This window comes from Scandinavium sp., from assembly GCF_051650185.1.
Classification (GTDB): domain Bacteria; phylum Pseudomonadota; class Gammaproteobacteria; order Enterobacterales; family Enterobacteriaceae; genus Scandinavium.
The window spans coordinates 1-43,352 of sequence record NZ_JBOFIN010000035.1 but is presented as its reverse complement, the minus strand read 5'-3'; the positions used below and the strand labels follow the sequence as shown (position 1 = coordinate 43,352).

Here is a 43,352-nt window from a genome sequence, read left to right as displayed (position 1 = left end):
GAGAAACGTTGATGTCGAATTCTTATGACTCCTCCAGTATCAAAGTCCTGAAAGGGCTGGATGCGGTGCGTAAGCGCCCGGGTATGTATATCGGCGACACGGATGACGGCACCGGTCTGCACCACATGGTATTCGAGGTTGTGGATAACGCTATCGACGAAGCGCTCGCGGGTCACTGTAAAGACATCGTGGTGACGATCCACTCCGATAACTCTGTCTCCGTAACGGATGATGGCCGTGGCATTCCAACCGGCATTCACCCGGAAGAAGGCGTCTCTGCTGCGGAAGTAATCATGACCGTTCTGCACGCAGGCGGTAAATTCGATGATAACTCCTATAAAGTGTCCGGTGGTTTGCACGGTGTAGGTGTTTCTGTGGTAAACGCCCTGTCGCAGAAGCTGGAACTGGTGATTCGCCGCGAAGGTAAAGTTCACCAGCAGATTTACGTGCACGGCGTGCCGCAGGCTCCGCTGGCCGTGACCGGTGAAACCGAAGCGACCGGGACTCAGGTCCGTTTCTGGCCAAGCTATGAAACCTTCACCAACGTGATTGAGTTCGAATACGACATTCTGGCAAAGCGTCTGCGCGAGCTGTCGTTCCTGAACTCCGGCGTGTCTATCCGTCTTCGCGATAAACGCGACAACAAAGAAGACCATTTCCACTACGAAGGCGGCATCAAAGCGTTCGTGGAATACCTGAATAAAAACAAAACCCCGATTCACCCGAACATCTTCTATTTCTCTACAGAGAAAGACGGTATCGGCGTGGAAGTGGCGCTGCAGTGGAACGACGGTTTCCAGGAAAACATCTACTGCTTCACCAACAACATTCCACAGCGTGACGGTGGTACGCACCTGGCAGGCTTCCGTGCGGCGATGACCCGTACCCTGAACGCCTACATGGACAAAGAAGGCTACAGCAAAAAAGCCAAAGTCAGCGCCACCGGTGACGATGCCCGTGAAGGCCTGATTGCCGTGGTTTCCGTGAAGGTGCCAGATCCGAAATTCTCCTCACAGACCAAAGACAAACTGGTGTCCTCTGAGGTGAAATCCGCGGTTGAGCAGCAGATGAACGAACTGCTGGCCGAATACCTGCTGGAAAACCCGTCTGATGCGAAAATCGTAGTCGGCAAAATTATCGATGCGGCGCGTGCTCGCGAAGCGGCGCGTAAAGCCCGTGAAATGACTCGTCGTAAAGGCGCACTGGATTTGGCTGGCCTGCCAGGCAAACTGGCGGACTGTCAGGAACGTGACCCGGCGCTGTCCGAACTGTACCTCGTGGAAGGCGACTCAGCGGGCGGTTCTGCGAAGCAGGGCCGTAACCGTAAGAACCAGGCGATCCTTCCGCTGAAGGGTAAAATCCTCAACGTTGAGAAAGCGCGCTTCGACAAGATGCTCTCTTCTCAGGAAGTGGCGATGCTGATTACCGCCCTCGGCTGCGGCATCGGTCGCGACGAGTACAACCCGGATAAACTGCGTTATCACAGCATCATCATCATGACCGATGCGGACGTCGACGGCTCACACATTCGTACCCTGCTGTTGACCTTCTTCTACCGTCAGATGCCGGAAATCGTGGAACGTGGTCACGTCTACATTGCTCAGCCGCCGCTGTACAAAGTGAAGAAGGGCAAGCAGGAACAGTACATCAAAGACGACGAAGCGATGGATCAGTATCAAATCGCTATCGCCCTTGATGGCGCGACCTTGCACACCAACAGCAACGCTCCGGCACTGGCAGGTGAAGCGCTGGAAAAACTGGTGGCTGAATTCAACGCGACTCAGAAGATGATTGGCCGTATGGAGCGTCGCTTCCCGCGCACGCTGCTCAAAGAGCTGGTTTATCAGCCGACGCTGGCTGAAACAGACCTCAGCAACGAACAGACCGTCACTCGCTGGGTAAACCAGCTGGTGACCGAGCTCAACGAAAACGAACAGCATGGCAGCATGTGGAAATTCGATATTCGTGAGAACAAAGAACTGGGCCTGTTCGAGCCGATCATTCGCGTGCGTACCCACGGAGTGGATACCGACTATCCGCTGGATCAGGAGTTCATTACCGGTGGCGAATATCGTCGCATCTGCACGCTCGGCGAGAAGCTGCGCGGTCTGATTGAAGACGATGCCTTCATCGAACGTGGCGAACGCCGTCAGCCAGTGGCCAGCTTCGAGCAGGCGCTGGAGTGGCTGGTGAAAGAGTCGCGTCGTGGCCTGTCCATCCAGCGTTATAAAGGTCTGGGCGAAATGAACCCGGATCAGCTGTGGGAAACCACTATGGATCCAGAAAGCCGCCGTATGCTGCGCGTCACGGTGAAAGATGCTATCGCCGCCGATCAGCTGTTCACCACCCTGATGGGGGACGCGGTTGAACCGCGTCGTGCGTTTATCGAAGAGAACGCCCTGAAAGCGGCGAACATCGATATCTGACGGTCGTTTACGGTGCCGTATTAAAAAGCCGCGCTTCTGCGCGGCTTTTTTGATCTACACGTCTACCGACATAACAGAGGGCAAGTGGCTCACTAACCTGTCGACGACAACTCTTACCTTCAGCGGCAAGTGCGGCGTCTGCTGCCACACAGCCTGAACGTCGAACCGTACATCCGGTGCCTGCTTGAGGAGTGGCGTAAGCTTTCCTTCCTGAATCTCTTTTCTCACCATCCAGCAGGGCAGCCATGCCAGCCCGAATCCGGCTAAGGACGTATCTGCGATGACCTGTAAATCATCCATATTGAGAGAGGAAGCCGGAATAAAGGTGTGCGGACGGCCTTCGTTATCGGCGAGCTGCCAGGGCAACACTTTACCCGCTCGCTGATAGTTGATAGCGGTATGCTGGCGTAATTCAGCGACCGTTTCGGGAGTGCCTTTTCTGCGTAAATAGTCGGGTGAAGCGCACAGCACCATGCGGTGTTCACCCAGCCGTCTGGCAACCAGCAATGAATTGTCCGGCAGTGCACCATTGCGCACGGCCATATCAAACCCTTCCTCCACGATGTCCACCACGCGGTCGCTGAAGGACATTTCAAGCTCAAGGCCGGGATGCTCCTGCGCAAGCTCAACCAATAAAGGCGCGACGCACTGGCGACCAAATAACACCGGCAAAGAGATGCGCAGGCGGCCTCTCACCTGATGTTTACCCGTTTCCAGCAGCGATTCTGCGCTGCGGATCTCCTCCAGCGCACGCTGGCAGCGCTCATAAAAAAGTGCGCCATTATCGGTCAGGCTCTGACAGCGGGTTGTTCGCTGAAAAAGACGAACGCCCAGCCGCGCTTCCAGGCGGGCAATACTTTTCCCCACAGCTGAACGTGATAAATGCAGCCGGGTTGCTGCCTGAGCAAAGCTTCCTGCCTCAACGGCTGCGACGAAAACGGGAATATCCTTCAGGTTATCGGTCATGGATTGTATCCATTCAGGCTTCAATTAAGGGACAACTTATCGCCACCGGGGATGAATCGTCAACGCTAGACTCTGTGTACTGCAAAGACACTTGATGAACCGGAGAAAGATGATGACCGATTTGATGCAACGCTGGACCATGAGTGCCCTCGGGCGTGAAAACCTCACTCTGATTAAAGAGCCGATACCCCAGCCCGGCCCTGGGGAAGTGCGCGTTCGGGTGAACGCAGTCTCGCTGAACTATCGCGACAAAATGGTGATTGAAGGCAGCATGCCGATTGGGCTCGCCTTCCCGTTTACGCCAGCTTCTGACATGGCTGGCGTAGTAGAAAGCATTGGCGAAGGCGTCACACGGTTTGCTCCTGGTGCGCGCGTGATCTCTACTTTTTCGCCGGAGTGGGTGGATGGCAAGCCGAAAGGCGATGCGCGGAACCTGCCATACCGCACGCACGGCGGCTACTTCCAGGGCATGTTGGCGGAATATGTGGTGGTGAAGGAGGATTGGCTGGTGTCCTCACCGGACTCGCTGGATGACAGTCAGGCCAGCACATTGCCTTGTGCAGGGCTTACCGCATGGTTTGCCTTAGTCGAACGCGGCGGTGTCAAAGCAGGCCAGTCGGTACTGGTTCAGGGCACCGGTGGCGTAGCCATGTTTGCCTTGCAGATTGCAAAAGCACACGGGGCGGAAGTCTTTGTGACGTCGGGCAGCGACGAAAAACTGGCGCGTGCTAAAGCGTTTGGCGCCGATCACGGTATCAATCGCCTGCAAGGTGACTGGGTTGAAACACTCTACGACCTGACTCACGACCGGGGCATCGATCATATTATTGAAACGGCAGGCGGTGAAAATCTCCGACGTTCACTGCGCGCCGTCGCCGTTCACGGACGCATCTCCGTCATTGGCGTGCTGGAAGGGAGCGAAATATCACTGCCAGCAGGCGAGCTGTTGCTGAAATCACCCGTGATTCAGGGGATTGGCGTTGGCCATCGTCGCGCGCTGGAAGACTTTGTTCGCGCTGTCGATGCGACCGGGCTGAAACCCGTGATTGAGCATCGTTACCGTTTTGACCAACTTCCGCAGGCGCTTGAGCATCTTGATCGCGGAGCATTCGGCAAAATCGTCCTCACCCGCGAGTGAGTTTCCCCCCGGGTGAGGGTAAAAGGGACGTTTTTGCCGCGAAAGGTAGCTCTATTTTTGTCGGCTAAATCGCGTTAGCATGAGTAAGAACTCATTTATCCCGGGGACCTTATGGCTATCAAACTCATTGCAATCGACATGGACGGAACATTGCTACTGCCGGACCACACCATCTCTCCTGCGGTCAAACAGGCCATTGCGGCAGCGCGTGAGCGCGGCGTCAAAGTGGTGCTTTGTACCGGTCGTCCGTATGCGGGTGTTCACAGCTACCTGAAAGAGCTGCATATGGAGCAGGAAGGTGACTACTGCATCACCTACAACGGTGCGCTGGTACAGAAGGCCAGCGATGGCAGCACGGTGGCGCAAACGGCGCTGAGTTATGATGACTATCGCTATCTGGAACAACTTTCCCGTGAAGTGGGTTCGCATTTCCACGCGCTGGATCGCAACACGCTCTACACTGCCAACCGCGATATCAGTTACTACACCGTGCATGAGTCTTTTGTTGCCACCATCCCACTGGTGTTCTGCGAAGCGGAGAACATGGCGCGTGATATCCAGTTGCTGAAAGTGATGATGATCGACGAACCGGCTATTCTGGACCAGGCGATTGCCCGCATTCCGGCAGAAGTGAAAGAGAAGTACACCGTGCTGAAAAGTGCGCCGTACTTCCTCGAAATCCTCGATAAACGCGTGAATAAAGGGACGGGTGTGAAATCTCTGGCGGACGCGCTCGGTATCCAGCCAGAAGAGATCATGACCCTTGGCGACCAGGAAAATGACATCGCGATGATCGAATTCGCGGGGATGGGCGTCGCGATGGAAAACGCGATCCCGTCGGTGAAAGAAGTCGCCAACTTCGTCACCAAATCTAACCTGGAAGACGGTGTTGCCCACGCGATCGAGAAATTTGTCCTCAATTAATCCCTTCTTCTGAAAACAAGCCCGTTGCTTTTAGCGCGGGCTTTTTTATTGCCTGTGCTCCCCGCTTCAGCAAAGTTTAATTATGTATTGTCGTTTTTGTGATCTAAATTGTAGTACAACACATGTTGTTTGTACTACGATTTGCACATTGATACGTAATGAGCACTGATGTTTGTACTGCAAAAATGAGGAAAAACCCGCCGCAGGCAGTAAAGTAATGGCAGTGAAATCGCAAAAGGACGCGTTATGACCATTACCAAAACTGACCGCATCATCATTGCCCTGGGGCAACAGATTGTGAGCGGGAAATATGTGCCGGGTGCGGCGCTGCCAGCGGAAGCCGATCTCTGCGAGGAGTTCGAAACCTCACGCAACATCATTCGCGAAGTGTTCCGCTCCCTGATGGCAAAGCGGCTCATTGAAATGAAGCGCTACCGCGGCGCGTTTGTTGCCCCGCGCAACCAGTGGAATTTCCTCGATACCGAGGTATTGCAGTGGGTGCTGGAAAACGAGTACGACCCGCAGCTGATCCTGGCGATGAGTGAAGTGCGAAATCTGGTGGAGCCCGCGATTGCTCGCTGGGCTGCGGAGCGTGCCAGCTCCAGCGATCTGGCGCAAATCGAAGCCGCGCTGAATGACATGATTGCCAACAATCAGGACAGGGATGCGTTTAACGAAGCGGATATCCGCTATCACGAAGCGGTGCTGGCATCGGTGCACAACCCGGTGCTGCAGCAACTCAGCGTGGCGATAAGCTCGCTTCAGCGAGCCGTTTTTGAACGCACCTGGATGGGCGATGAGGCCAATATGCCGAACACCCTTCAGGAGCACAAAGCGCTATTCGATGCCATCCGGCATCAGGATAGCAAAGCAGCAGAGCAGGCGGCGCTCACGATGATCGCCAGCTCGACAAGAAGGTTAAAGGAAAGCACATGACATCACGCTACATCGCAATCGACTGGGGATCGACCAACCTGCGCGCCTGGCATTACCAGGGCGACGAGTGTCTGGAAAATCGGCAATCTGAAGCCGGAGCGACCCGACTCAACGGGCGTTCCCCTGAAGCGGTGTTAGCGGAAATAACGGCAGGCTGGCGTGAAGACAATACGCCCGTAGTAATGGCGGGCATGGTCGGCAGTAATGTTGGCTGGAAAATCGCGCCTTATCTGCCTGTTCCCGTGCATTTCTCGGCAATTGGCCAGCAGTTAACGACCGTTGCCGACAAGGTGTGGATCATTCCAGGGCTTTCTGTCTCGCGGGATGATAACCATAACGTGATGCGCGGTGAGGAGACTCAGTTACTGGGTGCTCGTCATCTTGCGCCTGCGCCTTTGTATGTGATGCCGGGCACCCACTGCAAATGGGTGCTGGCAGATAACCAACAAGTCTTTGATTTCCGGACTGTGATGACGGGCGAGCTGCACCATTTGCTGCTGCGCCATTCGCTGGTGGGCGCAGGCCTGCCGGAGCAGGAAACCTCGCCTGCTGCGTTTGCTTCCGGTCTGGAAAAAGGACTCTCCGAGCCTGCTCTGTTGCCGCAATTATTCGAAATTCGCGCCTCCCACGTTCTGGGGAATTTACCGCGCGAACACGTGAGTGAGTTTTTATCCGGCCTGTTGATCGGCGCGGAAGTCGCCAATATGTGCGAGCGCTTCCCCGGTGAACAGGAGATCACTATCGTCGCAGGACATTCCCTCGCCGAACGCTATCAGCAGGCCCTGAGCGCTGTTGGCCGTCGTTCGACGATGGTTTCCGGCGACACGGCATTCCAGGCAGGTATAAGGAGCATCGCCCATGCAGTGGCAAACTAAACTTCCGCTGATCGCTATTTTACGCGGCATCAAACCCGAAGAGGCACGTGACCACGTTGCCGCCATTCTGGACGCCGGTTTCGACGCGGTCGAAATTCCACTGAATTCCCCACAGTGGGAAATCAGCATTGCGGCGATGGTCCGTGAATTTGGTGACAAAGCCCTTATCGGCGCAGGCACTGTGCTGAAAACTGAACAAGTGGATGCGCTCGCCGCGATGGGCAGCAAACTGGTGGTGACACCGAACACCAATCCGGACGTTATTCGTCGCGCGGTTTCTCACGGCATGACCGTGTGTGCTGGCTGTGCCACCGCAACAGAAGCCTTTGCGGCGCTGGAAGCTGGCGCGCAAACGCTGAAAATCTTCCCCTCTTCCGCCTTTGGCCCTGATTACATCAAAGCGCTGAAAGCTGTGCTGCCAAAAGACGTACCGGTCTTTGCGGTGGGGGGCGTCACGCCTGAAAACCTGGATGTGTGGCTGAACGCAGGCTGCTCAGGCGCGGGTCTGGGGAGCGATTTATACCGGGCAGGTCAGAGCGTTGAGCGCACGGCTGAACAGGCTGCTGCCTTTGTGAAAGCCTGGCAGGAGGCCGCACAATGAAAATTACCAACATCACAACCTACCGCCTTCCGCCGCGCTGGATGTTCCTGAAAATCGAAACCGATGAAGGCGTTGTCGGCTGGGGTGAACCTGTCATTGAAGGCAAGGCGCGCACCGTAGAAGCCGCTGTGCATGAGCTAAGTGAATACCTGATTGGTCAGGATCCGGCGCGTATCAACGACCTGTGGCAGGTGATGTATCGCGGTGGTTTCTATCGCGGTGGTCCGATCCTGATGAGCGCCATTGCCGGTATCGATCAGGCGCTGTGGGATATCAAAGGCAAAGTCCTTGGCGCGCCTGTATGGCAGCTGATGGGCGGCCTGGTTCGCGACAAAATTAAAGCCTACAGCTGGGTCGGGGGCGATCGTCCTGCGGACGTGATCAGCGGCATTAAAACGCTGCGTGGCATCGGCTTCGATACCTTCAAACTGAACGGCTGCGAAGAGATGGGCATTATTGACAGCTCGCGCAGCGTCGACGCCGCAGTCAACACCGTAGCGCAAATCCGTGAAGCCTTCGGCAACGAGATCGAATTTGGTCTCGACTTCCATGGTCGCGTCAGCGCGCCAATGGCGAAAGTGCTGATCAAAGAGCTCGAACCGTATCGTCCACTGTTTATCGAAGAACCGGTTCTGGCTGAGCAGGCGGAATACTATCCGAAGCTGGCCGAGCAGACCCATATTCCGATTGCCGCCGGTGAGCGCATGTTCTCTCGCTTTGAGTTCAAGCGTGTGCTGGAAGCGGGCGGTCTGGCCATTCTTCAGCCGGATCTCTCCCATGCGGGCGGTATCACCGAATGCTACAAAATTGCCGCAATGGCTGAAGCGTATGACGTGTCTCTGGCGCCACATTGCCCACTGGGGCCGATTGCGCTGGCGGCCTGTTTGCACCTCGACTTTGTTTCCCGTAATGCCGTTCTGCAAGAGCAGAGTATGGGCATTCACTACAACAAGGGCGCGGAACTGCTGGATTTTGTGAAGAACAAAGAAGACTTCAACATGGAAGGCGGTTACTTCAAACCGCTGATGAAGCCGGGTCTTGGCGTGGAGATTGACGAAGAGAAAGTCATCGAAATGAGCAAACAGGCCCCGGACTGGCGCAACCCGTTGTGGCGTTATGCCGATGGCAGCGTAGCCGAGTGGTAATTCCCACTTTGTAGGCCCGGCAAGCACAGCGCCGCCGGGCGTTAATTTTAACGATAAAACACACCCTCTGTATAATAACAGGGCATGGTGCCAGGCCGCGCTATGCCCAAAATCTGGAGACAGATTAATGGATATTTCTGTGACTACTGCAAAAACTGGACGTCGTCGTTACCTGACGCTGCTGATGATCTTTATTACCGTGGTTATCTGTTACGTTGACCGTGCTAACCTCGCCGTCGCTTCCGCGCATATTCAGGAAGAGTTCGGCATTTCCAAAACCGAAATGGGGTATATCTTCTCGGCGTTTGCGTGGATGTACACCATTTGCCAGATCCCGGGTGGCCGTGTTCTGGACCGTTTGGGCTCTCGCACCACTTATTTCATCGCCATTTTCGGCTGGTCTGTCGCGACCCTGTTACAGGGTTTTGCTACCGGGCTGCTGTCGCTGATTGGCCTGCGTGCCATCACCGGCGTATTTGAAGCACCGGCTTTCCCAACCAACAACCGTATGGTGACCAGCTGGTTCCCGGAGCAGGAACGTGCTTCCGCAGTGGGCTTCTACACCTCTGGTCAGTTTGTGGGCCTGGCGTTCCTGACGCCGATGCTTATCTGGATCCAGGAAGTGCTGAGCTGGCATTGGGTCTTCATCATCACCGGCGGTATCGGCATCATTTGGGCGCTGGTCTGGCACAAGGTGTATCAGTCACCGCGTAAAACCAAAGGCATCACTCAAGCTGAGCTGGACTACATCGAGCAAGGCGGCGGTCTGGTTGATGGCGACGCGCAGATTGAAAACAAAGTGCGTACGCCACTGACCAAAGCGGACTGGAAACTGGTGTTCCATCGCAAACTGATTGGTGTGTATCTCGGCCAGTTCGCGATTGCATCGACCCTGTGGTTCTTCCTGACCTGGTTCCCTAACTACCTGACTCAGGAAAAAGGCGTCACGGCACTGAAAGCGGGCTTTATGACCACGGTTCCGTTCCTGGCGGCGTTCGTTGGTGTGCTGCTTTCTGGCTGGATTGCCGATAAGCTGGTGCGTAAAGGCTACTCGATCGGCTTCTCCCGTAAGCTGCCGATTATCTGCGGTCTGCTGATCTCCACCTGCATCATGGGCGCAAACTACACCAACGACCCGGTGTGGATCACGGTGCTGATGGCGGTCGCGTTCTTTGGTAACGGTTTCGCGTCCATCACCTGGTCACTGGTGTCTTCCCTGGCGCCAATGCGTCTGATTGGCCTGACGGGCGGCGTGTTTAACTTTGCAGGCGGCCTGGGTGGCATCACGGTTCCACTGGTGATTGGTTATCTGGCGCAGGCGCACGGTTTTGCTCCGGCTCTGACGTACATCTCAGCCATCACGCTGGTTGGCGCACTCTCCTACATTCTGCTGGTCGGGGACGTTAAACGAGTAGGCTAATTTCCTGCCTTACGCTACCCTGATGCGATAACTGCGCATCAGGGTACCCCCATGAAACAAATCACTTTTGCCTCCCGCCACCATCAGCTTACCAATACCCAAACCTGGACACCAGACAGCCAATGGCTGGTGTTTGACGTTCGCCCTTCCGGCGCCTCGTTTACCGGGGAAACCATCGAACGTGTGAATGTTCAAACTGGCGAGACTGAAGTGATTTACCGGGCAACCGACGGCGCTCACGTTGGCGTTGTCACGGTGCATCCTGATGAAGAACGCTATGTATTTATTCACGGGCCGGAACATCCGGATTCAGGCTGGCAATATGACTTCCACCACCGCCGTGGTGTCGTGACCTGCGCCGGGGAAACCCGCAATCTGGATGCCATGGATATCACCCCGCCCTTCACACCAGGCGCATTGCGTGGTGGCAGCCACGTTCACGTTTATAGCCCAAATGGCGAAGCGGTCAGCTTTACCTACAACGACCACGTGTTGCATGAATACGACCCCACACTGGATTTACGCAATGTCGGCGTAGCGGTGCCGTATGGCCCGGTGACGCCTGCCGGGCAGCATCCACGTGAATATGCAGGAAGTCACTGGAGTGTGTTAGTCAGCCAGACAACCGCTTCGCCACAGCCGGGCAGTGATGAGATCTCTCGTGCCTATGAAGAAGGTTGGGTCGGCAATACCCATCTGGCTTTTATCGGCGATACCCTGTCGAAAAGCGGCGAGAAAGTCCCGGAGTTGTTTATTGTCGCCTTGCCGGAGGACGAAGCAGGCTGGAAACGGGCAGGGGAAGCGCCACTGTGTGGAACAGAAATCACCCTGCCAGCGCCGCCTGGGGGCGTGGTCCAACGTCGTCTGACATTCACTCATGAGAACACCTTTCCTGGGCTGGTGAACGTGCCGCGACATTGGGTTCGTTGCAATCCGCAGGGCGACAGCATTGCGTTTCTGATGCGGGATGAGGCAGGTGCGGTACAGCTCTGGCTTATTTCACCAGACGGAAGCGGACTACGGCAGTTAACGGCATGCAGCGGTATTCAGTCAGCGTTTAACTGGCATCCTTCCGGAAACTCGCTGGGCTTTGTGCTGGAAAATCGCATTGCAGTCTGTGATGTCCAAAGTGGGGAGTGTCGCTTTTTGACGGCCGATCATGAAAATCCGCCTTCCGGGGATGCGGTGGTGTTTTCTCCGGATGGACAATGGATTGCCTGGATGCAGGAAACCCATGGCTATCGTCAGCTATGGGTCGCAGAATTCGCCGGATAAATTAGTTCGAGGGCATGGCGGCAGGTGGGATAACGGAATTCATGGCCTGATTTTCTTTCTCACTCTTTTCAACGCGGGATCTCACCGAGTTATCTTTGCGGAATAAATCCCACGGCAGCAGTAACGTGTCCGCCACGGCGGTGAACGGCATATCCAGAGCGACCAGCGTTTTGGTGCCCCAGTTGGTGTCGTCATCGCCCATCATCTCAGCGCTGGCACGGGTGCCAGGATAAGTCCCCTCTTTGCCGCCGGTATGCGACATCACGCTGGAGCACCCCACCAGCAATATCATCCCTGAACAAAAAACAGGTATCAAAAGCGTATTTTTCATCATGCGTTATCATCATTGTCGGCACGCGAGGTGCCTCTCTTGTCGGGTTATAACGGCCCGCTGAAAAAATAAATAGTCCGGAAACAGCGCTCTGTGGCGCTTGTCGCACTTTCACATCCTGTGCCGTACTCCAGTCTATGCCCTGTGCGGAAAAGTGCAAAAAAAGTAAGACTCCTGCCCTTGATAAATGTTCCTCTGAACCCACTTAAAGAGTGTGACCCGATAACGAACACGCCTGATGGGTGTTCGGGGTGATAACGACCTGTCCATTGTGGAAGGTCAGTAAATTCTCGCTGATTTCAGGAGCTTTTAAGTATGCGTAACTTCGATCTTTCCCCGCTGTACCGTTCTGCCATTGGTTTTGATCGTCTGTTCAACCTGCTCGAAAATAACCAGAGCCAAAGCAACGGCGGCTACCCTCCGTATAACGTTGAGCTGGTGGACGAAAATAACTACCGCATTGCTATCGCTGTGGCAGGGTTTGCCGAGAGCGAGCTGGAAATCACCGCTCAGGACAATCTGCTGGTGGTGAAAGGTTCCCACCCGACCGAGCTAAAAGAGCGCACTTACCTCTATCAGGGCATCGCCGAACGTAACTTCGAGCGTAAATTCCAGTTGGCCGAAAATATTCAGATTAAAGGCGCAAACCTGGTGAACGGCTTGCTCTATATCGACCTGGAACGCTTCATTCCGGAAGCGAACAAACCGCGTCGAATCGAAATTAACTAATTCATCGCAGGTGGTTTGCGCCGCCTGAACTTAACCGCCCAGGCTTGCCGACAGGGAGCCGTTGTGAGTGAACACTCGCAGGGCCAGACTCGCTTCTCAGAAGGAGAAACACCATGCGTAATTACGATTTAACCCCGATGCTGCGTCAGTGGATTGGCTTCGACAAACTGGCCAACGCGATGCTCAATACCAGCGAAACCCAAGGGTTCCCGCCCTATAACATCGAAAAGAGCGACGATAACCACTATCGCATCACGCTGGCACTGGCTGGCTTCCGTCAGGAAGATTTGGATGTGCAGCTTGAAGGGACACGCTTAAGCGTAAAAGGCACGCCGGTGAAACCGGAAACCGAAACGAAATGGCTGCATCAGGGCCTGGTCACTCAACCGTTTACCCTGAGCTTTACCCTCGCCGAACATATGGAAGTGACGGGCGCAACCTTCACCAACGGGTTGCTGCATATCGACCTGACCCGTAACGAGCCAGAAGCCATCGCCCCGCAGCGTATCGCCATCAGCGAACGCCCGGCGTTAAATAGCTAAGTCTGACGTTATTTTTCTAAGCCTCGCTTTTGCGGGGCTTTTTTGTGCGTAATCGGCCATAAATTCGCCTTGCTGCATCATTGTTTTCAGTTTAAACCCTTTTCTTTTGGTGGTTATTTTTCACTCAAGGAAAGGGACTCATGAATCAATATCAACCGTTTGAAGCGATTAAACATACCGGCAGCGATGGAATAGAGTTTTGGTCCGCGCGGGATTTGGCCAAAATACTTGAGTACTCAGAGTATCGTCACTTTCGCCCCGTCGTTGATAAAGCCATAGAGGCATGTAGCAAAAGTGGGCAATTGCCGAAGGACCATTTCGAGGAGATCCTCGCCATGGTCAGAATAGGTTCCGGGGCTGACCGCGAACTGAAAGATCTCAAACTTTCCCGCTACGCCTGCTATCTCGTCGTCCAGAACGGAGACCCCTCTAAACCGGTGATAGCGGCCGGGCAAACGTATTTCGCCATACAGACTCGCAGGCAGGAGCTGGCGGACGATGAGCGATTTAAAAATTTGCGCGAAGATGAGAAGAGGCTGTTTCTGCGTAATGAGCTTAAAGAACACAACAAACACCTCGTCATGACGGCTCGTCAGGCTGGCGTAGAAACGACGCTCGATTTCGCCATCTTCCAGAATCATGGCTACAAAGGGCTTTACGGCGGGCTCGATCAGCGAGCGATCCATGAACGTAAGCAGCTAAAGAAAAACCAGAAAATACTCGACCATATGGGTTCGACAGAACTTGCTGCCAATCTCTTCCGGGCAACGCAAACGGAGGAGAAACTACGGCGAGATGATGTTTGTCTTAAGCAGCAGGCCAACCAAACGCATTATGAGGTCGGCAAAAAAGTCCGGCAAACGATTGTGGAGCTGGGCGGGACGATGCCGGAAAACCTGCCTTCGCCTGATAAAAGTATCAAGCAGCTGGAAGCCGAAAAGGCAAAGCTCAAAAATGAACCAGGCTAACCCGCGAGCGCGCTAACTGTGCGTGAGCACGCATACAACCAGCGCGCGCTCTGCCAGAATCCCTTTCATCAGTAATGTTATTCACAGGGAAAAAAGTATGAGTGAGATAGCATTAACCGTCAGCGTACTGGCGCTGGTGGCGGTGGTTGGGTTGTGGATCGGTAACATCAAAATCCGCGGCGTGGGGTTTGGCATCGGAGGCGTACTGTTTGGCGGCATTCTCGTGGGCCATTTTGTTGAGCAGGCAGGGATCGTGCTCAGTAGCCCGATACTGCATTTTATTCAGGAATTTGGCCTGATCCTGTTCGTTTACACCATTGGTATTCAGGTGGGGCCGGGCTTTTTTGCTTCACTTCGCGTCTCGGGTTTGCGTCTCAATCTTTTCGCCATTCTGATAGTGCTGCTTGGCGGCGTAGTGACAGCGTTGCTGCATAAGGTTTTCGCCATCCCGTTACCGGTGATGCTGGGTATTTTCTCTGGCGCGGTGACGAATACGCCAGCTCTAGGCGCCGGGCAGCAGATTTTGCGCGATCTCGGCGTGCCAATAGACATTGTTGATCAGATGGGCATGAGCTACGCCATGGCCTATCCGTTCGGGATTTGCGGCATTCTGTTGACCATGTGGCTGGTCAGGCTGTTCTTCCGCGTGCAGGTTGAAAAAGAGGCGCAGCAGTTTGATGCACAAACCGGGAGCGGACATTCTCTGCTGCGCACCATCAATATTCGTATCGAAAACCCCAATCTGCATAACCTGGCCATTCAGGATGTGCCCATCCTCAACAGCGATAAAATTATCTGCTCGCGTCTTAAGCGAGACGACATGCTGATGGTGCCCTCGCCAGGCACTCTCATCCAGGCCGGCGATTTGCTGCATCTGGTCGGGCTGCCGGAAGACTTGCACAACGCTCAACTGGTGATGGGCAAAGAGGTGGAAACTTCGCTCTCGACGCGTGGCACCGATCTGCGCGTGGAACGTGTCGTCGTCACCAACGAAAAAGTGCTCGGCAAGAAAATCCGCGATTTGCACTTCAAACAGCGTTATGACGTGGTGATCTCGCGCCTCAATCGTGCCGGGGTTGAACTGGTGGCCAGCAGCAATGCCAGCCTGCAGTTTGGCGACATCCTCAATCTGGTGGGGCGTCAGGCCTCCATTGATGCGGTGGCGGCAGAAGTCGGCAACGCGCAGCAGAAATTACAGCAGGTGCAGATGCTACCTGTGTTCATCGGCATCGGGCTTGGTGTGCTGCTGGGATCTGTGCCGCTGTTTATTCCGGGTTTTCCTGTCGCGCTCAAGCTGGGGCTGGCGGGCGGCCCGCTGATTATGGCGCTGATCCTCGGGCGAATCGGCAGCATCGGCAAGCTTTACTGGTTTATGCCACCAAGTGCGAACCTGGCACTGCGAGAACTGGGAATTGTGCTGTTTCTGGCGGTGGTTGGGCTGAAGTCCGGTGGGGATTTTGTCAGTACCCTCACTGAGGGCGACGGGCTAAGTTGGGTTGGCTACGGGATCTTTATCACAGCCGTTCCACTGCTGACGGTCGGCATCCTCGCAAGGCTGTTTGCCAAAATGAACTACCTGACGATTTGCGGCATGCTGGCCGGGTCGATGACCGATCCCCCTGCTCTGGCCTTCGCCAACAATTTACACGCCACCAGTGGCGCTGCGGCGCTCTCTTACGCCACGGTTTATCCGCTCGTGATGTTCCTGCGTATCATCACGCCACAGCTTCTTGTCGTTCTGTTTTGGGTATAAAGGCTGTTGAAAGGGGGCGATTATGCCCCCTTTTGCAGGCTTGAGGGCGGAATCCCAAACTTACGTTTAAACGCCTTGCTGAAGTGAAACGAGTCAAAAAAGTTCAGCATTTCTGCGACGTTACCGACCGTTTGCCCTTCCTGTTTTAACAGAGAGTGCGCCAGATCTAACCGGGCATCAAGGTAGTACTCTTTTGGCGTTTTCCCGGTATAGCGTAAAAAAAGGCGGCGTAAATACTGCTCACTGCACTGCATTTTCTGGGCCATGTCTTTAACGCTCCAGTTTCTCTGTAAATCGCTATGCAAAAATGACAGTAATTTCTCAATCTGAATAAGCAACGCATCTTTTTTGCCATTCTCTGAAATAAGACAAATCCACTGATAAATCATTTTTGTTAAAAACGCGACCGCCAGATTGTTTTTCAGAGGATCTCGTTCTGTTATCAAAGCAGCCACTTCGGCTAATTCCTGATTAAATATTTCGCCGTTATAAATTATACCCGTTTGTAATAGCGGAATTTCCATGATGCTGGTGGGGACAAACTCCATCCAGTATTGTTCCCACAGTAAGCCAGCACAATGGTAGGACTGAATATCCATCGGCTTGAGAAAAATGATGCTGTTACCATTGAGCGTAATAGCCCTGCCATCCCGCAGTTGCAGCTTGCCGCACCCTTGTAGCGTGTAGATTGCGACCCAGGAGTTGGGAATGAGCGGCTTTCTCTTATCGCGCGGCCAGATGACCTGATAGCTTTCATCTGCCAGCGTGTGCCACAGAGATATTAATGAAATTCCGCTGGATATCACATTTTCATCAAGAACCAGCGGAATATTGTAAGTGGTTTCGTTTTTTACATGCGAAATAAGGCTTTTTCCATTCATTTTATTCCACCGACAATCAATTATCAGCCCAATACATAATGGGATCGTAACTCTCACATAATAAATCTCTAAGGGCTGCAAGATGAACATTCAACAGATTGTGAGCTTTATAGCATTTACCTTACTGGTTGCCATGATTACCTGGTGGAAAGTGCGGAAACAGGATACGGCTTCGCAGCAGGGCTATTTTCTGGCCGGACGCTCATTAAAAGCGCCGGTGATTGCGGCGTCGCTGATGCTGACCAACCTTTCTACCGAACAGCTGGTGGGATTATCCGGCCAGGCTTACCGCAGCGGCATGTCAGTGATGGGCTGGGAAGTAACGTCGGCGGTGACGCTGATTTTTCTGGCGCTGATTTTCCTGCCCCGTTACCTGCAACGCGGCATCGCCACCATCCCGGATTTTCTTGAAGAGCGTTATGACAAGACCACGCGCATCATCATCGACTTCTGTTTCCTGATTGCGACCGGTATCTGCTTCCTGCCCATTGTCCTTTACTCTGGCGCCCTGGCGCTCAACAGCCTGTTCCACGTGGGCGACTCTCTGGGCATTTCGCAAGGGGCTGCTATCTGGCTGTTGGTTATCCTGCTGGGGTTCGCCGGGATACTCTATGCGGTAGTTGGAGGTATGCGCGCCATGGCAATAGCCGATTCGATTAACGGCATTGGGCTGGTGATTGGCGGGCTGATGGTACCTGTTTCCGGTCTGGTGGTGATGGGGAGCGGCAGCTTTCTGCAAGGGCTGGAAGTGCTCACGACGGTGCATGCGGAAAAGCTGAATTCCATTGGTGGCAGTAACGATCCTTTGCCGATTGGCGCGGCGTTTACCGGGCTGATTCTGGTGAACACTTTTTACTGGTGTACCAACCAGGGCATTGTTCAACGCACGCTGGCGTCAAAAAGCCTGGCTGAAGGGCAGAAAGGGGCATTGCTGACGGCAGTGCTGAAAATGCTCGACCCGCTGATCCTGGTGCTGCCTGGCTTGATTGCATTCCACCTGTTCCAGGATTTGCCGAGTGCGGATATGGCCTATCCGGCTCTGGTGAGCAAAGTGTTACCTTTGCCGTTGGTTGGCTTTTTTGGCGCGGTGCTGTTTGGGGCGGTGATCAGTACCTTCAACGGCTTCCTCAACAGCGCCAGTACGCTGTTCAGCATGGGAATTTATCGCCGCATTCTTAATGAGAACGCGCAGCCTGACCAGTTGGTTCGCGTGGGGCGTAAATTCGGCCTGTTCATCGCCGTTATCTCCATTTTGGTCGCTCCGTGGATAGCTAATGCCCCCCAGGGCTTGTACAGCTGGATGAAGCAGTTGAACGGCATCTACAACGTGCCGCTGGTGACCATCATCATCATGGGCTTTTTCTTCCCTCGCATTCCGGCGCTGGCGGCGAAAGTGGCGATGTTCCTCGGCATTTGCAGCTACATCACCATCAATTATCTGGTGAAATTCGATATCCATTTTCTCTACGTGCTGGCCTGCACCTTCTGCATCAACGTGGTGGTGATGCTGGTGATTGGTTTTATCAAACCGCGCGCCACGCCGTTCACATTCCACGATGCGTTTGCGGTGGATATGGCCCCCTGGAAGAACGCCAAAATCGCTTCCGTCGGCATTCTGTTTGCGATGGTTGGGGTCTACTCCGGCCTCGCCCAGTTCGGTGGCTATCAGGTGCAGTGGCTGACGATTCTGAGCTACGGCATCACCGCCGCCGTGGTGCTGTACCTTGTATATTCACGCTGGCAAGCGCGCCGCGCGGAACCTGCCGTTTTCGTTTCAGACATTAAGGAAAAGTCATGAGCCGCCCTAATTTTCTGTTCATCATGACCGACACCCAGGCCACCAACATGGTCGGGTGCTACAGCGGTCAGTCGTTAAACACCAACCACATCGACAAGCTGGCGGAGGAAGGCATTCGTTTTAACTCAGCCTACACCTGCTCGCCGGTCTGCACCCCCGCGCGCGCCGGGCTGTTTACCGGGATTTATGCCAGTCAGTCCGGGCCGTGGACCAACAACGTCGCGCCGGGGAAGAACATCTCCACCATGGGGCGCTACTTCCAGGATGCGGGCTATCACACCTGCTATATCGGCAAATGGCATCTCGACGGGCATGACTATTTCGGCACCGGGGTGTGCCCGCCGGAGTGGGATGCGGAGTACTGGTTTGACGGCGCCAACTACCTGGCGGAGCTCAGTGAAGAGCAAATCAGCCTGTGGCGCAACGGGCTGAACAGCGTGGAAGAGTTGCAGGAAAATCAGATAGACGAAACGTTTACCTGGGCACACAGGATCAGCAACCGGGCGATAGACTTTCTGGGCAAACCGGAACGTCAGGATGAGCCCTTCCTGATGGTCGTGTCCTACGATGAACCGCACCACCCGTTTACCTGCCCGGTGGAGTATGTCGAGAAGTATCAGGACTTCTACTACGAACTGGGGGAAAAGGGGCGCGATAACCTCGAAGGAAAACCCGAGCACCACCGACTGTGGGCGCAGGCGATGCCATCGCCCGTAGGCGAAGATGCCCGCTACCATCACCCGATGTATTTCGCCTGCAATGATTTTGTCGACGACCAGATTGGGCGAGTGATAAACGCGCTGACGCCCGGGCAAAAAGACAACACGTGGGTGATTTACACCTCCGATCACGGCGAGATGATGGGGGCACATCGTCTTATCAGCAAAGGCGCGGCGATGTATGACGACATCACGCGCATCCCGCTGATTATGCGCCCGCCGAAAGGGATTCCTGCACAGGTTGAAACGCCCGTCAGCCATATCGATTTGCTGCCGACAATGATGGCGCTGGCAGAAATTCATCAGCCTGACATCCTGCCCGGCGAGAATATCCTTGAGGCGAAAGCCGATCGCGGCGTGATGGTAGAATTCAACCGCTACGAGATTGAACACGACAGTTTTGGCGGCTTCATTCCAGTGCGCTGCTGGGTGGAAGCGCGCTGGAAGCTGGTGCTTAATCTGTTTACCAGCGATGAGCTCTACGATCGGCTTAACGACCCGGACGAACTGAACAACCTGATTCTGGTCGAGGAGTTCTCAGGCATTCGTAATCATCTGCACGACAACCTCCTGGATTACATGGACAAAATCCGCGATCCGTTCCGTACTTATCAATGGAGCCTGCGTCCGTGGCGTAAAAATGCCCAACCCCGCTGGATGGGAGCCTTCCGCCCACGCCCGGAAGACGGCTACTCACCGGTCGTGCGTGATTACGACACAGGCCTGCCGACGCAGGGTGTTAAGGTTGAGGAGAAGAAGCAGAAGTTTTGAGATGGCATTTCCCCTCTCCCTTTGGGAGAGGGGGAAACTGCAGCGCTGAATTCAAGGAACACCACAAGGAGCCGCAATGAAAATATCCCGCCTGGGTGAAGCGCCTGATTACCGTTTTTCACTGGCTAACGAGCGCACTTTTTTGGCCTGGATTCGTACGGCATTGGGCTTTCTGGCTGCGGGTGTCGGGCTTGATCAACTGGCTCCCGATTTCGCGACCCCGTTGATTCGCGAGTTACTGGCGCTGTTGTTGTGCCTGTTTGCCGGAGGGTTGGCCATTTACGGCTATCTGCGCTGGCTGAACAACGAAAAGGCGATGCGTCTGAAGCAGGATTTACCCTACACCCGCGGTTTACTGATTATCAGCGTGGCGCTTCTGGCGGTGGCCGCGGTGGTGGTGATGCTGGTGTTCTATGCCTGAGAATCCCCGTGCACGTCGCGAAAGCGATCCCGGGCTACAGCCCGAGCGCACTTCGCTGGCCTGGTTTCGCACCCTGCTCGGCTACGGTGCGCTGATGGCGCTGGCCCTCAAGCATAACTGGCACCGCGCAGGCACACCGTTCTGGCTGTCTGTTGCCGTGCTGATGGTGGTGGGATTTATTCTCTGGACCTACACCCGCAGGCGCAACCTGATGGATGTCGCGGTCCCGGATTTCTCTCAAAGTCAGACGGTGCGTGACAAATTTATGATCGCGCTCGCGGTGCTGGCCCTGGCTTTGCTGTTTGCTATAACCCACTTACAGCAACTCATAATGATTATCTAAGGGACTGAAATGACAGGATGTCACGTCATGGCCAAACCGGGCAGCTCACGATGTAACCTCAACTGCCGCTACTGTTTTTATCTCGATAAACCTCAACAGCCTGTGATGAGCGATGACACGCTCACTGCCTTCATTTGCCAGCACATTGAAGCCCAGCCTGGGGACGAGGTGCAGTTTGCCTGGCAGGGCGGCGAACCGACGCTTTGTGGACTGGATTTCTTCAGACGGGTAGTCGCGCTTCAACAGCAGTATGCGCAAGGGAAGCGTATCTACAACTCGTTCCAGACTAACGGGATATTAATCACCGACGAATGGTGCCGCTTTTTCAGGGAGCAGGGCTGGCTGGTGGGGATCTCCATCGACGGGCCGCCGGAGCTGCATGACGTGCACCGGGTGAGCCGCAGCGGCAATCCCACGCACCACAAGGTGCTGCGGGCAATCGACGCGCTGAAATCCCATGGCGTCGAATTTAACCTGCTGGTGGTCGTCAATCGCCACAATAGCCAGCATCCGCATGCTTTGTATCGCTATCTGCGAGGATTAGGCACCCCCTATTTGCAGTTTATTCCGCTGCTGGAGATGAACGATCATCAGCCTGATGAGTATTCTGTTCCGGCAAAAGCCTGGGGCGATTTTTTGTGTGCGGTCTTTGATATCTGGGTGCGGGAAGATGTGGGCCGAGTGTTCGTGCAGCTGTTTGACTCCACGCTGGGCGTCTGGAACGGGTTTTCCTCGCAGATGTGTTCGCTCAGTGAAACCTGCGGCCACGCGTTCGCTCTTGAAAGCAACGGCGACCTCTACCAGTGCGATCACTACGTTTACCCGTCTTTTCGCCTCGGCAACCTGCATAAGACCACGCTAAGCGAATTGAGTGATAGCGAAGAAGCTCGCTCCTTTGGGCAATTCAAAAAGTCATCGCTGGCGGAAGAGTGTCAATCGTGTTCTGTCCTGAAATTATGCAATGGCGATTGTCCAAAACATCGGGATGCCAGTGGTAAAAGCGCTTTGTGTGAAGGGTATCGTGCGTTTTTCGGGTACACCGCACCGCATATGAAAGTGATGCGAGACCTGATTCGCCAGCGCCGCTCACCGATGGAATTGATGGTGATGCTGCGCCAGCAAATGTAGGGCGGTCAGATGGGTTGCTGATGCTGATTAAAGCGTGAAGCCAGCGGCAGCCAGCACAGCAAAATCAGCAAGCCCATCAGCGTCATCAGCAGACCCAGGCTGCTTTGCCCATGTTGTGGCAGCATTGCGGAAAGCCATGCCAGCACGCCGGAACCGATGTTTTGCAGACCGCCAACCAGTGCGCCAGCCGTTCCGGCGAGGAAGGGGAACGGCTCCATCGCGCCACTGGTCGCGAGGGGGAACAGCATGCCTGCACCGAAGAAAAACAGCGCGGCAGGCACCAGTAGCGTCCAGACGTTCATCACCCCAAGCAGGCCTGGGATCCACATCATCAGCCCCGCCAGCAGGCAGCTAATCACCGACTGCCACATCAGGCTGGAAAAGCGTTTGTTCTGGCGGCCAGCAAACCACGCCCCAAAAAACGCCGCCGGAATAGGCAGAATAAACAGGACGCTAACCACCATGCTGCTCAGGCCAAGCCCTGCACCGAGCAACACGCCGGAACTGGCTTCAAACACCGCGATACCCGCCAGACCACCAATCAGCATCAGCAGATAGCAATTGAAGGCACCGTTGCCAAACAGCGTTTTGTAGCTGGTTATCAGGCGAGTCGGTGGTGCATTTTGGGGGCGAGTTTCCGGCATCCAGCGCGCCATACTGAAGGTGACAATAACGCATAAAATCAGCAGGAAACCGTAACAGGCGCGCCAGTTCCACAACGTATCAAGCATCCCGCCAATCAGCGGTGCCAGCAGCGGACTCACCAGAATACCCATGTTCAACAAGCTGTTGGCATGACGAAGCTGCGTGCCTTCATACAGGTCGCGCGGCAGCGTACGGGCCATCACGCCACCCACGCCGGTGCCCATACCCTGAAGCGCGCTGGCGAATATCAGCACTGGCAAGCTGTTGGTGGCGATCGCCAAAAGCGTTGCGACCATAAAAATGGTCATCCCGGCGAGGATGACCGGACGGCGGCCAATGCGATCAGACAGAGGGCCGTAGAACAGTTGAGACACCCCGTAGGTCAGCAGGTAAGCCGCCATCACGCTCTGAACGGCACCTTCGCGCACGTTCAATTCACGCGCCATGTTCGCAATGGCCGGAATATAAATGGTTTGTGCCATCTGCCCGACCGCGACCAGCAGGACGAGCATCAACAACAGACTGACGTTCTTATGCCTTTTCATCTCGATGAATTTGTTGTTAATGGTTTGAATTAAAGAATATGTGACTGGCTAATTCGCCAAATGCGGGAGGAATCTACCACAGTAGCGTGACAGAACAACCATAGGGGAGAGATTGAATCAGAGCATTCAGGCAGATTTCGTAAACGATTATCGGCAACTAATGTTGCCAGAGCGTGCGTATCAACATCACCTGGCACAGGTGCGCGGCAGGCCCGATAAAGCGTTGCTGCCACCGGGCGATAAAAGGGGTGAAAGAGGGGCGGTTGCCCGCCCCTCTTCGGTACGGCTTGAACCTGATTACCGGAAGGTTTTCAGGACGGCATCAAGCAGTTGCAGCAACGCAACCATGAGTTTCAGGACAAGCAAAACCAGTTCCAGTCCACCCATACGTTTCTCCTGTGGTTCAAGGAGAACTGCCGACTGACTTACCTTTCCGCTGCCTGTCATCAGCCGTGTTGTTGACGTAACACAGTGTGCTCTCCTGGGGGTTAAGGCGCTGACGGCACCACCCGTTTCAGCCAGGACTTTTGCGCGCCGGTCAAACATGCGGCCCCCTTATGGCTCACTGCGAACATCCTCAGTATAGATAAATACTGTATGTATGAGGGTCTTCCCCGATCATGGTGGGAGGCTCAGAACGTCATATCCAGCTTCCCGTAATGGAACATCACCCCCAGTTTAAATCGCTCCCGGTTTCGATAGCCTCTGGCCTTTATCCTTAGCAGCCTTATTTTGCTGTTCAGCGCTTCGGCATTTCCATTTGAGACGCTGTACCGCATTGCGTTAAGTATTCCGTATAGCCTTTTCGTTATGGTTCCTGCCATGTTCCTCATTACCGGCACATCGCAACTTCTCGCCAGCGCTATCCATTGCTGCCAGTCTGCGCGGCGTTTGTCACTCCAGGGGCGGTTCCAGATATCTTTCGCCAGTTCTTTCAGTACCCAGCACTGGCTGGTCAGCTGCATCTGCTCTCTCAGCCATGTCAGTTTTTCCTGTCGGGACTCTGTCATCCATTTTTCGCTGTATTGCCACAGGAAGCGGGTTCCTTTTGCCTGACGACGGCTGTCCACCGGAAGTTGGGGATGTTCGTTCTGCCGTGTCTTATCAACGATTTCACCCAGCTGTTTTGCCACATGGAAGCGGTCAAAGGCGATTTTCCCTACTGCTCCCGGAAGATGGATACGTGCAGCTCTGATATATCCGGCATTCATATCCATTGAGAACGTTTTGACGGCCTCCAGCTGGCTGTTGGTGAGAGTGCGAAGATAGCTGGCAAGGCTTTCTGTTCCCCGATCATCCGTTAACGCCAGCGCGCGACCCTCACGGTCGGATATCACGGTGATGTACCGGTGTCCTTTTTTGAATGCAACTTCGTCCACATTCATATGCCGGGCTGATAGCGGTCTTTTTATCCGGGCAAGACCACGTTTAACCGCCCGGGTCATAATGCCGTCAACCGCATTCCAGCTAAGTTTCAGCTGCTTTCTTACCGCATCAACCGTGCTGATTTTCAGCCAGGAAAGAACGAATGACTCGAACAGCAACGTGTACCGGCTGCCGGGTCTGGCCCACGGAACGGGTAACGTCTGACATCCATGGTCTGGGCACATGACCCGGGGAACACTCGCCTCAACAACTGTCATGAACTGGCAGGTATCAAGATGACGCCATTTACGATGACGGTGATCGTGAACAGGGCACGGTTGACCGCAAGTCGGGCAGATTAACTGTGTATTTTTGGCGATCCCGACAACAACGGTGACAGAGCCAGCGTTTTCATCAAGAGAAAGGGATGTAACCTGCCACGGAGCGGACAGATTCAGGATGTGAGCATAGAGTGACTTCTCGTCCATGATGATCTCTGGAGATAAAAACTACAGTTATCATGCACCCAGCCACCATAACAAGGGAAGACCCTTTTATATACAGGCATTGTAAACGATGATGAAGAGACAGCAACGTGGAATAGCGGAATCAGGATCTCAAAACGGAATGAAAATGAATGTATGGCGATGGGCGAGGGCGTCTGGGTAAACGGTAGTGCAGCAGCCGATCATTATCTTCTGGAGGGGACTGTGAGCACCGGGGATGCTCACAGTGGGCGCGATTAGCGATGGTAGAAAATCTCGCCATCGTAGACTTTAACGATTTTGCCGTCAGCGTCGGTGATCAGCACGTAGTTGCCGCCCATGTACGTCCAGTGGCTTCCCGCGTCAGGGGCTGGCAGGTTACGTAACTGCCACTGTTTAATGTTGTACTCTTCCGTGCGGTACATTTCTGGCACGGTATCGCCGATGTTGAAATGGGTGAAATCCGCAATAAAGTCTTTCAGTTCATATTTCTGGATCCCGGAGGTCGACACCGTTGCGGGTGCAGCCGATACCGCACCTGCTGTCGTCAGCAGTACGCCCAGAAGCATCATTTTTGTTTTACGCATTACCTTCTCCACACAGTCTTTCAATCGATAGCCGGGACTAAAATTCGCAGCCCCGTATCATTCCTGATGCAACTGCCTGCTGGCAAGTGCCTTGCAAGCAATAAAGTGTAAGCAAACCCCGAAATACGCTCGTGTTTGTCGCCTGGAAAGGGCTTTTTGAGACGATTCCGGTGAATCCGGTTTACACTATCAGGCGTTAACGACAGGAGAAGAAAATGCTCAGACTGGAAGATCTGACCTTGTTTGTGCGGGCAGCGGCACTGGGCAGCTTCAGCGTGGCGGCGCGAGAAGCCGGTTTTGCTCCGGCTCAGGTGAGCGCCGCCATCAAGCGCCTTGAAACTCAGCTCAACATCAGGCTATTCGCGCGCTCAACGCGAAGCCTGCGCTTAACGCCGGAAGGTGAAACCTGGCTGCCTTACGCCACTCAAATGCTGGAAACGTTGCAGGCCGGGCTGCAAAAAATTCAGGCACCGGAAGATGAAGTGCGCGGGACGTTGCAGATTGCGGTGCCATCAGATTTAGGGCGCAACCTTTTACTCTCCGTGTTTCAGGATTTCAGACGACGTCACCCGGCGTTGCGACTGAGAATATTATTCTCTGACAATTTAACCGACGTGTTTAAAGATCCCGTTGATGTGGCTTTTCGTTACGGCGTGATTGACGACGCTTCGTTTATTTCTCTTCCGGTGGCGGCGGAAAACCGCCGTGTGCTGGTAGCCTCACCGGAATGGATATCCCGCAATGGGGCGCCTAAAACACCGGAAGACCTTCAACAAAAGAATGCGCTGACTTACCTGTTGCGAGGCAGGCTTTACGATCGCTGGACGTTGTCGCGGGACGGGCAGCGGCACGAGGTTCAGGTCAACAGCAGCATTATGAGCGACGATGCGGAAGTGATTCATCGTCTGGCGTTGGCGGGCGAAGGCATTGCCAACAAGTCATGGCTGGATGTGTGTGAGGATGTGACTGAAGGGCGGTTACGCCTGATATTGCCGGAATATCAAGGCGATTGGGTGCCCCTGAATATGATTTGCCCGCACCGTAAACAGCTCTCCACTGGCGTGCGCTTGCTTTATGATGCGGTTCGTGAAAAATGCGCTCCGCTTATCCAGAAATATCCAGACTGAACCTGCCGTTACGGCACAATAATAGTGATCTGATATTTTGATACATTATTGTTGTGCCTGGAAAATCTCTTTCAGAGCATCCTTGTAGATATTAACGCATAACTGATGATATTTATTTTAAGATAACCTTATGTTTGTCGTGATAAGGAATTATGAGTATTCTTTGTCTGCCATTCCTGTCTGCGCTAGCTGACACTCAAAATAAGCCAGTTGATACATGTATAAATTGACGATTCATCCTTCAAGATACTTGAGGGAGGAAAATACGCTATTTAACACCCTTATGCTTATTGCAACGACGCTGCTGTTCTACCGTTTGAGCGATGCGTTGCAGGTTGAGGGGCATGTTGCGCTGTTCTGGCCATTAAACGCTGTGCTGGTAGGGTTGTTCTCCCGATATTCTTTCTTCAACCGTCCTTATTATTATACGGTTAGCCTGCTGTCATTATTGGCGTGGGATAGCGTCTTCGCGATAAACAGCCCAGGGGCGGTGCTGGTGAATATATCCAATATTTGCTTCGTGCTGGTATTGGTGAACTGTATTTTGCGAGAAGGCCCGGCTACAGCAGAAACGGTAAAATTAAATGTATTACGGCTCTACAGCTATTGCTTGTTTAGCGCTCTGCTGTGTTCTGTGCCTGGAAGTTATGGTTTTGCGTTATCCGGCTCCGCGTCATTTCGTGATGTTTATCCGGTCTGGTTCAGCGAAGAGTTTTCGACCAGCGTCCTGATTTTGCCGTTTTTATTAACGTGGACCGGCACACTAACGTTCGGCGGGTTTGAGCTTAAAAAGGTCATCCCGCTGATCACGCTGATCCTGAGTTTAACCCTTTCAGGGGTGAGCGGCGGTATTGGCAGCTTGTCGATGACGCTTCCGGCTTTGATTTGGTGTGCTATCAGCTACTCGCTCCCGACGACCTGCCTGCTGACGATGCTGACGGGCACGGCGGAAGTGCTGATGGTGGATGCTCATTGGATGTATTCCAGCCTGACCGGGCACATCACCCAAATTTTCTCCGCACGTATGGGTATCGCTTCCATTGCCATTAGCCCGGTGATGGTGGCGGTGAGCGTCCAGGCGATTAACACCCTGGTGAAGCAGCTTTCTGCGCGTGCCAATTACGACTATCTGACGCGAGTGCATTCCCGCTACGGACTGTATGAGCAGCTGAAAGCTCAGGATCACAAAGCCGTCAATACTCCGCTGAACGTTATGCTGCTGGATATCGATCACTTTAAAAACATCAACGATACCCACGGCCATGATTGTGGCGACAACGTGCTGTCGGCCTTTGCCAGCCGGGTCCAGGAAGTGGTCGGTGAGCAAGGCATTGTGGCGAGAATGGGGGGCGAAGAATTTGCCGTCGTCATGCCTGACGCCTCAGGGAGAAAAGGCTATCGCCTGGCGGAGGCTATTCGCGAAGAGATAGAACAAATGGAGCTGACGTGGGGAAGCGACACCTTAACGCTCACCGTCAGCATCGGGCTTAGCCATGGTGAAGCCGCACGCCGTGGCATTGTCGACTCGTTTGACAGGTTGCTCTCAGAAGCGGACCACTTTTTATACCAATCCAAAAAGACCGGCCGGAACAGGACCAGCGCGGCACCTTCGGTCATGGATAAACATCTGGCGCATTCTGCCTCCTGAGAGGCCAACGTGCCTCTACCATTAACCTCTCAGTCTTTAGAGCTTAACCGTTCCGAGAACTATAGAAATGTCGTCCTTAAAAGCGTACCCGTTCACCTTGTTCCGAAGCGTGATGGTCATTTTGTTGGTTGCACTGATCGTGATGGTCACCTGTGCGACCTGCTTTTTTGACTATCAAAGCCGCCAGAGCGGAAATCAGATGAGCCAGCAGTTGCTGCTAAGCCAAAGCGAAACGGCACAGCAAAAGCTGAAAGAGTACCTCGATAACCCGCATGAATTGAGTCACCTGTTGCAGCAGTATTTGCAGGGCGGGCAGAGCACTCTGAACAACGAAATGATCCGTCCGGAAATGGTGTATCTGACCTCGCGGGCATTTTCTGCTATTCCTGCCTTCCACAGCTTTTCCTGGTCCGAGGCCAACGGTGAACATTTTGCAATTCTACGCGACAAGCCTGGCAATCGAATTTATCTCGAACGTACGGACAGCCAGAACCCGAATCTGCTTATCAGCTACAGCGGGCTGAACGAAGAGACCAACATCGTCAAATCCAATGACAAATTCGACGTTCAGGCGCAGCCCTGGTTTCATTCAGCGCAGCTTCAGCGCAACCCCTGGTGGACGACAACGTCTGACAAACAAGGGCTAATCGTCACCCTGCATTCTCCGGTTTATGCCAACAAAGGGCGGTTTCTGGGGGTGATTTCCAGCAGCCTGAAAGTGGCAGAGATGAGCCAGTTTCTGGAAAGCATCAAACCCGGTAGCGACTATTCGCTGATGCTGATTGGCCCCGATCGGCAGGTGATCGCCAGCACCGATAATGCGCCTCCATCCGGCCAGCGTCCGGACCCGTACAGCGAAGGCGCCATCCAGACGTTTGAGGTGGATCAGAAAACCTGGCTTGCGACCACGTTTGATGTTCAGGACAGTGAGCATTTGCTTAACTGGCGCGCGGTGCTGATGGTACCGAAAACAGCGGTGCTTGCCGGAAGCAAGCATCAGCACCTGCTTATCTCCTTGAGCATTGTGATAGTGACCCTGCTGTTGATGGCCGCGCTGGGCGTGGTGATCATTCGCTTCACCGGTTCGTTGAAGGAGACGGTTAAGACACTTCGTCAGCGTGGATTGACACCGTGGCATAAAGAGCAGGAAAACCAGTACTTCCCTGAGTTGGTTGAACTTAATCAGGCGTTATCAACTGTTTCACAGGCTTATCCTGCGGCCGCAGGATCACCGCGAAACAGCCTAGAAGAGGATATCGACACCCACTTCCTGACGCGCGGCGGCCTGCTGCATACCGCTGAGCTGTATGACAACCGTAATTTGCTGGCTATGATTCAGGTCAGTAATTTCAACTCGGTAAAAAATGCCCTCGGCACCACGCTTGCGAAAGAATTTATTCAGCATTTCGCTGAGCGTCTGCGCAGCCTGTTACCGGAAGGCGCGTTGTGCTGCCGCGACCGTGAAGATACCTTCATCATCGCCTTTGCCGGGAGGTACGAACACAAAGACGTGACCTGGTACCGTTCCATCCTGTCGTCTGTTTTTCGCATGAATCCGACGGAAATTGGCGGGGAGTCGCCTATCTTCACCGGACACGTCGGCCTGGTGATTGAACCCGTCACCAAAGAGAACATCAGCGAGTGCCTGCGAAATGTGAGCCTGGCGGTTCAGCATGCTCAGAGCCAGCGTAACGGCACCTGCGAGCTGTTCACACCGGAAATGCGTGAAGAAGAAGTGCATAACCTGCGTTTGCATCAGGCGCTGCGCGACGATTTGCAGAATGAAGGTTTTCATCTGGTCATGCAGCCCATCGTGCCTTTTGTTGAAGGTGCGCCCTGCTGCGAAGGCGAGTGCCTGATTCGCTGGCAATCCAACGTGCTGGGCTTTGTGCCACCGGACAAATTTATCGCCCTGGCGGAACATACCGGGATGATCGTCCCGCTGGGCAAATGGATTATCGACACCGCCTGTCGTGAGCTTGCGGAGTTCATTGCGCGCGGTGCCCCGCAGGACTTTAAGCTGCACGTCAACATTTCTGCGGTTCAGCTGTCGCAGCCGGATTTCTCCCGCCATCTGCTGGAATGCATTCACCGCTACGAGCTGAACAACAGCAACATCTGTATTGAAATCACCGAAAGCGTGCTGCTGCACGACACGCACCGCATTGTGGAGATCCTCGCTTATCTGCGTCGTCTGGGTATTTCCGTGGCGATAGATGACTTTGGTTCGGGTTATTCAAGCCTCTCCTATCTGCACTCGCTGCCGTTCGACTGCCTGAAAATCGATCGCGGTTTCGTGCGCAATGTGCTGGATGACAAGAAGAGCGAAGCCGTTATCGCTTCAGTGTTAATGCTGTCGCAAAGCTTTGAAGTGCCGCTGGTGGCGGAAGGGGTGGAGACCGCGGAGATGGCGGCGAAGCTGCTGGAGATGGGATGCGATTTGGCGCAGGGATATTACTACTCACGACCGAAATCTTTCGCCGATTTTACCCCGGTGAACGGTCAGTTTGTTGTTCTGCCTGACTGACAGACTGACGAAACCAGAGGCGAGTTATGCTTATCCTGAAAGAGAAGTTTTCCGTTGATGCTTATCCGCTGACGCTGACCAAAACGATTCTGTTAACGCTGGTGGTGACCTTCTGCTTTGTGCTGGTCACCATGTACGCTTTTTTGCATTTTGAGGGGTATACCTTTCTCGACACCATGAGCGAGAAAATGCTCTCAGCGAAAAAGGCGACCATTGAACGCGCCATCAATGATTATATCGATGTGCCGCTGCAATCCAATGCCATCCTGGTTCATGCGATTGGCCAGCAAGAGGGCGACAACCTGCCTGTCCGTGAGCTGAGCAGCAACCTGGTCAATAACATCAACAACGTTTTTTCCGATCGCCATTACCTGAACCTGCTGGAGTTTGGCAGCATCAGCGGCGACTTTATTGCGGTGTCTCACGATCGGGCCAGAGAAGATTATCTGGCGCTGAAAGATGCCAGTACCGCCGGTTTACTGACGTTTTACAGCCATTTAAGTACGGAATCGGCGGTCACCAAAACCGCGCCTGATTACGATCCTCGCCGCCGGGAGTGGTACACCGCTGTCGCCAAAGACAAGCGGTCACACTGGACTCGCCCGTTTATCGATTACGACGACCTGAGCATCACCGGTATCGCCTGGAGCTCTCCGGCCTTTAATCGTCACGGTAAATTTGTCGGCGTGGTCGCCAGCGAGTTGCATGTTGATGAGCTCAACCAAAATCTGCAGAAATTCAAACCCTATCCCAACAGCATTTTGCTTATTGTGAATGAGCAGCATGAGCTGGTGGCTTCGTCGCTTCCGGCTGCAACGCAAGCCACTTCCGGGAAGACCGGTCAGTTGCTCACTCTACATAAGCTCAGCGAAAGCCGTAATCCAGAAGTGGTGGCGGCAGGGAACGCTATTCGCCAGCAGGCCAAACCCGGCATGCTCTCGATGAAGGTAAAAGGGCAGGATTACTATGTGGATACCTTTGCCATCCAGGATCAGGAAGCCCAGCTGAACTGGAAAGGGGTGATCATCAGCCCGGCGGAAGCCACTTCACAGACCATTCTCAGCTACGGGAGGGTGATGATGCTGGTGTTGTTTATTGCCTGTGGACTGGGGCTGCTCGCCGTGGTGTGGGTACTTTCCCGAGCCACGCGCCCGCTGCTTGAAATCTCTCGCAAAGCTGACGAACTGGTGACTCACCGCTGGACGCCGTCCACTGACAAACGCCATTTCCCGGAGATTGCCTCCCTGGAAACGACCTTTATGGCGCTGTCGCACAAGCTCGCAGAAAGTTTTGAACTGCAGCGTAAGAAAATCGAAGAAGATGAGGTCACGCAGCTCTGGACCCGGGCAGGTCTGCTGCAACAGCCCTCGTTGTATAAGAAACGAAATCTGATGGCATTGCTGCAGATTGGCAATATGTACAGCGTGGTGAATGCGCTGGGTTCAGAATTTGGTGACGCCTTTATCAATGAATTTATCCGCCGTCTGCGCGACCTGTTGCCGACGGACACGCTGATTGCCCGTGATACTACTGACAAATTGCTGGTGATCTTTCCCGGCATGAACCAGGACAAAGATTGCCAGCGTTACCGCGAGATCCTCGGCGCTCTGTTTATGGGCGATGCTCATGAACTGCACGGCGCAGAGAATAAATATGTTTACACCGGTAACGTCGGGATGGTGCTTTCGCCCATCACTGAAGCCTCATTCTCCACCCTTCGTCGTGAGGTAGGGATTGCGCTGTTGCAGGCGGGAACCGTGGGAAATGGCGTGGTGACGCTCTTTTCTCAGGAGATGTACGAGCACGAACTTTACAACATTCAGCTGCACGAGCATCTCAATGACGCCATTCATCACCATGAGTTCCATCTGGTGCTGCAACCGATCATCGATCAGCGTCACGAAGGACGCTGTCGGGAAGGCGAGTGCCTGCTGCGCTGGCATTCACAGGCACTTGGAGACGTCTCGCCGGACAGATTTATTCCGCTGGCGGAAGAGACCGGGCTGATTGTTCCGTTGGGGAAATGGGTTATCGAAGAAGCCTGCCGGGAGCTGGCGGCGATGATTGCCCGCGGTGCGCCGCAGGACTTCCTGCTGCACATTAACGTGTCGGCTATCCAGTTATTACAGCAGGATTTTGCCTGGCACCTGATCGACAGCATACGCAGCAACGGCCTTGCCAACAGCAACATCTGCATTGAAATCACGGAAAGTGTGCTGATGCAAGACATGCAGCGCATAGGCAAAATGCTTGGCTATTTGCGCCGTCACGGGATTTCTATCTCACTCGATGATTTTGGTTCCGGGTTCTCAAGCCTCTCTTATCTGCATGCGCTGCCGTTTGACAGCATCAAAATAGACCGCAATTTTGTCTCCGGTGTCATGGGTGATGAAAAAGCACAGTCGGTGATTAACTCCCTGATCGTGCTCGCCAGTGGCTTCAATGTGCCGCTGATTGCCGAAGGCATCGAAGATGAAAGCGTAATGCAAAAGCTCAAAGCGCTCGGCTGCCAGAAAGCACAGGGCTACTATTTCCGCCGACCGTCCGGGTTTTCCACCTTCCGCTGCGAAGCCGGAGAGTTTTACTACCAGCCGCAGGAAGAGAGCAGCGAAACGGTGGTGTGACACGTGCCTGGCCTGTAAGGGCGACTTGCTCAACACGTGTTGCAGGCCGTAAGGTTTATCAGGCGAACTAATCCTTCCTCTGCCACTTCACGCGGGCTGATTTGTCGGCCCGCGCTTCACTCTGCAACCTCGCACACAGCCCATCTGGTCCGTATTACGTAATCCTAGTTCATTGATATTATTGTCTTTTTCTTATTTAAGAAATATCCTGATTTAAGAAATGACAAGGGACAACGTCTCAAAGGAATGGGTAAAAATGTCGATGATAAACCTGAGTACCCCAGGCGGTGCGACAGCCGCTGAGAACGAGATTGATCTGGGGCGTCTGCTGGGAGAGCTTATCGACCATCGGGTCATCATTGTGAGTATTACCGCCTTATTCACGCTGGTTGCGGTTGTCTGGGCGCTGTTCTCAACCCCCCTTTATCAGGCCGATGCGCTGGTACAGATTGAGCAAAAGCAGGGAAATGCGCTGCTCAACAGCCTTAGTCAGATGATGCCCAACGCCTCGCCGGAATCGGCGCCTGAAGTGCAACTTCTGCAATCCCGTATGATCCTCGGTAAAACCATTGATGACCTCAATCTGCGCAGCCAGGTTCAGCAGGTCTATTGGCCTGTTCTCGGCCGTGGCTGGGCGCGGCTCACCGGGAAAAAGCCGGGAACCGTCACCCTTAACTGGCTGCATATGCCACGCGTTCATGGCAAAGCCCAGACGCTGCTGCTGACCGTGGGGAAGAAAGGGCGCTTTCGCCTGTCGGGCAAAGGCTTCTCCGTGGACAGTGCGCCCGGTGAAATGGTCGAACTGGGAGGGATCTCCATCAATGTTCGTTCTATCGATGCGCCGCCCGGCACTCGCTTTATCCTTAAACGTCTGACGGAGCTGGAAGCGATAAACGAGCTGCAAAAAGGGTTTTCGGTGAGTGAGCGTGGCAAAGACAGCGGCATGCTGGGGCTGACGATGAAAGGCGATAACCCGCAGCGCATCGCACAAATTCTTAGCAGCATTGCCAATAACTATCTGCAACAGAACGTGGCCCGTCAGGCCGCTCAGGATTCCCGCAGCCTCGATTTTTTACAGACACAGATGCCGAAAGTGCGGGGCGAACTGGATCAGGCGGAAGATCGTCTGAACCGCTACCGTAAAGCCAGCGACTCGGTCGATCTCAATCTGGAAGCCAAATCCGTGCTGGAGCAGGTTGTGAATGTCGACAATCAGCTTAATGAGCTGACGTTTCGTGAAGCTGAAATCTCGCAGCTCTACAAGAAAGATCACCCGACTTACAAAGCGCTGATGGATAAACGCCGCACGCTTGAGAACGAAAAGGGGCGCCTGAGCAAGCGGGTGTCTACGATGCCGTCGATGCAGCAGGAAATTTTACGTTTGAGCCGCGATGTTGAATCTGGCCGGGCGGTGTACCTGCAATTGCTGAATCGCCAGCAGGAGCTGAGCATTGCGCGTTCGAGCGCGATCGGTAACGTCAGAATTATCGATGAAGCGGTCACGCAGCCCCGGCCTGTTGCGCCGAAGAAAGCGTTAATCGTGATGCTGGGCGTGATGTTGGGGTTGATGGTCTCTGTGGGCGGCGTACTGATGCGGAGCATGCTGCGTCGGGGGATTGTTTCCCCGGAGCAGCTGGAAGAGAAGGGTATCAACGTCTATGCCACGGTGCCGCTGTCCGACTGGCTGCAAAAGAACCAGCGCCAGCGTAGCAAACAGAAGCTCTCCCACAGCTATTTAGCGCTCGATAACCCGGCCGATCTGGCGGTGGAGTCTGTCCGCAGTCTGCGAACCAGCCTGCACTTTGCGATGATGGAAGCGCCTGATGCGGTGCTGATGATTTCAGGCGCCACGCCGGACAGTGGCAAAACGTTCATTAGCAGCACGCTGGCGGCGATTGTCGCGCAATCTGGACAGCGCGTGCTTTATATCGATGCGGATATGCGCAAAGGCTATGCCCACGAATTGTTCACAGTGCCCAATCAAAAAGGGCTCTCCGATATGCTCTCAGGCAAAACTCCCCTGGAGCAGGCCGTACAGACTTTCCCGGCGGGCGGATTTGATGTTCTGACTCGCGGCCAGGTGCCACCTAACCCTTCAGAACTGCTGATGCACGAACGCTTCCGCTCTCTGTTGCACTGGGCTAATAGCACCTATGACATGGTGATTGTCGACACGCCGCCTATTCTGGCGGTGACGGATGCCGCAGTGATTGGCCGCAGCGCAGGCACCAGCCTGGTGGTGGCGCGCTTTGGCATGAACAGCGTGAAAGAGATGACGGTCTGCGTGCAGCGCCTGGAGCAGGGCGGCGTCAACGTGAAAGGCGCGATACTCAACGGTGTGATAAAACGAGCCAGCAGCCGACTGGGTGAAGGCTATCACCATTATGGATACAGCTACGACGGAAAAAGCTGAATCTCATAACAGCCTTATTGAACACCCAAAAGCTCAGGGTGAAAATTTAAGGCGAGAATTGCCGATAAAAGTGACGGTAATTCATGAAATGAAGATTGATTTTGATATTTTTTCGGCATTGCCAGCTGTGAAAATCTGAAAGGGTTATAAGCGCAATATAGTTGCGGCTTATTTCACTTTAAGGCCATGAGTTATTCTATTTTTGGATGCTGAAAATTGAGCTCCACTTGATTGATGTTACTTTATTTTAACGTCATTTATAACGATGTTGTTTGATTATTTATCAAATTAAAACAGTGTATTGTGTGTTTTTAGTGGCAGGCGATGAGGCGTTTCTTTGCAACGGATGGCGTATTTTAAAGAGTGGATTGAGCTTCGCGAATAATGTGATTTTCTGCGCGCAGGCGAAGGTGTGTGAAATTACGCCCGGTTGTTATTTTTTAACGTGGGAATTATCCTAATCCCAGCGACTTTACTTATTACTATCTCCGACGTCAGATCCTATTTCGTAACCCATCTTCGCACGCTGGCAGCCAGAGCCAGGGCGGTGGCATGGATGATATTCCGTGCCTTTCCGGGACGGAAGTCAGCCCGGGTATATACCCGGTTAACCAGCCTGAATATTCAGGCTCAATCAGTCCATTCATTGAATGAGGAACATAAATGAAAAAGACGCTTTGTGCAGTTCTGGCTGCGCTGACCCTGGCCGCTGCGGCCCCTTCTGCCATGGCCGCTGTTGAAGCTGCTGCGGCAACGGAAGCGAGCGCAGGCACCACGGCTGCAACCGCAGGGACCACCGGTGGCCTGGCCGCTGGCGCAGTCGGCACCGCCACCGTCGTGGGTGTGAGTGCTGTTGCTGGCCTCGCAACGCTGGCGGTTGTCGCGGCTAACGACAGCAGCGATGGCTCCAAAAACACCACCACCACCACTGCCACGCGTTAAGGCGGTTTGCGCTGAGTGACTCACTCAGTGCCTGTTACCCGGCGGTGCAGTTGGCCCCGGGTAATTTCACCCCAAAGCGGTTTATGGATTCATTTTGAGAAGGAGTTAGGGTGCGAGCGCTGATTTTTCCCTTGATAGGGCTGTTCCTGCAAGGGTGTACGCCCAGCCAGCAAAGCATGGTGGACACGTTCTCGACGTCGCTGCGCGGTGCGCCAGACGTCATTGTGACAGACGAAGAGATTCAGGCTCTGCCTTACGCCACGATGTATCTGCGGCTCAACGAGGGGCAGCGCATTTTTGTGGTGCTCGGCTATCGGAAAAACGGCCTCAACAAATGGCTCACTCAGGATCACGCGATGATCGTGACTGACCACGGGCGGCTGGCAAAAACCGTCGGCCTGCACAGCAACCTTCTGGAGGTGACTCATCTTGCCAGCGATCCGCTGAAAAACACCGCGCAGCTACAGAATGGCCTGCAATGGCAGCGCGACATCCGCTGGACTGAAGACGGCGAATTGCGTTCCGCCAGACTGACTTCAACCTTTACCTCTGCGGGTAAACGCACGCTGCTGATTGCCGGTCTGCCTGTTGAAACACAACTCTGGCGGGAAACCGTGCGCAGCGTTTCACCGAAGTGCGAATGGCAAAACACGTTCTGGATTGAGAACACGACCGGGCTGGTTCGTCAGAGTCAGCAAATGACTGGCGCAGGCGTACTGCCCGCAGAAATGACGCTCCTGAAACCCGCCCCATGAAAATGCTCTTAACGCTACTGACTGGCACCTTACTGCTCGCCACATCCGCTCATGCTGCAAAAGAGAGCGTGGTGACGATTAACGGCCCCCAATCCGGACAACAGATCAGGAGCGAGAATGTTCAAACCCTGGCTCAGCTGGTGACCTCACCCGAAGTGAGCGCTAACGCCTGGTGGCCAGGAACCATTATCACTACCCCGGCGGAAAGCCAAAAGGCCAAAGCCCAACAGCAACAGGTTTTGCGCCAGTTGAGCGTTTGGGAGCAGCAGGCGAAAGCGCCGCTGGCCGCGACGCTGCGCAGTGTTCAGGCACAGCTTGCCAGCATTACGGTGGCTGGACGTTTACGGGTGAATCTGGACCCGGACGTGGTACGCACTCAGCCCGATGCCGATGTTCGCCTGCAGGGTGAGTACCAGCTGTATCTGACGACGCGACCGGACACCGTCACTTTGCTTGGCGCGATTGATTCGCCAGGCGAGCAACGCTGGCGACCGGCAACCAGCGTGAGCGATTACTTCAACGGCCACGTATTTTTGGCGGGAGCCGACACCAGCCACGTCACGGTGATTTCACCTTCCGGGGAGCCTGACGTTGCGCCGATAGCGCAGTGGAACGATCTGCATCGAGAGGCCGAACCCGGCAGCGTGATTTGGGTGGGTTTTGCCGAAGATGAACAGGGTTTGAATGAACAGATTATTCGCCTGCTGGCCCAGCGGGAGGCGAAACAATGAAACAACATCTGTGGCTGAGCTGCCTGGCGGTGGCGGTTTCCAGCGCTTGTTACGCGCAAACTGAAACGTTCCCCGATCCGCTCGGCCCGTCTCAGTCGGATTTTGGCGGCACCGGTCTGCTGCAAATGCCTACTGCCCGTATCGCCCGTGAAGGGGAGTTCAGCCTCAACTATCGCGATAACGATCAGTACCGTTTTTATTCGACGTCGATTGCGCTGTTCCCGTGGCTGGAAGGCACCATTCGCTATTCCGATGTCCGTACCCGCAAATACAGCAACAACCCGGATTTCAGCGGTGACCAGAGCTACAAGGACAAATCCTTCGATTTCAAGGTTCGACTGTGGGAAGAATCCTCGTGGTTGCCGCAGCTGGCGTTGGGCAAGCGTGATATTGCCGGAACGGGTTTATTCGATGGTGAGTATCTGGCGGCCAGCAAAAGGGTTGGGCCGGTCGATCTGACTTTCGGCATGGCGTGGGGATATCCGGGCAACAGCGGCAACATCAGCAACCCTTTCTGCCGCATGAATGACAAATATTGCACGCGGGCTGAACTGAACGATGCCGGCGATATCAGCTTCAACGACATGTTCCGCGGCCCGGCGGCGCTGTTTGCCGGAGTGGAATACCAGACGCCGTGGCGCCCGCTGCGCCTCAAGCTTGAGTATGACGGCAACGATTATAAAAACGAGTTTGCGGGCAGCATCAAACAAGCCAGTCCGTTCAACGTTGGCGCGGTTTACCGTGCCGCTGAATGGGCGGATCTGACGCTGAACTACGAGCGTGGCAACACGTTGATGTTCGGCTTTACGCTGCGGACCAACTTCAACGATCTGCACCCGGCGCTGCGGGATAACCCGAAGCCGCACTATCAGCCTGCGCCGGAAACCACGGGGCTACAGTACACCGCCGTTGCCAGCCAGCTCACAGAATTAAAATACAACGCCGGGTTTGACGCCCCGGAAATGCTCCAGCGGGGTGACACGCTCTATCTGCGCGGCGAGCAGTACCGTTATCGCGATCCGCGGGAAGCGCTCGACAGAGCGAATCGCATTCTGATCAACCATCTTCCGGAAGGCGTTGAGACGCTGAGCGTGACGCAGACGCGTAACCATCTGCCCATGGTCACAACGGAAACCCAGGTCTCCAGCCTGCGTCAGCAGCTTGAAGGGTATCCTCTCGGGCAGGAAAAAACGCTGAAACAGCAGCGCGTGGAGCCGGTTGATTTCTCCGCCTGGGGGCGCGGCTATCGCATCAAAGAGAGCCGTTTCAATTACGCCCTTTCGCCAACGCTGGCGCAGTCGCTCGGTGGCCCGGAAGGGTTCTATATGTTCCAGGTCGGGCTGTTAGCCAGCGCCAACTACTGGCTGACGGATAACCTGCTGCTCGACGGCGGCGTGTTCGCCAACCTCTACAACAACTACGACAAATTTAACTCCTCGCTACTGCCTGCTGACTCAACGCTGCCGCGAGTCAGAACCCACATTCGCGACTATGTCGCCAACGATGTTTACGTCAATAACCTGCAGGGTAACTACGTTCGCAGCCTCGGACAGGGCTTTTACGGTCAGCTTTACGGCGGCTATCTGGAAACGATGTACGGCGGCGTAGGGGCGGAAGTGCTTTACCGTCAGCTGGATGCAAGCTGGGCGTTGGGAATGGACGTGAACTACGTCAAACAGCGCGACTGGAACAACATGATGCGCTTTACCGACTACAGCGCGCCGACAGGTTTTTTAACCGCTTACTGGAACCCGCCGCAGGTCAATTCGGTATTGATGAAGCTCAGCGTCGGCCAGTATCTGGCGAAAGACAAAGGCGCGACGCTGGATGTCGCTAAGCGCTTTGACAGTGGCGTTACCGTGGGCGTGTGGGCGGCGATGACCAATGTCTCAAAAGAAGACTATGGGGAAGGCGGCTTCAGTAAGGGCTTTTATATCTCTGTGCCGCTGGATCTGATGACCATTTCGCCAAACCGCAACCGCGCCGTGGTGTCCTGGACTCCGCTGACGCGTGATGGCGGGCAGATGCTCGGCCGCAAATATCAGCTCTACGGTATGACCGCAGAACGCGAAATGCCCGTGGGGCAATAACCCTGAACACCTTGATGAATGATAGTGAGAAATGAAAAAGCGAATCTTTAAATTTTCCCTGCTGGGTCTGGCGCTTGTGACGCTGAGCGGCTGCACCGTGGTGCCCGGTCAGGGGCTGAGCACCCGTGGCAAAGAGGTTATCGAACTGCCGGATAGCCAGTATGACCTCGATAAAATGGTCAACGTGTACCCACTGACGCCTGGGCTTGTCGATAAGCTTCGCCCACAGCCGGTGACTTCCCGCGCCAATCCGCTGCTGGATGAGCAACTGAATCAGTACGAATATCGCATTGGTGTGGGCGATGTGCTGATGGTCACCGTCTGGGATCACCCGGAGCTGACGACGCCTGCGGGGCAATACCGTAGCGCCAGCGACACGGGCAACTGGGTGAATGCCGACGGGGCGATTTTCTACCCTTACATTGGGCGGCTGAAGGTGGCCGGGAAAACGCTGACCCAGGTTCGCGCCGAGATCACCGCGCGGCTGGATAAAGTGATTGAGAGCCCGCAGGTGGATGTCAGCATCGCCGCGTTCCGCTCGCAGAAAACCTATGTGACGGGCGAAGTGGCGAAGTCCGGCCAGCAGCCGATCACCAACATTCCGCTGACGGTGATGGACGCCATCAACAACGCAGGCGGCCTGACCGCCGACGCCGACTGGCGCAATGTGGTGCTCACGCATCAAGGGCAAGACACCAAAATCTCGCTCTATGCGCTGATGCAGCGCGGCGATCTGACCCAAAACAAACTGCTGCACCCGGGCGATATTCTCTTCGTGCCGCGCAATGACGACCTGAAAGTCTTTGTGATGGGCGAAGTAGGCCGCCAGAGCTCGCTCAAAATGGATCGCAGCGGCATGACGCTGGCAGAAGCGCTGGGCAATGCCGAAGGCATGAAGCAGGAGATGTCCGACGCCAGCGGCGTGTTTGTGATCCGCTCGCTGAAAGGCAAGCAGGGCGGCAAGATTGCCAACGTCTATCAGCTCAATACCAAAGATGCCACGGCGATGGTGCTCGGCACGGAATTCCCGCTCGAACCTTACGACATCGTATATGTCACCACTGCGCCGCTGGTGCGCTGGAATCGCGTGATTTCGCAACTGGTACCGACTATCTCCGGCGTTCACGATCTCACCGAAACCGCGAGGTTTATCAAAACATGGCCAAACTAAGTTTCCACTCCATTCTGGTGGTGTGCACCGGAAACATTTGCCGTTCGCCTACGGGCGAGCGCTTGCTGCGTGAAATGCTGCCACATGTTCAGGTCGATTCTGCGGGTACCGCAGGCTTAACCGGAAAACCGGCCGATTCGGCCGCCTCCCAGGCGGCGGAGAAAAACGGGTTATCCCTTGATGGCCATATCGCCCGCAAAATCACGCCCGCCATGGCGCGGGAGTATGACCTGATCCTGGTGATGGAATCTGAGCACATCGCTCAGGTGACCTCGATGGTGCCAGAAGTCAGGGGCAAGACGCTGTTCTTCGGCCAGTGGCTGAAGGAAAAAGAGATCCCCGATCCTTACCGCAAAAGCCACGAAGCCTTCGATCACGTTTACGGCCTGATGCAACAGGCCAGTCAGGAATGGGCGAAAAGGCTCAGCTAAATTCACGGAAGTTGTTTTATGTCGACCAAAAACCTTAGCGCTCCGCAGGGCGCTGCCACGGCAGAGAATGAGATTGATTTGGGGCGTCTGCTTGGCGAACTTCTCGATCATGCAAAGCTGATTGTCGGGATCACCGCGCTGTTCACCGTGCTGGCGGTGGTTTATGCGCTGTTCTCTACGCCGGTCTATCAGGCTGATGCCATGATTCAGGTGGAGCAAAAGCAGGGCAACGCGTTGCTCAGCAGCCTGAGCCAGATGATGCCGAATGCCTCGCCGGAATCGGCCCCTGAAATGCAGCTGTTGCAGTCCAGGATGATCCTCGGCAAAACCATTGATGACCTGAGCCTGCGTAACGTCGTCCAGCAAAAGTATCTCCCGGTCTTTGGCGCGGGTTGGGCGCGTTTAACCGGTGAACGGCCGGCTGAACTGGCTATCAGCTGGATGAACATTCCACGTCTTTACGGCAAGCCGCAAACCCTGACGCTGACCGTGGGCGAAGAAGGGCGTTACCACTTACAAAGTGAAACCCTCAGCGCTGACGGCGTGCAGGGGCAATTGCTGGATGTGGACGGCATTTCGCTGAAAATCGCGGATATTCAGGCGCGACCGGGCACGCAGTTCACGCTCAGCCAGCAAACGGAGCTGGAAGCGATTAACGATTTGCAGCTTAGCTTTGCCGTTAACGAGCGTAGCAAAGACAGCGGAATGCTCGGGCTGACCATGACCGGTGACGACCCGCAGCTTATCGCCCGCGTTCTCAACAGCATTGCGGATAACTACCTGCAACAAAATATCGCCCGCCAGGCCGCGCAGGATTCGCGCAGCCTGGAGTTTCTGCAAAGCCAGTTGCCAAAAGTGCGCGGCGAACTGGATGAGGCCGAAAGCAAGCTCAACAGCTATCGCCAGGAGCGCGATTCAGTCGATCTCAATCTGGAAGCCAAATCCGTGCTCGAACAGATTGTGAATACCGACAATCAGCTGAACGAACTGACCTTCCGTGAAGCGGAGATTTCGCAGTTGTACAAGAAGGATCACCCGACCTTGTATTATCCCCCACGTGCAGAAAGAGCCGGCCAGTTCTTTCTGCCTGCAGTCCGGACGCCGTACCTGACCTTAGATTCTCAAATCTGTGGCGTAGATAATTCGCGCCGGACTGCACTTCTCCACATGTGATAA

36 protein-coding genes, 2 pseudogenes and 1 other annotated feature are annotated in these 43,352 nt (G+C 54.5%); of the genes and pseudogenes, 31 read left to right on the top strand and 7 right to left on the bottom strand.

Annotation, left to right across the window (positions count from 1 at the left end; all coding sequences use genetic code 11):
- Positions 1–11 precede the first annotated feature (11 nt).
- The gene (gyrB, locus tag ACRCWW_RS04870; RefSeq protein ID WP_438681403.1) at positions 12–2,426 is read left to right on the top strand and encodes a DNA topoisomerase (ATP-hydrolyzing) subunit B; all 2,415 of its coding nucleotides are present in this window, start codon (positions 12–14) and stop codon (positions 2,424–2,426) included.
- A 54-nt stretch (positions 2,427–2,480) separates the two neighbouring features.
- Here gyrB and ACRCWW_RS04865 read toward each other — a convergent pair whose 3' ends face one another.
- Complete coding sequence (locus ACRCWW_RS04865; protein WP_438681402.1) at positions 2,481–3,392, bottom strand: LysR family transcriptional regulator; 912 nt, start codon at positions 3,390–3,392, stop codon at positions 2,481–2,483.
- Between the two features lie 112 nt (positions 3,393–3,504).
- Between ACRCWW_RS04865 and ACRCWW_RS04860 the strand changes: the two genes are divergently transcribed.
- The 8 genes and pseudogenes from ACRCWW_RS04860 to ACRCWW_RS04825 all read left to right on the top strand — a co-directional run bounded on the left by ACRCWW_RS04860 (position 3,505) and on the right by ACRCWW_RS04825 (position 11,706).
- Positions 3,505–4,530 (top strand): zinc-dependent alcohol dehydrogenase family protein, encoded by a 1,026-nt coding sequence (locus ACRCWW_RS04860; RefSeq protein ID WP_438681401.1) that lies wholly within the window; start codon positions 3,505–3,507, stop codon positions 4,528–4,530.
- 111 nt (positions 4,531–4,641) lie between these two features.
- Positions 4,642–5,454: a sugar-phosphatase gene (yidA, locus tag ACRCWW_RS04855; RefSeq protein WP_438681400.1), complete on the top strand. Its 813-nt coding sequence runs from the start codon at positions 4,642–4,644 to the stop codon at positions 5,452–5,454.
- Positions 5,455–5,700: 246 nt separating this feature from the next.
- Entirely contained in the window at positions 5,701–6,390 is a 690-nt protein-coding gene (dgoR, locus tag ACRCWW_RS04850; protein WP_438681399.1) for a D-galactonate utilization transcriptional regulator DgoR, read from the top strand.
- Entirely contained in the window at positions 6,387–7,265 is an 879-nt protein-coding gene (locus ACRCWW_RS04845; RefSeq protein ID WP_438681398.1) for a 2-dehydro-3-deoxygalactonokinase, read from the top strand. Before dgoR ends, ACRCWW_RS04845 begins: the two co-directional genes overlap by 4 nt.
- A complete protein-coding gene (locus ACRCWW_RS04840) occupies positions 7,249–7,866 on the top strand; it encodes a 2-dehydro-3-deoxy-6-phosphogalactonate aldolase (RefSeq protein ID WP_438681397.1) in 618 nt (205 codons plus the stop codon). The genes ACRCWW_RS04845 and ACRCWW_RS04840 overlap by 17 nt, the downstream gene beginning before the upstream one ends.
- Positions 7,863–9,011 carry a galactonate dehydratase gene (gene dgoD, locus ACRCWW_RS04835; RefSeq protein WP_438681396.1) on the top strand — a complete coding sequence of 383 codons (1,149 nt, stop codon included), beginning with the start codon at positions 7,863–7,865 and terminating at the stop codon, positions 9,009–9,011. The genes ACRCWW_RS04840 and dgoD overlap by 4 nt, the downstream gene beginning before the upstream one ends.
- A gap of 84 nt (positions 9,012–9,095) precedes the next feature.
- Positions 9,096–10,431: pseudogene (locus tag ACRCWW_RS04830) on the top strand (MFS transporter).
- Positions 10,432–10,482: 51 nt separating this feature from the next.
- Positions 10,483–11,706, top strand: coding sequence for a DUF3748 domain-containing protein (locus tag ACRCWW_RS04825; protein WP_438681395.1), 1,224 nt, complete (start codon positions 10,483–10,485; stop codon positions 11,704–11,706).
- 1 nt (position 11,707) lies between these two features.
- On the opposite strand, the gene ACRCWW_RS04820 is transcribed toward ACRCWW_RS04825, so the two are convergent.
- Positions 11,708–12,040, bottom strand: coding sequence for a YceK/YidQ family lipoprotein (locus tag ACRCWW_RS04820; protein WP_438681394.1), 333 nt, complete (start codon positions 12,038–12,040; stop codon positions 11,708–11,710).
- Positions 12,041–12,284: 244 nt separating this feature from the next.
- Positions 12,285–12,359, top strand: a sequence feature (ROSE (Repression Of Heat Shock gene Expression) occurs in the 5'-region of heat shock genes and acts as an RNA thermometer to modulate expression.).
- Here ACRCWW_RS04820 and ibpA point away from each other — a divergent pair.
- From ibpA to ACRCWW_RS04800, 4 genes are all read left to right on the top strand, one after another.
- Complete coding sequence (gene ibpA, locus ACRCWW_RS04815) at positions 12,353–12,766, top strand: small heat shock chaperone IbpA (protein WP_438681393.1); 414 nt, start codon at positions 12,353–12,355, stop codon at positions 12,764–12,766. It overlaps the preceding feature by 7 nt.
- 113 nt (positions 12,767–12,879) lie before the next feature.
- Complete coding sequence (gene ibpB, locus ACRCWW_RS04810) at positions 12,880–13,308, top strand: small heat shock chaperone IbpB (protein ID WP_438681392.1); 429 nt, start codon at positions 12,880–12,882, stop codon at positions 13,306–13,308.
- Between the two features lie 140 nt (positions 13,309–13,448).
- A complete protein-coding gene (gene dinD / locus ACRCWW_RS04805; RefSeq protein WP_438681391.1) occupies positions 13,449–14,276 on the top strand; it encodes a DNA damage-inducible protein D in 828 nt (275 codons plus the stop codon).
- A gap of 97 nt (positions 14,277–14,373) precedes the next feature.
- Positions 14,374–16,029 (top strand): putative transporter, encoded by a 1,656-nt coding sequence (locus tag ACRCWW_RS04800; RefSeq protein WP_438681390.1) that lies wholly within the window; start codon positions 14,374–14,376, stop codon positions 16,027–16,029.
- Positions 16,030–16,049: 20 nt separating this feature from the next.
- Here ACRCWW_RS04800 and ACRCWW_RS04795 read toward each other — a convergent pair whose 3' ends face one another.
- On the bottom strand, positions 16,050–16,910 hold the full coding sequence (locus tag ACRCWW_RS04795; RefSeq protein ID WP_438681389.1) for an AraC family transcriptional regulator: 861 nt from the start codon (positions 16,908–16,910) through the stop codon (positions 16,050–16,052).
- An 82-nt stretch (positions 16,911–16,992) separates the two neighbouring features.
- Here ACRCWW_RS04795 and ACRCWW_RS04790 point away from each other — a divergent pair, with 82 nt between their 5' ends.
- From ACRCWW_RS04790 to ACRCWW_RS04770, 5 genes are all read left to right on the top strand, one after another.
- Positions 16,993–18,708: a solute:sodium symporter family transporter gene (locus tag ACRCWW_RS04790; protein WP_438681388.1), complete on the top strand. Its 1,716-nt coding sequence runs from the start codon at positions 16,993–16,995 to the stop codon at positions 18,706–18,708.
- Positions 18,705–20,198: a sulfatase-like hydrolase/transferase gene (locus tag ACRCWW_RS04785; protein ID WP_438681387.1), complete on the top strand. Its 1,494-nt coding sequence runs from the start codon at positions 18,705–18,707 to the stop codon at positions 20,196–20,198. The genes ACRCWW_RS04790 and ACRCWW_RS04785 overlap by 4 nt, the downstream gene beginning before the upstream one ends.
- A 76-nt stretch (positions 20,199–20,274) precedes the next feature.
- Positions 20,275–20,619, top strand: coding sequence for a YidH family protein (locus ACRCWW_RS04780; RefSeq protein WP_438681386.1), 345 nt, complete (start codon positions 20,275–20,277; stop codon positions 20,617–20,619).
- Positions 20,612–20,962 carry a DUF202 domain-containing protein gene (locus tag ACRCWW_RS04775; RefSeq protein ID WP_438681385.1) on the top strand — a complete coding sequence of 117 codons (351 nt, stop codon included), beginning with the start codon at positions 20,612–20,614 and terminating at the stop codon, positions 20,960–20,962. The genes ACRCWW_RS04780 and ACRCWW_RS04775 overlap by 8 nt, the downstream gene beginning before the upstream one ends.
- Positions 20,963–20,971: 9 nt before the next feature.
- Positions 20,972–22,090 carry an anaerobic sulfatase maturase gene (locus ACRCWW_RS04770; RefSeq protein WP_438681384.1) on the top strand — a complete coding sequence of 373 codons (1,119 nt, stop codon included), beginning with the start codon at positions 20,972–20,974 and terminating at the stop codon, positions 22,088–22,090.
- Between the two features lie 5 nt (positions 22,091–22,095).
- Here ACRCWW_RS04770 and emrD read toward each other — a convergent pair whose 3' ends face one another.
- From emrD to ACRCWW_RS04750, 4 genes are all read right to left on the bottom strand, one after another.
- A complete protein-coding gene (gene emrD, locus ACRCWW_RS04765) occupies positions 22,096–23,280 on the bottom strand; it encodes a multidrug efflux MFS transporter EmrD (protein WP_438681383.1) in 1,185 nt (394 codons plus the stop codon).
- Between the two features lie 297 nt (positions 23,281–23,577).
- The gene (gene tisB, locus ACRCWW_RS04760; protein WP_154161093.1) at positions 23,578–23,667 is read right to left on the bottom strand and encodes a type I toxin-antitoxin system toxin TisB; all 90 of its coding nucleotides are present in this window, start codon (positions 23,665–23,667) and stop codon (positions 23,578–23,580) included.
- A 245-nt stretch (positions 23,668–23,912) separates the two neighbouring features.
- Complete coding sequence (locus tag ACRCWW_RS04755) at positions 23,913–25,133, bottom strand: ISL3 family transposase (protein WP_438681382.1); 1,221 nt, start codon at positions 25,131–25,133, stop codon at positions 23,913–23,915.
- 254 nt (positions 25,134–25,387) lie between these two features.
- Positions 25,388–25,717 (bottom strand): RcnB family protein, encoded by a 330-nt coding sequence (locus ACRCWW_RS04750; protein WP_438681381.1) that lies wholly within the window; start codon positions 25,715–25,717, stop codon positions 25,388–25,390.
- Positions 25,718–25,932: 215 nt separating this feature from the next.
- Between ACRCWW_RS04750 and ACRCWW_RS04745 the strand changes: the two genes are divergently transcribed.
- The 13 genes and pseudogenes from ACRCWW_RS04745 to ACRCWW_RS04685 all read left to right on the top strand — a co-directional run.
- On the top strand, positions 25,933–26,844 hold the full coding sequence (locus tag ACRCWW_RS04745) for a LysR family transcriptional regulator (RefSeq protein ID WP_438681380.1): 912 nt from the start codon (positions 25,933–25,935) through the stop codon (positions 26,842–26,844).
- A 283-nt stretch (positions 26,845–27,127) separates the two neighbouring features.
- The gene (locus tag ACRCWW_RS04740; protein ID WP_438681379.1) at positions 27,128–28,492 is read left to right on the top strand and encodes a GGDEF domain-containing protein; all 1,365 of its coding nucleotides are present in this window, start codon (positions 27,128–27,130) and stop codon (positions 28,490–28,492) included.
- Between the two features lie 67 nt (positions 28,493–28,559).
- A complete protein-coding gene (locus ACRCWW_RS04735) occupies positions 28,560–31,019 on the top strand; it encodes a bifunctional diguanylate cyclase/phosphodiesterase (RefSeq protein ID WP_438681378.1) in 2,460 nt (819 codons plus the stop codon).
- A 26-nt stretch (positions 31,020–31,045) separates the two neighbouring features.
- Positions 31,046–33,643, top strand: coding sequence for a bifunctional diguanylate cyclase/phosphodiesterase (locus ACRCWW_RS04730; protein ID WP_438681377.1), 2,598 nt, complete (start codon positions 31,046–31,048; stop codon positions 33,641–33,643).
- Positions 33,644–33,899: 256 nt separating this feature from the next.
- Positions 33,900–36,056, top strand: a complete 2,157-nt coding sequence (locus tag ACRCWW_RS04725; RefSeq protein WP_438681376.1) for a polysaccharide biosynthesis tyrosine autokinase — start codon at positions 33,900–33,902, stop codon at positions 36,054–36,056.
- Positions 36,028–36,195 (top strand): hypothetical protein, encoded by a 168-nt coding sequence (locus ACRCWW_RS04720; RefSeq protein WP_438681375.1) that lies wholly within the window; start codon positions 36,028–36,030, stop codon positions 36,193–36,195. Before ACRCWW_RS04725 ends, ACRCWW_RS04720 begins: the two co-directional genes overlap by 29 nt.
- Positions 36,196–36,719: 524 nt before the next feature.
- A complete protein-coding gene (locus tag ACRCWW_RS04715) occupies positions 36,720–36,998 on the top strand; it encodes a hypothetical protein (protein WP_438681374.1) in 279 nt (92 codons plus the stop codon).
- Positions 36,999–37,108: 110 nt separating this feature from the next.
- Positions 37,109–37,753 carry a YjbF family lipoprotein gene (locus ACRCWW_RS04710; RefSeq protein WP_438681373.1) on the top strand — a complete coding sequence of 215 codons (645 nt, stop codon included), beginning with the start codon at positions 37,109–37,111 and terminating at the stop codon, positions 37,751–37,753.
- Entirely contained in the window at positions 37,750–38,484 is a 735-nt protein-coding gene (locus ACRCWW_RS04705) for a capsule biosynthesis GfcC D2 domain-containing protein (RefSeq protein WP_438681372.1), read from the top strand. Before ACRCWW_RS04710 ends, ACRCWW_RS04705 begins: the two co-directional genes overlap by 4 nt.
- Positions 38,481–40,574 (top strand): YjbH domain-containing protein, encoded by a 2,094-nt coding sequence (locus ACRCWW_RS04700; protein WP_438681371.1) that lies wholly within the window; start codon positions 38,481–38,483, stop codon positions 40,572–40,574. The genes ACRCWW_RS04705 and ACRCWW_RS04700 overlap by 4 nt, the downstream gene beginning before the upstream one ends.
- A 31-nt stretch (positions 40,575–40,605) precedes the next feature.
- A complete protein-coding gene (locus ACRCWW_RS04695; protein WP_438681370.1) occupies positions 40,606–41,745 on the top strand; it encodes a polysaccharide export protein in 1,140 nt (379 codons plus the stop codon).
- Positions 41,733–42,176 carry an arsenate reductase/protein-tyrosine-phosphatase family protein gene (locus ACRCWW_RS04690; RefSeq protein WP_438681369.1) on the top strand — a complete coding sequence of 148 codons (444 nt, stop codon included), beginning with the start codon at positions 41,733–41,735 and terminating at the stop codon, positions 42,174–42,176. Before ACRCWW_RS04695 ends, ACRCWW_RS04690 begins: the two co-directional genes overlap by 13 nt.
- Positions 42,177–42,194: 18 nt before the next feature.
- A pseudogene (locus ACRCWW_RS04685) lies at positions 42,195–43,217 on the top strand (Wzz/FepE/Etk N-terminal domain-containing protein); the annotation flags it as partial.
- Positions 43,218–43,352: the final 135 nt, after the last annotated feature.

Excerpts from the sequence above, each read along its gene's own strand:
- ACRCWW_RS04865 (WP_438681402.1), bottom strand. The coding sequence starts at position 3,392 with ATGACCGATAACCTGAAGGATATTCCCGTTTTCGTCGCAGCCGTTGAG.
- dgoD (WP_438681396.1), top strand. The coding sequence starts at position 7,863 with ATGAAAATTACCAACATCACAACCTACCGCCTTCCGCCGCGCTGGATG.
- ACRCWW_RS04690 (WP_438681369.1), top strand. The coding sequence starts at position 41,733 with ATGGCCAAACTAAGTTTCCACTCCATTCTGGTGGTGTGCACCGGAAAC.
- ACRCWW_RS04715 (WP_438681374.1), top strand. The coding sequence starts at position 36,720 with ATGAAAAAGACGCTTTGTGCAGTTCTGGCTGCGCTGACCCTGGCCGCT.
- ACRCWW_RS04705 (WP_438681372.1), top strand. The coding sequence starts at position 37,750 with ATGAAAATGCTCTTAACGCTACTGACTGGCACCTTACTGCTCGCCACA.
- ACRCWW_RS04735 (WP_438681378.1), top strand. The coding sequence starts at position 28,560 with ATGTCGTCCTTAAAAGCGTACCCGTTCACCTTGTTCCGAAGCGTGATG.
- ACRCWW_RS04820 (WP_438681394.1), bottom strand. The coding sequence starts at position 12,040 with ATGATGAAAAATACGCTTTTGATACCTGTTTTTTGTTCAGGGATGATA.
- ACRCWW_RS04795 (WP_438681389.1), bottom strand. The coding sequence starts at position 16,910 with ATGAATGGAAAAAGCCTTATTTCGCATGTAAAAAACGAAACCACTTAC.
- ACRCWW_RS04860 (WP_438681401.1), top strand. The coding sequence starts at position 3,505 with ATGACCGATTTGATGCAACGCTGGACCATGAGTGCCCTCGGGCGTGAA.
- ibpA (WP_438681393.1), top strand. The coding sequence starts at position 12,353 with ATGCGTAACTTCGATCTTTCCCCGCTGTACCGTTCTGCCATTGGTTTT.
- ACRCWW_RS04780 (WP_438681386.1), top strand. The coding sequence starts at position 20,275 with ATGAAAATATCCCGCCTGGGTGAAGCGCCTGATTACCGTTTTTCACTG.
- ACRCWW_RS04720 (WP_438681375.1), top strand. The coding sequence starts at position 36,028 with ATGGATACAGCTACGACGGAAAAAGCTGAATCTCATAACAGCCTTATT.
- ACRCWW_RS04695 (WP_438681370.1), top strand. The coding sequence starts at position 40,606 with ATGAAAAAGCGAATCTTTAAATTTTCCCTGCTGGGTCTGGCGCTTGTG.
- ACRCWW_RS04845 (WP_438681398.1), top strand. The coding sequence starts at position 6,387 with ATGACATCACGCTACATCGCAATCGACTGGGGATCGACCAACCTGCGC.
- ACRCWW_RS04790 (WP_438681388.1), top strand. The coding sequence starts at position 16,993 with ATGAACATTCAACAGATTGTGAGCTTTATAGCATTTACCTTACTGGTT.
- ACRCWW_RS04825 (WP_438681395.1), top strand. The coding sequence starts at position 10,483 with ATGAAACAAATCACTTTTGCCTCCCGCCACCATCAGCTTACCAATACC.
- ibpB (WP_438681392.1), top strand. The coding sequence starts at position 12,880 with ATGCGTAATTACGATTTAACCCCGATGCTGCGTCAGTGGATTGGCTTC.
- ACRCWW_RS04730 (WP_438681377.1), top strand. The coding sequence starts at position 31,046 with ATGCTTATCCTGAAAGAGAAGTTTTCCGTTGATGCTTATCCGCTGACG.
- dinD (WP_438681391.1), top strand. The coding sequence starts at position 13,449 with ATGAATCAATATCAACCGTTTGAAGCGATTAAACATACCGGCAGCGAT.
- ACRCWW_RS04755 (WP_438681382.1), bottom strand. The coding sequence starts at position 25,133 with ATGGACGAGAAGTCACTCTATGCTCACATCCTGAATCTGTCCGCTCCG.
- ACRCWW_RS04800 (WP_438681390.1), top strand. The coding sequence starts at position 14,374 with ATGAGTGAGATAGCATTAACCGTCAGCGTACTGGCGCTGGTGGCGGTG.
- ACRCWW_RS04785 (WP_438681387.1), top strand. The coding sequence starts at position 18,705 with ATGAGCCGCCCTAATTTTCTGTTCATCATGACCGACACCCAGGCCACC.
- ACRCWW_RS04840 (WP_438681397.1), top strand. The coding sequence starts at position 7,249 with ATGCAGTGGCAAACTAAACTTCCGCTGATCGCTATTTTACGCGGCATC.
- ACRCWW_RS04775 (WP_438681385.1), top strand. The coding sequence starts at position 20,612 with ATGCCTGAGAATCCCCGTGCACGTCGCGAAAGCGATCCCGGGCTACAG.
- gyrB (WP_438681403.1), top strand. The coding sequence starts at position 12 with ATGTCGAATTCTTATGACTCCTCCAGTATCAAAGTCCTGAAAGGGCTG.
- emrD (WP_438681383.1), bottom strand. The coding sequence starts at position 23,280 with ATGAAAAGGCATAAGAACGTCAGTCTGTTGTTGATGCTCGTCCTGCTG.
- ACRCWW_RS04700 (WP_438681371.1), top strand. The coding sequence starts at position 38,481 with ATGAAACAACATCTGTGGCTGAGCTGCCTGGCGGTGGCGGTTTCCAGC.
- yidA (WP_438681400.1), top strand. The coding sequence starts at position 4,642 with ATGGCTATCAAACTCATTGCAATCGACATGGACGGAACATTGCTACTG.
- ACRCWW_RS04770 (WP_438681384.1), top strand. The coding sequence starts at position 20,972 with ATGACAGGATGTCACGTCATGGCCAAACCGGGCAGCTCACGATGTAAC.
- ACRCWW_RS04725 (WP_438681376.1), top strand. The coding sequence starts at position 33,900 with ATGTCGATGATAAACCTGAGTACCCCAGGCGGTGCGACAGCCGCTGAG.
- ACRCWW_RS04745 (WP_438681380.1), top strand. The coding sequence starts at position 25,933 with ATGCTCAGACTGGAAGATCTGACCTTGTTTGTGCGGGCAGCGGCACTG.
- tisB (WP_154161093.1), bottom strand. The coding sequence starts at position 23,667 with ATGGGTGGACTGGAACTGGTTTTGCTTGTCCTGAAACTCATGGTTGCG.
- ACRCWW_RS04750 (WP_438681381.1), bottom strand. The coding sequence starts at position 25,717 with ATGCGTAAAACAAAAATGATGCTTCTGGGCGTACTGCTGACGACAGCA.
- ACRCWW_RS04740 (WP_438681379.1), top strand. The coding sequence starts at position 27,128 with ATGCTTATTGCAACGACGCTGCTGTTCTACCGTTTGAGCGATGCGTTG.
- dgoR (WP_438681399.1), top strand. The coding sequence starts at position 5,701 with ATGACCATTACCAAAACTGACCGCATCATCATTGCCCTGGGGCAACAG.